General features: G+C 65.3%; 41 protein-coding genes and 5 pseudogenes. 17 read left to right on the plus strand and 29 right to left on the minus strand.

The window, feature by feature from the left end; translation table 11 throughout:
* The 5 genes from ADT71_RS30145 to ADT71_RS31220 form a co-directional block, all read right to left on the minus strand.
* Nucleotides 1-837: TolC family protein (locus ADT71_RS30145; RefSeq protein WP_231635686.1), on the minus strand; the 837-nt coding region annotated here is incomplete at its 3' end.
* 153 nt (nt 838-990) lie between these two features.
* Entirely contained in the window at nt 991-2,094 is a 1,104-nt protein-coding gene (locus tag ADT71_RS35270) for an efflux RND transporter permease subunit (RefSeq protein ID WP_304437737.1), read from the minus strand.
* Nucleotides 2,088-4,073 carry an efflux RND transporter permease subunit gene (locus ADT71_RS35275; RefSeq protein ID WP_304437736.1) on the minus strand — a complete coding sequence of 662 codons (1,986 nt, stop codon included), beginning with the start codon at nt 4,071-4,073 and terminating at the stop codon, nt 2,088-2,090. Before ADT71_RS35275 ends, ADT71_RS35270 begins: the two co-directional genes overlap by 7 nt.
* 1 nt (nt 4,074) lies before the next feature.
* Entirely contained in the window at nt 4,075-5,193 is a 1,119-nt protein-coding gene (locus ADT71_RS07330; protein WP_054435991.1) for an efflux RND transporter periplasmic adaptor subunit, read from the minus strand.
* A gap of 5 nt (nt 5,194-5,198) precedes the next feature.
* Entirely contained in the window at nt 5,199-5,354 is a 156-nt protein-coding gene (locus tag ADT71_RS31220; protein ID WP_156336513.1) for a hypothetical protein, read from the minus strand.
* A 221-nt stretch (nt 5,355-5,575) separates the two neighbouring features.
* On the opposite strand from ADT71_RS31220, the gene soxR reads away from it, so the two are divergent.
* Nucleotides 5,576-6,157: a redox-sensitive transcriptional activator SoxR gene (gene soxR, locus ADT71_RS30150; RefSeq protein WP_369818199.1), complete on the plus strand. Its 582-nt coding sequence runs from the start codon at nt 5,576-5,578 to the stop codon at nt 6,155-6,157.
* On the opposite strand, the pseudogene ADT71_RS07340 reads toward soxR, so the two are convergent.
* A pseudogene (locus tag ADT71_RS07340) lies at nt 6,120-7,207 on the minus strand (phosphatase PAP2 family protein); the annotation flags it as partial. The gene soxR and the pseudogene ADT71_RS07340 sit on opposite strands and share 38 nt — an antisense overlap.
* A gap of 49 nt (nt 7,208-7,256) precedes the next feature.
* Between ADT71_RS07340 and ADT71_RS30155 the strand changes: the two are divergent.
* Nucleotides 7,257-8,036 (plus strand): annotated as a pseudogene (locus ADT71_RS30155) (S1/P1 nuclease); the annotation flags it as partial.
* A gap of 86 nt (nt 8,037-8,122) precedes the next feature.
* On the opposite strand, the gene proP reads toward ADT71_RS30155, so the two are convergent.
* A complete protein-coding gene (gene proP / locus ADT71_RS07345) occupies nt 8,123-9,613 on the minus strand; it encodes a glycine betaine/L-proline transporter ProP (RefSeq protein WP_054435993.1) in 1,491 nt (496 codons plus the stop codon).
* 236 nt (nt 9,614-9,849) lie between these two features.
* Nucleotides 9,850-11,909 (minus strand): annotated as a pseudogene (locus ADT71_RS07350) (AsmA family protein).
* Nucleotides 11,910-12,078: 169 nt separating this feature from the next.
* Here ADT71_RS07350 and ADT71_RS07355 point away from each other — a divergent pair.
* From ADT71_RS07355 to ADT71_RS07380, 8 genes and pseudogenes are all read left to right on the plus strand, one after another.
* Entirely contained in the window at nt 12,079-12,429 is a 351-nt protein-coding gene (locus tag ADT71_RS07355; protein WP_054435994.1) for a hypothetical protein, read from the plus strand.
* A gap of 156 nt (nt 12,430-12,585) precedes the next feature.
* Entirely contained in the window at nt 12,586-13,293 is a 708-nt protein-coding gene (locus ADT71_RS07360; protein WP_054435995.1) for a TetR/AcrR family transcriptional regulator, read from the plus strand.
* A gap of 137 nt (nt 13,294-13,430) precedes the next feature.
* The gene (locus ADT71_RS31970) at nt 13,431-15,452 is read left to right on the plus strand and encodes a TonB-dependent receptor domain-containing protein (RefSeq protein WP_197282938.1); all 2,022 of its coding nucleotides are present in this window, start codon (nt 13,431-13,433) and stop codon (nt 15,450-15,452) included.
* On the plus strand, nt 15,449-16,252 hold the full coding sequence (locus tag ADT71_RS34895) for a TonB-dependent receptor domain-containing protein (RefSeq protein ID WP_197282939.1): 804 nt from the start codon (nt 15,449-15,451) through the stop codon (nt 16,250-16,252). The genes ADT71_RS31970 and ADT71_RS34895 overlap by 4 nt, the downstream gene beginning before the upstream one ends.
* Before the next feature lie 16 nt (nt 16,253-16,268).
* On the plus strand, nt 16,269-17,813 hold the full coding sequence (locus tag ADT71_RS07370; protein WP_231635687.1) for a hypothetical protein: 1,545 nt from the start codon (nt 16,269-16,271) through the stop codon (nt 17,811-17,813).
* 144 nt (nt 17,814-17,957) lie between these two features.
* Nucleotides 17,958-18,143: pseudogene (locus ADT71_RS34900) on the plus strand (AMP-binding protein); the annotation flags it as partial.
* Nucleotides 18,083-19,402, plus strand: a complete 1,320-nt coding sequence (locus tag ADT71_RS07375; protein ID WP_255351615.1) for an AMP-binding protein — start codon at nt 18,083-18,085, stop codon at nt 19,400-19,402. The pseudogene ADT71_RS34900 and the gene ADT71_RS07375, both read left to right, overlap by 61 nt.
* A gap of 17 nt (nt 19,403-19,419) precedes the next feature.
* Nucleotides 19,420-20,967 carry a hypothetical protein gene (locus ADT71_RS07380; protein ID WP_197282940.1) on the plus strand — a complete coding sequence of 516 codons (1,548 nt, stop codon included), beginning with the start codon at nt 19,420-19,422 and terminating at the stop codon, nt 20,965-20,967.
* A 61-nt stretch (nt 20,968-21,028) separates the two neighbouring features.
* Here the strand turns inward: ADT71_RS07380 and ADT71_RS07385 are convergent, their stop codons facing one another.
* The 9 genes from ADT71_RS07385 to ADT71_RS07425 all read right to left on the minus strand — a co-directional run bounded on the left by ADT71_RS07385 (nt 21,029) and on the right by ADT71_RS07425 (nt 31,326).
* Entirely contained in the window at nt 21,029-21,622 is a 594-nt protein-coding gene (locus ADT71_RS07385; protein WP_054435996.1) for a biliverdin-producing heme oxygenase, read from the minus strand.
* Nucleotides 21,623-21,698: 76 nt separating this feature from the next.
* On the minus strand, nt 21,699-23,333 hold the full coding sequence (locus tag ADT71_RS07390; RefSeq protein ID WP_197282941.1) for a TonB-dependent receptor domain-containing protein: 1,635 nt from the start codon (nt 23,331-23,333) through the stop codon (nt 21,699-21,701).
* On the minus strand, nt 23,246-23,917 hold the full coding sequence (locus tag ADT71_RS31980) for a TonB-dependent receptor plug domain-containing protein (RefSeq protein ID WP_197282942.1): 672 nt from the start codon (nt 23,915-23,917) through the stop codon (nt 23,246-23,248). The genes ADT71_RS07390 and ADT71_RS31980 overlap by 88 nt, the downstream gene beginning before the upstream one ends.
* Before the next feature lie 209 nt (nt 23,918-24,126).
* On the minus strand, nt 24,127-25,140 hold the full coding sequence (locus ADT71_RS07400) for an NAD(P)-dependent alcohol dehydrogenase (protein WP_054435999.1): 1,014 nt from the start codon (nt 25,138-25,140) through the stop codon (nt 24,127-24,129).
* Nucleotides 25,137-26,051: a polysaccharide deacetylase family protein gene (locus tag ADT71_RS07405; RefSeq protein ID WP_054436000.1), complete on the minus strand. Its 915-nt coding sequence runs from the start codon at nt 26,049-26,051 to the stop codon at nt 25,137-25,139. Before ADT71_RS07405 ends, ADT71_RS07400 begins: the two co-directional genes overlap by 4 nt.
* Complete coding sequence (locus tag ADT71_RS07410; protein ID WP_054436001.1) at nt 26,048-26,938, minus strand: polysaccharide deacetylase family protein; 891 nt, start codon at nt 26,936-26,938, stop codon at nt 26,048-26,050. Before ADT71_RS07410 ends, ADT71_RS07405 begins: the two co-directional genes overlap by 4 nt.
* Entirely contained in the window at nt 26,938-27,618 is a 681-nt protein-coding gene (locus tag ADT71_RS07415) for an isochorismatase family protein (RefSeq protein ID WP_185999835.1), read from the minus strand. Before ADT71_RS07415 ends, ADT71_RS07410 begins: the two co-directional genes overlap by 1 nt.
* A 111-nt stretch (nt 27,619-27,729) precedes the next feature.
* Complete coding sequence (locus ADT71_RS07420) at nt 27,730-29,952, minus strand: TonB-dependent receptor (protein WP_054436002.1); 2,223 nt, start codon at nt 29,950-29,952, stop codon at nt 27,730-27,732.
* A gap of 93 nt (nt 29,953-30,045) precedes the next feature.
* Nucleotides 30,046-31,326 (minus strand): MFS transporter, encoded by a 1,281-nt coding sequence (locus ADT71_RS07425; protein ID WP_054436003.1) that lies wholly within the window; start codon nt 31,324-31,326, stop codon nt 30,046-30,048.
* Nucleotides 31,327-31,478: 152 nt separating this feature from the next.
* Between ADT71_RS07425 and ADT71_RS07430 the strand changes: the two genes are divergently transcribed.
* Entirely contained in the window at nt 31,479-31,772 is a 294-nt protein-coding gene (locus ADT71_RS07430; RefSeq protein WP_054436004.1) for a DUF1330 domain-containing protein, read from the plus strand.
* A 46-nt stretch (nt 31,773-31,818) separates the two neighbouring features.
* Here ADT71_RS07430 and ADT71_RS07435 read toward each other — a convergent pair whose 3' ends face one another.
* The 5 genes from ADT71_RS07435 to ADT71_RS07450 all read right to left on the minus strand — a co-directional run bounded on the left by ADT71_RS07435 (nt 31,819) and on the right by ADT71_RS07450 (nt 35,155).
* Complete coding sequence (locus ADT71_RS07435; protein ID WP_054436005.1) at nt 31,819-32,343, minus strand: hypothetical protein; 525 nt, start codon at nt 32,341-32,343, stop codon at nt 31,819-31,821.
* Between the two features lie 73 nt (nt 32,344-32,416).
* Nucleotides 32,417-33,103, minus strand: coding sequence for a DedA family protein (locus ADT71_RS07440; protein WP_054436006.1), 687 nt, complete (start codon nt 33,101-33,103; stop codon nt 32,417-32,419).
* Nucleotides 33,104-33,173: 70 nt separating this feature from the next.
* Nucleotides 33,174-33,782: a glycosyltransferase gene (locus ADT71_RS33175; protein WP_054436007.1), complete on the minus strand. Its 609-nt coding sequence runs from the start codon at nt 33,780-33,782 to the stop codon at nt 33,174-33,176.
* Nucleotides 33,668-34,240 (minus strand): glycosyltransferase, encoded by a 573-nt coding sequence (locus ADT71_RS33180; RefSeq protein WP_231635688.1) that lies wholly within the window; start codon nt 34,238-34,240, stop codon nt 33,668-33,670. The genes ADT71_RS33175 and ADT71_RS33180 overlap by 115 nt, the downstream gene beginning before the upstream one ends.
* A gap of 264 nt (nt 34,241-34,504) precedes the next feature.
* Complete coding sequence (locus ADT71_RS07450; protein WP_231635689.1) at nt 34,505-35,155, minus strand: hypothetical protein; 651 nt, start codon at nt 35,153-35,155, stop codon at nt 34,505-34,507.
* A gap of 182 nt (nt 35,156-35,337) precedes the next feature.
* On the opposite strand from ADT71_RS07450, the gene ADT71_RS07455 reads away from it, so the two are divergent.
* From ADT71_RS07455 to ADT71_RS07465, 3 genes are all read left to right on the plus strand, one after another.
* Entirely contained in the window at nt 35,338-36,018 is a 681-nt protein-coding gene (locus ADT71_RS07455) for a response regulator transcription factor (RefSeq protein WP_054436018.1), read from the plus strand.
* Nucleotides 36,018-37,364, plus strand: coding sequence for an ATP-binding protein (locus ADT71_RS07460; RefSeq protein ID WP_054436009.1), 1,347 nt, complete (start codon nt 36,018-36,020; stop codon nt 37,362-37,364). The genes ADT71_RS07455 and ADT71_RS07460 overlap by 1 nt, the downstream gene beginning before the upstream one ends.
* A gap of 166 nt (nt 37,365-37,530) precedes the next feature.
* On the plus strand, nt 37,531-40,455 hold the full coding sequence (locus tag ADT71_RS07465) for a TonB-dependent receptor domain-containing protein (protein ID WP_054436010.1): 2,925 nt from the start codon (nt 37,531-37,533) through the stop codon (nt 40,453-40,455).
* A 96-nt stretch (nt 40,456-40,551) separates the two neighbouring features.
* Here the strand turns inward: ADT71_RS07465 and ADT71_RS33185 are convergent, their stop codons facing one another.
* Both ADT71_RS33185 and ADT71_RS33190 read right to left on the minus strand, forming a co-directional pair.
* Complete coding sequence (locus tag ADT71_RS33185) at nt 40,552-41,115, minus strand: amidohydrolase family protein (protein WP_231635695.1); 564 nt, start codon at nt 41,113-41,115, stop codon at nt 40,552-40,554.
* The gene (locus ADT71_RS33190; RefSeq protein ID WP_231635690.1) at nt 41,016-41,582 is read right to left on the minus strand and encodes a hypothetical protein; all 567 of its coding nucleotides are present in this window, start codon (nt 41,580-41,582) and stop codon (nt 41,016-41,018) included. The genes ADT71_RS33185 and ADT71_RS33190 overlap by 100 nt, the downstream gene beginning before the upstream one ends.
* On the opposite strand from ADT71_RS33190, the gene ADT71_RS33195 reads away from it, so the two are divergent.
* Nucleotides 41,559-41,714: a hypothetical protein gene (locus ADT71_RS33195; RefSeq protein ID WP_231635691.1), complete on the plus strand. Its 156-nt coding sequence runs from the start codon at nt 41,559-41,561 to the stop codon at nt 41,712-41,714. The two genes, ADT71_RS33190 and ADT71_RS33195, sit on opposite strands and share 24 nt — an antisense overlap.
* 12 nt (nt 41,715-41,726) lie before the next feature.
* On the opposite strand, the gene ADT71_RS07475 is transcribed toward ADT71_RS33195, so the two are convergent.
* Entirely contained in the window at nt 41,727-43,178 is a 1,452-nt protein-coding gene (locus ADT71_RS07475; protein WP_054436011.1) for an amidohydrolase family protein, read from the minus strand.
* 97 nt (nt 43,179-43,275) lie between these two features.
* On the opposite strand from ADT71_RS07475, the gene ADT71_RS07480 reads away from it, so the two are divergent.
* Nucleotides 43,276-43,974: a LysR family transcriptional regulator gene (locus ADT71_RS07480; RefSeq protein WP_231635692.1), complete on the plus strand. Its 699-nt coding sequence runs from the start codon at nt 43,276-43,278 to the stop codon at nt 43,972-43,974.
* 133 nt (nt 43,975-44,107) lie between these two features.
* On the opposite strand, the gene ADT71_RS07485 is transcribed toward ADT71_RS07480, so the two are convergent.
* From ADT71_RS07485 to ADT71_RS07500, 4 genes and pseudogenes are all read right to left on the minus strand, one after another.
* Nucleotides 44,108-45,907 (minus strand): sensor domain-containing diguanylate cyclase, encoded by a 1,800-nt coding sequence (locus tag ADT71_RS07485; protein ID WP_132469238.1) that lies wholly within the window; start codon nt 45,905-45,907, stop codon nt 44,108-44,110.
* A gap of 381 nt (nt 45,908-46,288) precedes the next feature.
* A complete protein-coding gene (locus tag ADT71_RS07490; protein ID WP_054436013.1) occupies nt 46,289-48,421 on the minus strand; it encodes a TonB-dependent siderophore receptor in 2,133 nt (710 codons plus the stop codon).
* Between the two features lie 203 nt (nt 48,422-48,624).
* Nucleotides 48,625-48,810, minus strand: coding sequence for a YbdD/YjiX family protein (locus ADT71_RS07495; RefSeq protein WP_054436014.1), 186 nt, complete (start codon nt 48,808-48,810; stop codon nt 48,625-48,627).
* A pseudogene (locus ADT71_RS07500) lies at nt 48,807-50,851 on the minus strand (carbon starvation CstA family protein). The gene ADT71_RS07495 and the pseudogene ADT71_RS07500 overlap by 4 nt, the downstream one beginning before the upstream one ends.
* Before the next feature lie 139 nt (nt 50,852-50,990).
* On the opposite strand from ADT71_RS07500, the gene ADT71_RS33200 reads away from it, so the two are divergent.
* A partial coding sequence (locus ADT71_RS33200; RefSeq protein WP_231635693.1) for a hypothetical protein occupies nt 50,991-51,182 on the plus strand: 192 nt, incomplete at its 3' end.

Consider the following 51,182-nt stretch of genomic DNA (forward strand, 5'->3'; position numbering starts at 1 on the left):
GGTTTCGCTGCGCAGGAAGCCGCCAAAACCGCCAAGGTGATCCGGGGATAGAGATCGGCCGTCGCCACCCCGATCCGCGCGTGTCCGCCGCCAGCCGCGTTCGGCCTCGCGCAGGTCCGGCCGGCGCCGCAGCAGTGCGGCGCCGTCTCCTATCGGCAGGGGCGGTGCGCCGGCGAGATCGGGCGGGCGGGAACAGGCCTGCGCCGCAGCGGGGACGGAACGCGGTGTCTCCCCCAGCAGCGCCGCCAGTTCGAACAGCGCGACCTGCCGCTGCGCTTCCAGCGCCGGGATCGCGGCGCGGGAACCGGCCGCGGCGGCTGCGGCGCGCTCGACATCGAAGCGGGCGGCTGAGCCTGCCTTCTCCTGCGCGGAAACCAGATCGCGGCTGCGGGCCGATGCCGCGGCGGATTCGCGGGCGACCTCCAGCGCATGGGCATTGGCGCAGGCGCCGAGATAGGCGCGGGTGGTTTCCGCCGCCACCAGCACGCGCACGCCGTCGCGCGCGGCCTCGACCGCTTGCGTATCTGCATGCGCGGCCTCGACAGTGCGGCTCACGCGGCCGAACAGGTCGGCTTCCCATGACAGCGATGCGGAAGCGTTTCCGGACCACTGAGCGCCTGCCAGTTGGGCCGATCCGCCCTGTCCGCCGCCGAACTGCACGGAATCGCCGTAGCCGCCGCCCGCCGAAAGCGCGGTCGAAGGCAGGCGCCCGGCGCGCGCTTCGGACAGGACGCGCGTGCCTTGGCAAGGTTGGCGGATGCCGCGCGAAGATCCGTGTTGGCGGCAAAGGCGCGGGCGACGAGATCGTCCAGCACGGGATCGTTGTAGAGCCGCCACCAGTCGTCGGGCAGGGGAGACGCCGGATCGATCCCCTCTGCGCGGGTCACGAAGGCTTCTCCGGCCGAGGCGGGGGCGGTAGGGCGGCGGTAGTCCGGCCCCGCCGCGCAGGCTGCGGCGAGCAGCGTGCAGAGCGCGGCTGCGATCGGGCGCTTACGCATGGGCCAGCCCTCCTTCGCCAGGCGCGCTGTCGGCCTCTGCCCGGGCTTTCGGGCGATGATCCCCGGCGAGCAGCGTATAGATCGTGGGCAGGACGAAGAGCGTGAACAGCGTGCCGATCAGCATCCCCATGACCACCACGATGCCGATGGCAAAGCGGCTGGCGGCGCCCGCACCGCCCGCGAAGAGCAGGGGAACGAGGCCCGCGACCATCGCCGCCGTCGTCATCAGGATCGGGCGCATGCGCACGGCGGCGGCATGGCGGATCGCTTCGGCGCGGTTCCAGCCGTGGGCGTGCTGCATTTCGTTGGCGAAGGAGACCATGAGAATTCCGTGCTTGGAAATCAGCCCGATCAGGGTGACGAGGCCGATCTGCGTGTAGATGTTGAGCGTGGTGAACCCGAGGTAGAGCGGCACCAGCGCGCCCGAGACCGCGAGCGGCACGGTGACGAGGATGACCAGCGGATCGCGGAAGCTTTCGAACTGGGCGGCCAGCACGAGGAAGATCACCACCAGCGCGAAGGCGAACGAGACGGTGAGCTGGTTGCCCTCGTGCACGTACTGGCGGCTGTTGGACAGCCAGTCGACGGTCATGCCCGGCGGCAGCGGCTGGGCCTTCAGGAAGTCCACCGCCTGCCCCATCGTGACGCCGGGCATCAGCACGGCAGAGATCGTCGCGGAGTTCATCTGGTTGAATTGCGGCAACTTGTTGGGCTGGGGATTGATGGTGATGCTGGCCACGGTGGACAGGGGCACGAGACTGCCGGACCCGGTCTTCACGTAGAAGCCGCCGAGACTGTCCGGCGTCAGGCGCCGGTCCTGCGGGACCTGGGTGATGACGTCGTAGGACCGGTCATGCCAGTTGAACCGGTTGACGTAGTTTTCGCCCACCATCAGCGCCAGCGTATCGGCGATCTCCGCCATCGAGACGCCCAGTTCGCCCGCCTTGGCGCGGTCTATGGCGACGTGGGCTTCCTGGCTGTCGAACGCGAGGTCGGCATCGACGAAGGCGAACAGCCCGCTGCCCCATGCCGCGCCCTTGAGCGCTTCCAGCGTGCGATGGATTTCGGGAAACTCGTCAGACGAGCGGATCACCATCTGCACCGGCAGGCCGCCGCTGCCCGCCGGGAGCGGGCTGTCCTGGAATGCGGCGGTGTAGACCCCGGTGACGGCGCGGCCGACCCGGCGATTTCGGCCTGAACCTGATCGGCGCTGCGGGTGCGGTCCGCCCATTCCTTCAGGATGATGCCGCCGAAGCCCATGTTGGCGCCGTTCGCGCCGCCCATGTCGAACCAGCTGTCCGCATATTCGGGCACCTTGTGGAACAGCGCCTCGACTTCGGCGCTGAACCGCGCGGTGTAATCGACATTGGCGTATTGCGGGGCTTTGGTCTGGACGAAGACGTAGCCCATGTCCTCCTGCGGGGCGAGTTCGCGGGCCGCGCCGGTGAAGAACACCACGCTGGCGCCCAGTATGGCAAGGCCCGCCAGAAGCACGGCCCCCCGTGCGGCAAGAGTGCGGCCCAGCAGGCGGTCGTACCGTGCGGTAAGGCCGTGCATGGCGCGCTCCAGCGCCTTTTCCAGCCTGCTCTCGCCCATCTTGGCGTGAAGCAGGCGGCTGCTCATCATCGGCGACAGAGTGAGCGCGATCACGCCCGAGACGATCACCGAACCTGCCAGCGTGAAGGCGAATTCGCGGAACAGCGCGCCGGTCATCCCGCCCATCAGGCCGATGGGGGCATAGACCGCCGCCAGCGTGATGGTCATCGCGATTACCGGGCCGACGATCTCCCGCGCGCCTAGCAGCGCGGCCTCGATCGGGCTGGCGCCGTCCTCGATATGGCGGTGGATGTTCTCCACCACGACGATGGCGTCATCCACCACCAGGCCGATCGCCAGCACCATCGCCAGCAGGGTCAAAAGGTTGAGCGAAAAGCCGAAGGCCAGCATCAGCGCCGCCGTGCCCAGCAGCGAAAGCGGGATGGTGACGACGGGAATGATGACGGCGCGGAACGTGCCGAGGAACAGGAAGATCACGACGATGACGATGGCCACCGCCTCGATCAGCGTATGTTCCACCTCGTCGATCGAGGCTTCCACGAAGTGCGCGGTATCGAACTGGCTGCGGACTTCGAGACCCGGCGGGGCGACGCGCTGCATCTGCGGCAGCAGGGCCTTCACGCCGGCCACGATTTCCAGCGGATTGCCGTCCGGTGTGGGAGCGATCGCCACGGTTACGGACTTGTGCCCCGCCGAAAGTGCCTGCGCATCGTAGTTCTGGGCGCCGAGTTCGACCGTGGCGACATCGCCAAGCCGCACCAGCCCGCCGGAAGAGCCGCCATTGACGACCATCTGGCGGAAGGATTCCACATCCCGCAGGTCCGTGCCCGCGGTGATGTTGATCGCGGTGCTCGCGCCCTTGAGCTGTCCGGGGGCGGCCTGGACGTTGTTGGCGCGCAGGGCCGCGCCGATATCGCCGGCGGTAAGGCCGCGTCCGCCGAGTTTGACGGGATCGACCCAGATGCGCATCGCGGGCGGCGCGCCGCCGCTGATCTCGGCCGAGGCGACGCCCGGCACCGAAGTGATGAGCGGGCGCGCCACGCGGTTCACGAAGTCCGCGATCTGCGAGGCGGAAAGCCGCTCGCTGGTGAAGGCGACGTACTGGATGGCCGAGGCGCCATCGGTGATCTTGGCGATGGCCGGATCGGTGACGCCTTCCGGCAGCCGGTACTTGACCTGCTGCACCTTGGCGAGAACCTCGGTCATGGCGCGGTCGGCATCGGCGTTGAGCACGAGCTTGGCGGCGATATGGCTCCGCCCCTGCGTGGAGGTGGAGGTGAGGTACTCGATGCCGCCAGCAGTCGCGATGGACTGGGCGATCGGCGTCGTCACGAAGCCTTGCATGACGTCCTGCGTCGCGCCGGGAAGGCCGGTGTCGATGGTGATCGTGGCGCTTTCCATGCGCGGATACTGGCGGATCTGGAGGGCGAAGACCGCGCTCAGGCCGACGAGCAGGATCAGCAGGCTGACCACGATCGCCAGGATCGGGCGGCGGATGAACAGATCGGTGAAGCGCATGTCAGCCGGCCTCCTGCGCGGAAAGCCTGGTGACCCTGACCTGCGCGCCGGGCTGGACGCGAAGCTGGCCTTCGGAAACGATGACGTCTCCCGCGCGGATGCCGTCTGTCACGACCACTGCGTTGCCGATCCGCGCGCCGACCTGCACCGGCACGATCTCCGCCGTGCCGCCCTTGCGGGCATCCCTGCCGCGCACCGCGATCACGCTGTCGCCCTGTGCGGATGTCTGGATCGCGGTGGCGGGCACCACCAGCGCGTCCTTGCGCGGGGGCAGGGTGATTGCGGCGGTGACGTACATGCCGGGTCGCAGCGCGCGATCGGGATTGGCGAGCCGGGCCTGCACCGTGACGTTGCGGGTGTCCTTGCCGATCTGCGGCTCCACGGCATTGACGCGTGCGGAGAAGGTGCGTCCGGGGAAGGCGTCGGTGGAGACGGCGACGCCGGCACCGGGCTTGAGCCGCGCCAGTTCCTGCTGCGGAACCGCAAATTCGACGTAGAGCGCATCGAGCGCCGTCAGCGTGACGACGGGATCACCGGGGTTGAGATACTGGCCAAGATTGACGCGGCGGATGCCGAGCTGCCCCGCGAAAGGCGCCCGCACCTGCTTCTGCACCAGCCTAGCGTCGATCTGCCTGACCGATGCCAGGCCCTGGTCGCGTTCGGCGCGGCGCTGTTCGAGCAGTTCGCGCGGTTCCGCGCCGGTGGACGCCAGTCCGTTCGAGCGGGCGAACTGAAGCTGCGAGAACTGTGCCCGCGCCGCCGCCGCCTGCCTGTCGGCGCGTTCCGGCCCGTCGTAGAGTTGCACGAGCAGGTCTCCGGCGGAGACCTGCCGCCCGGCTTCGAACTGGATCGCGGAAACGCGTCCCGCCACTTCCGGTGAAAGCGTGACTTCGCGCACCGCCGTCAAGGCGCCGATGGCCTCGATCGCCTGAGGCACTTCGCGCGGCGTGGCGATCACCGCAGCGACAGGGACGGCCTGCTGCGGCCATTGCTCCTCGGCGCCGCTGCGCAGCCCGCGCCAGAGGAAAAGGCCGCCGAGAAGAGCGGCGAGGGCGACGCCGGTGACCGCTATGGTACGAACCGGCCGGGCGCGCGTTTCGCCTGACGAAGTTTCCTCCATGGCCGTCACCCCGCCATGCCATGGCCGGAGGTGCCGCCATCCGCCTGGGGAAGCGCGGCGGTGCAGGGCGGCGCTTGCCGCCCGGTCCCCATCCGGTGCGCGGCAGACTTGCCGAGCGGCGGACGGATCGCCGGGTTCAAGGGCTCGTAAAACAGGATCATGTCGGCTCCTCTTGGGGATTTCCCATGGGGGGAAGCTTGCGCGGAGCAAGCCGACACGCCTCTTACAACCTCAACTATAGTTTAGGTCAACATAGTATTTTCCGATCAGGATGCCGGTGTTTAGCGATTATGTTCGCGCGGTTTTAACGGCTATACGCGCGTGGAAATCCTGAACCATGATTGAGGAATAGAGGGTGGCGGAAAATAGCCGGTCGCTGACCGTGGGCGAAGTGGCGCAGCGCAGCGGCGTGCCGGTGTCGACGATCCACTTCTACGAGAAGAAGGGCCTGATCGAAGGCTGGCGAACCGAGGAGAACCAGCGGCGCTACGAACGCCGGATATTGCGGCGCGTGGCGATCATCAGGATCGCCCAGCGCGCGGGCCTGCCGCTTTCGCTCATCAAGGAACATCTGGACCGCTTTCCGGCCATGCCGATCACTGCGGCGCAGTGGGACGTCCTGAACCGGGACTGGCGCGCGATGCTGGACGAGCGCATCACCAGCCTGATCCAGCTTCGCAACCAGCTGGACAGTTGCATCGGTTGCGGATGCCTCTCGCTGGAGGATTGCCCGCTGCGCAATCCGGGCGATCAGCTCGCATCCGAAGGTCCGGGCGCCGGCTGCTTGCTGCTGCCCAGTCGGAAAAGGCGCCGGAATAAGGCCGCCGCCGTTTTCAGCTTGCGGCGATGCGCTCGTAAAGGCGGATCAGGGCGAGCGAGAGCGAGGCCACCACCGCGCCGAGGATCATGTCGATCAGGTAATGGGTTCCCTCCACCGGGGTGGAGAGCAGCATGGCCGCATTGAGCGCCACGATCGGCCAGCGCAGCGATGCGTTGCGCCAGCCTGCCACGATATAGAGGACGGCGGCGGCCGTGTGGAAGCTGGGCGCGGACACGATGCCGCGCAACTGGCCGAGGTCCACCACATGCACGGCATGGGCGCGCAGGCCGGGATCAGGCCCGATTGCCACAGCTCGCTTTCGGGCATGTAGGCGATCGGCCCGTGCCAGAGGTGCGAGAACGGGCCGACTGCGGGCATGAGGCTGAACACCACCAGCGTGACGATCGCCGCCAGCCAGAACCCGGCGATGAACCGGTAGGCCTCGTCCTGACGACCGCTGCGGGCGGCGGTCCAGAGCAGGAGCACGGGCGTCACGTAGATGCTGCGATAGGCCACCGTTCCCAGGAACTGGAGCGCGGGGTGGGCCGCGACCAGCCGGTACCATGTGAGCCAGTCGAACCCCATGGCCATGTCCATTCGCTGTAGGGCCACGTCGGCATAGCCATGGGTCAGCGCGGCGACCGGGTAGCTGGCGGTAGCGCCCATGAGCGAGATGAGCGTGAAGAGCGCTGCGTATTCGCTGAACCGGGCCACTGCCTCCGCATGGCGCCAGCTTGTCCGGGGCAGCGCGAAACGCAGCGCGGCGGCCACCAGTCCCGCCGCGTAGTACGGCAGGTTGCTGGCGCGCAGCGGATCGATGTGAAGCCGGGCGAAATGCATCAGCACGGACAGGACGACAAGGCTGAGCAGCAGTCCTGCGAGGAAATGCCGCCTGATCGCGGGGCCGCGCACGATGAACGCCTGTGCCGGGCGCGGTGCGGTGGCTGACGGGGCCGTCACCATGCCGGCGGCGCAGGCGGGAACCGGGCCTGCAGGACCGGGATCGCCGAAAGCCGTGCCGGAAGGAGCTGGCACGGACCAGGAGGGCTGCGTCGAAGGCATTGCGTCTTGTCCGAAGGGATGAACGGCGGGCGGGATACGAGAGCGGCGATCAGCCCGAATCGTGCTTAAGGCTCGATGAACCGGACAATCGATGGCGCGCGCCATGGCGTGCGTCCCGTGCAATGTCCACATTTGAAAATCCGGGCGTGGCAGGGCGATAGCGTTGTTGTATGGACGCCCGATGCGTTATCTCACCTTTGCAATCGTTTCCGCTGCCGCAATGGCTTCCCCGGCCCAGGCCTGGGGGCCGATCGGCCATCGCATCACCGGCGCCATCGCGCAGGAGAACCTGAGCGGCATGGCCCGCGCCAATGTCAGGATCCTGCTTGGGACCGAGGATCTGGCCGAAGCCGCGACCTGGCCCGACGACATGAAGTCCGATCCGGCCGAATTCTGGAAGAAGACGGCCAGCCCGTGGCACTACGTCACCGTGCGCGAGGGCGACGCCTACAAGCCGTCCGACGCCCCGCCCGAAGGCGACGCGCTGACCGCGCTTGCGCGTTTCACGGCGACCTTGCGCGATCCGCAGGCCTCGCAGGAAGACCGGCGCACGGCGCTGCGTTTCATCGTCCACATCATCGGCGATTTGCACCAGCCGCTCCATGCCGGTGGCGGAGACGATCGCGGCGGCAACACCGTGAAGGTGACGTGGTTCGGCAATGCCACAAACCTGCATTCGGTGTGGGATTCGGGGCTGATCGAACAGCGATCGCTGTCCTATTCGGAATATGCGGGCTGGCTGTCCCGCGCGATCACGCCCGAGCAGGTCGTGCAATGGAACGAGCGCGACCCGTCCGTCTGGGTGCGAGAGAGCATCGCCCTGCGCAAGACGATCTACCCGGCAGACCCCGCGCTTTCGTGGGACTATGCCTACCAGCACCGCAAGGAGGTGGACGACCGGCTCGAACGGGCGGGCATCCGCATCGCGGCCTATCTCAACTGGATTTTCGACAATCCGCGCCGGCCCTGCGTCCGGCCAAGCGCAAGTAGCAGCTTGAGCGACGGCGGCGCATATCCGCCGCCGTCGCTTCATCTGTCAGCGCGGCGTCAGGCGGGAAGCGCGCCGACCGGGGCGGCAGCGGGTTCGGGCGCACGGGGCATGCTGCTGTCCACCGTGACCGGCTGGTCGCTCCGCACGAGGGCGATCGCCTCGGCCCTGGTCTCCACCGCGGGGGGTGATCCGCGCAGCGGCATCCCGGCGGTTTCCCGGACCAGCAGCATCGTGGCGATGCCGATGGTGGCGGCCGCCATCAGGTAATAGGCGGGTACGAGGGGATCGCCGGTCCGTTCGACCAGCCATGCCGTGACCAGCGGCGTCGTCCCTCCGAACAGCGAGACCGAGAGGTTGAACGCGATCGACAGCGCGCTGTAGCGCACCGGGGTGTAGAACAGCGCCGGCAGGGTGGAGGGCATCGAACTGGTGAAGCAGACCAGCGCCACGCCCAGCGTCATCAGGCCGAGGAAGATCAGCCAGTCGTTGCCGGTGCCGATCAGCAGCATCGAAGGGATCGCCAGCAGGAACAGCGCCGCGCAGGCCCCGATGATCATCGGCCGCCGCCCCAGCCGGTCGCTGAACAGGCCGCCGAGCACGTTGAGCGGCATCATCACCAGCATGACGATGATGATCAGCAACAGCCCCTTGCTCTCCGCATAGCCCATCGTCACGCTCAGGTAATTGGGCATGTAAGTGAGCAGCATGTAATCGGTGACGTTGAACACCAGCACCAGCCCGGCGCACTTCAGAAGCTGGCGCCAGTGGCCCCTGAACAGGGCGCGCAGTCCGGGGCGCTCGCTTTCGCGCTTGTCGGCCTGCTCCGAATAGATGCGGAAGGCGGGCGTTTCCTCCAGCTTCAGGCGCATGTAGAGGCCAAGCAGGCCAAGCGGGCCGGCGATCAGGAACGGGATGCGCCAGCCCCAGGCCAGCATGTCGGCATCGCTCAGCGCGAATTGCAGCGCGGTCACCGTGCCGGCCCCGGCGATGTAGCCGCCCAGCGTGCCGAACTCCAGCCAGCTTCCCATGAGCCCGCGGTTCCGGTCGGTGGAGTATTCGGCGATGAACGTCGCGGCGCCGCCATATTCCCCGCCGGTCGAGAAACCCTGGACCAGCCGTGCCAGCAGCAGCAGCAGCGGCGCGGCCATGCCGATCTTGGCATAGGAAGGGATCAGGCCGATGGCGAAGGTGCCCACGGCCATCATCACCATCGTCAACGCGAGGATCCGGTGGCGGCCGTATCGATCGCCGAGCGGGCCGAACACCAGCCCGCCGAGCGGCCGCACCAGGAAGGCGGCGGCGAACGTCGCCAGCGTGGCGATAAGCTGGACGGCGGGATTGCCGGTGGGGAAGAAGACATGACCCAGGGTGACCGCGATATAGCCGTAAACGCCGAAATCGAACCATTCCATGGCATTGCCGAGCGCGGCGGCGGCAACCGCGCGATTGAGCTGCGAGCGGTCCACCAGCGTGACATCGTCTACGACGAGGTCGCGGCTGGATTTGAACCAGCCGAAATGCGCATGATGCGCATGGGGTTTGGTCATGTACGTCTCCGATGGAACCGGCGCAGGCACGCAAGGGCGCGCCACAATCAGCCGGTGGGAGCGGCCGCAGGGCGGCCGTGAAAGGGTGCGATACCCGTCAGGGCATCAAGCGATGGACCGCCCCCATAGGCACGCCTACCGCAAATGTGGGGCGTTAATGGGCGAGCCGTGCCTCGGCCGGGACGAGGCGCAAGGGGGGCGCCGCGCAAAAATCGCTTTCGTTCGAAAGGTCTCCATCACTTTTTCCGGCTGTCCGCCTTGCCCAGATCGTCGCGCGGCTTGCCCCTGGAGGTGCGCTGCGCGGCGGCTGTCGCCCCGGCGAGGACCGGGCCGCAGGCGGCGGACTTGGCGTCGCCCACGTCCACGAAGGCGAGCAGCCCGGCAACCGGCGTGGCAACCACCGCAAGGCCGAGCCCCACCCCGGCCCGGCCCACCAGCTGCTTGCTGACGATGTCGAGCGAGGGCTTCGCGAAGTGGCCGTGAATCCCGACGGGCGACTGGCCGGAGAACAGGCTGAACTTCTTTCCGTCGGCACGGATCGCAAGGTCTACCGCCTCGGTATCGAAGCTGAAGCCACCGCGCCCGGTGATGACGTTCTTGCTGGTGTCGATCAGGATCGGGTCGGCCGCCGCCAGTCCGCCGCGAACGGTGAAGGCCACCAGTCCGCAGTTGATCTCGACCGGCTTCTTGAGCTTGCCCTCGAACATCTTCGACGCGAACGTGCCGAGGTCCAGTTCGGCCAGCTGCACGTTGCGGGTCCAGAACGTGCCTTGCGGCATCACGAAAGCCAGCCGCCCGGATGCGGTGGCGAGGGAATCGTGGATGGTATCGCCGCGCCCCTCCAGCTTGATCCGCCCGCGGATGGTGCCGGAAGTTCCCGCCTCCGCCACGCCGTAGCCCGACAGCAGGCGGCCCATCGGCGTGGGCGAGAGGCGGATATCGTAACTGACGGCGGAAGGGCGCTGGCGGGTGTTGAAAACGAGATCGGCGGACACGTCGCCCCGCGCCATCGAGAATGTCAGCGGCGAAAGCTTGAGCCGGCCCTGTTCAAGCGCAAGCCGCAGTGAGATGTCCTGCACCGGCACATTGCGCGAGCGGACCACGCCGACCTTCCAGTCCAGCCCGGCATCGAAGCGCTGCATCGCCTCCACCGGCAGGGCGGCGTCGGGCAGGACGCGCTGCGCGCCCGCGCCCGTTGCCGCCGCCGCCGCGACCGCGCCTTTCGAGGCGACGATATCGGGATTGTAGCCGATGAACGGAGCGGCATCGACGATGTCCAGCCGCCGCGTGGCGAGGGTGGCGTCAAGCCGCAGGCGCTTGGCGTTGGTCACCGTGAAGCGGCCGGACAGGTCCGACTGGCCGAACGTGCCGGTCATGCCGGTGAAGCGGTAAGTCTCGCCGTCCTTCACCATCTGCGCTTTCAGGGCGTAGCGCCGGGTCTGCGGGATCGCGACGTCGATGATTCCCAGCAGTTCGGAGAGATCGCGGCCCTGCGCGCGCGCGCGAAGGGGGACGCGTTCGACATCGGCGATCGAGGGCAGGGTGCCCGATACGTCGATAACGTTGTTCGCCGCCCGGATGTGCGCCTCCAGCGCGTTGCGGCCGCGATTGACCGTGGCATCGGGGGTGAGCAGGCGCGCCTCCACCCGGAACGGGGTGCTGCGCAATGTGCCGGTGCCGCGAACCGCCACGGCCTTGCCGATCCGCGCGTCGGTGGAAACCACGGGATGACCAGGAGGTCGGCCGTGAGCGGCATCTGCGGGTCGCTGTAGCGGATGCGGGTGCCGGAAACGGCAGCGCGGTCGATGCGCGGGAATTCAAGCGGCTTGCCGGTGCCGGAACTGCCGAAAGTCCAGGTATTGTGCCGGTGTGCGGCATCCCATTCGAGATCGGCCTCGCCCTGCGTCAGGTCAAGGCTGTGAAAGTGCCGGCGGCCGAACAGGAGCGAAAGCGGCGCGATCCGCGCCTCCATGCGGCGGGCGGCGAAGAAGCTGGGCCGTTTGGCCCATTGCGGGTTGGCAACGTCCAGCCCTTCGGCCACGAACTTGATCCGCAGCGGCGCGAAGTAGAGCTGGAAGTCTCCGCTCACGCTGACCTTGCGTTCGGTCATCGATGTGGCGATCCGCTCGAACGAGTGCTTGAGGAAACGGCCCTTGGTCACGAACAGCACCAGCCACACCGCGAAGATCGCGCCGACCAGCACGAGCACGACATTGCGCAGGATGCGCAAGGCGCGCGCCCGGTGTGGATTGCCGGGCGGGGCTTCCCGATCGTCGCTGTGGAGAGGCGCGTCCATGATGCGGCAAAGCGCGCGGGCAGGCCATTTGGTTGCGCCGCCGGGACGCGCCGTGCAACCGATGGGCCGAACTTCGCGCAAATGTGGCGGTTCGCGGGCATGAACGTGCCTTGCCACCTTGTAAGTTTGCCGTAAGCCGAATTGCGGTAGATCGGCATGAGTACCGCAAATGTCCGTTCCGGACGGGCGCGATGGGGGCATGGTCATGGAGAACCGGATGGATTACGAGCTGATCTCCACGACATGCGTGCCCGCTCCGATCGGGTTCTTCATCGTTCATGGAGATGGCGATCCGGCGAAAATGTCGGAGACCAGCCAGATTCTGGCATGGCGGATCGATACTTTCCGGATTCCGGGCCAGATGGTGCCGATGTCGGTGACCTGGCCGGTAACGCTCAACGGCGCGGTCGAGGATTCGGACCTCACGATCCTGCGGCCGGACGGACTTGTCGAATATCCCGACAATGCATCGAGCCGCGAAAGCTCCGATCTCGTGCGCCTGTCCAGCGTCGGGCGCTAGGTCGTAACCGATCGCGAGAGCCTTCGCGCCGGCGATTGCGACAGGGAAATCGTGGGACGAGCCGGTCTATGGCTTCGACTTGCCGGACAAAATTGATATCTGGGGAAGCAAGCCCGGTCGTGCTTTCGGCCGGAGCAGCATGCCCGGGATCGGTAAGTGACGAAAAAACAGAACGAGAAGAAGAAACCTGCGTCGCGCCGTCCCAATGCCGAGCGGCGCGAGGAATCCATGACGCTGATCCTCGACCATGCCGAGGCGGAATTCGCGTCCAAGGGATACAACGGCACCACGCTGGCGAGCGTGGCGGCCATGGCGGGCGTGGATACCGCGCTGATGCGCTATTATTTCGGCGACAAGGAGCAGCTTTTCGCGGCGGTCTTCCGGCGGCGCGGCCCGCTCATCAATGCCGCCCGCTACGAAGCGCTGGAAGCCTATCGCCGCGAATACGGCGACAAGGGAACGCTGGAGGGCCTGATCGACGCCTTTGTCCGCCCCGGCTTCGACATGGCCCAGCGGGACGAGGGGCATCGCAATTATGCGGCGATCGTCGCCTATGTGAACAGTTCGAAGGGCGCGATGCACTCGCTGATGTCCGAGGTGTTCGACGAGGTTTCCCAGGTGCTCATCGCCGACATGCAGCGCCTGATGCCGCAGGCCCCGATCGAGACGCTTTATTGGGGGTATCACTTCCTCACCGGCGCCTTCACGTTCTCGCTCGGGCAGACCGGGCGCATCGACCGGATTTCGAAAGGCGAAGTCCGGTCCTCGGATTTCGCCGGTATCGCCGACCGGCTTCCCGCTTTCGTTGCTGGCGGAATCCGCGCGCTTTGCGCATCGGCGCAGGCTTGCGAAACGGAGCGCTGACGTTCCCGCAAACATCTTTCTTTTTGAGAAAAGAAATATATTGACTCGCGCCGTCCAACGCGAGACTTTCGTCGTCAGGAGATGGATGGGCAGACGGTGCGAAAAGCGCCGCAGACCCACGACTGAAAGGGCGGCGAATGTTTCGAGGGATTCTGCTCGCATCGACATGTGTGCCCGCATTGATCGCGGCGCCGGTCTCGGCTCAGGAAGGAGCGGGTGCGGAAATAGCGCAAGCGGCTGATCGCGCGGCGGCTCCGGCCGAACCGCAGGAGGGCGCCGCCATCGTCGTCACCGGATCGCGCGCCATCCGCGACGGGTCCCAGGCGCCGACGCCGGTGACGGTGATCTCGTCCGATGCGCTCACCAAGGCGCAGCCGGGCCTGATCGCGGAAGGGCTGAACCAGCTTCCCGCCTTCCGCGGCTCCACGCGGCCGACCGGCGGCTTCACCGCCGCTACCGGCCCCGGAACCGGCAGCTACCTGAACTTGCGCAATCTGGGTACGCAGCGCACGCTCGTGCTGGTGGACGGCCGCCGCGCCGCGCCTTCCGCGCGGGATGGCTCCACCGATATCAATCTCCTGCCCGAACCGCTCATAAAGCGGGTCGATGTCGTCACCGGGGGCGCTTCGGCGGCCTACGGGTCCGATGCGGTGGCGGGCGTGGTGAACTTCGTGCTCGACACGCGCTTCACCGGTCTCAAGGCCACGCTGCAATCGGGCATTTCCGGGCGGGGCGACGTGCCCACCTACAAGGCCAGCCTCACCGCCGGGCACAGCTTCGCCGAAAGGCGCGGGCGGATCGTCGCCAGCGCGTCCTATTACGATGCCGGCGGCCTGCAGAGCGTCGCCGAGCGGAGCTGGGGGCGGCGGGCCACCGGCTTCCTCAGCAATCCGGCGGTCCCCGGCCAGCTCATCTTCCGCGACGACCTGCGCGCCTCGACCGCGGCGCCCGGCGGGTTGATCCTCAGCGGACCGCTGGCGATGCAGCAGTTCGCGCCGGACGGCACGCTCGTGCCGTTCTCTCGCGGCACCTTGCAATCCGGCCTCATCCAGGTGGGCGGCGACGGCGCGCAAGTGTTCAGCAACCTGTCCGCCGCGATCCGCACGCAAAGCTACTTCGCGCACGGCGAATTCGACGTGACCCCGACGCTGACGCTGTTCGGCGAAGGCAGCCTTGCCCTGGCGCGCAATCACTACAACCAGGTGCAGCAGTTCAACCTCGGCGGCTTCAACGGCTTCACGATCTACAGCGGCAATGCTTTCCTCGATCCGTCCGTGCAGCAGGTGCTGACCGCAACCAACACTCCCGCCTTCGCGATGGGCCGCCTGAACTTCGATTTCGGAGACCCGGCCAACGCCACCGCCAAGGCGCGGACGATGGATTTCAAGGCGGGCTTCCGTTTCACCGGGCCCTCGGACCTGCTGGTCGAAGGCTACTATGGCCACAGCAAGAACCGGACGAAAATCCGGACCGACAACAACGTGGTGCTCGAAAGGCTCTACGCCGCCGCCGATGCCGTGCGCGATCCCGCCAGCGGCCAGATCGTCTGCCGCGTCAGCCTGACCAACCCCGGTCTCTACCCCGGTTGTGTGCCGCTCAACCTCTTCGGTCAGGGCGCGCCTTCGCAGGAGGCGATCGACTATGTGGAAGGCACCGCCGCCTACCGGACGGATTTCACGCAGGACGTGGCCGACATCTCGGTACGGGCACGGCCGTTCTCGACCTGGGCGGGAGAAGTCTCGCTGGCGGCGGGCGGGCAGTACCGGCGGATCGAGCTCGACCAGGTTTCCGACGACATCGGGCCGAGCGTCAATGATGCTACCGGAATTCGCGGTTTTCCAGCGGCTTACCTCAACCAGCCGGGCGGTTATCTGCTCACCAACGTCTTTCCGGTTTCGGGCGGCTATCACTTGTGGGAGCTCTTTGCCGAAGCCGCCGTGCCGCTGGCGCGCGACCTGCCGTTCCTCCACGCGCTCGATCTCAATGCGGCGGTTCGCTACACCGATTACAGCACCAGCGGCGGGGTGACGACGTGGAAGGCCGGCCTTGTCTGGGAGCCGGTCTCGGGTGTCCGCCTGCGGGGCACGGTTTCGCGCGATATCCGGGCGCCCAACGTGCCCGAACTGTTCGCGGGCACGTTCAGAACACCGGCTCGGTGATCGAGAACGGCGTCACCGTGCCGATCATCCAGGTCACGCGGGGCAATGCCCAGCTCAAGCCCGAGCGCGCCAGGACCTACACCGCCGGCCTCGTGCTTACCCCCGCTTTCGCGCCGGGACTGACGTTTTCGGCGGATTACTATTCGATCGATCTCGACGGCGTGATTTCCTCGCTGACGCCGCAGATCACGCTCGATCAGTGCCTGGCGGGAGCGACGGCGCTCTGCGCCAATATCACCCGCAACGATGCCGGAGCGATCACGCGCATCGAATCCCCGACGCTCAATCTCAACCGCCTGAAAAGCGCGGGAATCGACTTCGAGATGAGCTACCGCCCCGGCGGCGGGATGCTGGGCGGGGCGACGCAGTTCCGCGTTGTCGCCAGCTATCTCCAGAAACAGCGGCAGGACATCAGCAACGGCACCTCGACCGACCGTGCCGGGGAGGTGGGCCTTACCGCCAACCCGCGCTGGACCGCCACGGGGAACCTCAACTGGACGCGCGGCGCCTTCGATCTTTTCGTGCAGGAGCGCTTCATTGCGGCAGGCCGGTACGACGTGACGCGGCACGAACCGGTGACGATCGAGGACAACACCGTGAAATCGGTCTTCTATACCGACGTTACCGCCTCCTACCGGGTGGGCGAAAACTTCCGTTTCTACGCGACGATCAACAATCTGTTCGATCGCGATCCGCCACTGGCGCCGAATGGCACGCTGGTGACGTTCATCCCGACGAACCCCCAGCTTTACGACGTGATCGGCCGTCGGTTCACCGCCGGCATCAACCTCACATTCTGATCGCGGAGTATAGACGATGCCGAGTTTCCCGCCTTTGTCACGCCGCGCGGCGCTGGTGGCCGGAGCCATGGCGGCGGCAGGCCTCAACCCCGCCGCACGGGCATTCGCCGCGAAAAATCGTGCGATGGTGCCGCTCCCCGATGCCGAGCGGATCAGGCGAGACTACCAGCAGATGGTGGATTTCGGCCCACGCCTGCCGGGTAATGCCAATCACTTGCGGTTCGTGGACTGGCTGGGCCGGGAACTCACCGCGGCCGGCCTGCAACCCGGCCCATGCGAGGCTTATGCCTATCGCCGATGGGAGCCGAAGCGCTGGGGCCTTGACCTGATCGAAGGCACGGCGCGGCGTGCAGTCGCGAATGTCGCCTACTTCGTCCGGTCGCAGCCGACCGGGCCGGAGGGGGTGACGGGGCCGCTCGTCCATGCCGGTGAACTCGGGCCCGATGGTCCCGCGGACCTGCCCGAATTTGCGAAAGGCAGCGTGCTGGTCTTCGAGGCGCATCTTCCGCGCATGGCGCTGAGCAGCATAGTCCACCCGCATTTTATCCACTTGCGCGGGGAAAGTGCGGCGGACGTGCTGGATACGAATTATCACCGGCTCTGGACGATGCCCTCGTTCCAGATGGACGATCTTGCAGCACGCGGCGCGGCGGGCGTGGCGATCATTCTCGATGCTTCATCGGCAATGATCGCGGGCAATTTCTCGCCCCATGCCTCTCCCTACAAGGCAAAAGTGCCCGCGTTGTTCGTCGGCCAGGACCAGGGGGAAGCCTTGCGTGCCGCGGCCAGGGCGGGGCGCAGCGCGCACCTCACGCTCGATGCGGAATGGGTGGAAGGGCTCGTGCCGCAGATCACCGCGATCCTCCCCGGAAAGAGCGAGGAAGTGGTGATCGTGGACACGCACACCGATGGCCAGAACTTCATCGAGGAAAACGGCTGCATGGCCGTGCTGCAACTCGCGCGTCATTTCGCCAGCCTGCCGGAGGCGCAAAGGCTGCGCCGGACGCTCGTCTTCGCGGGATGGCCCGGGCACATGAGCGGCGACATGCCCGAAGCGCCCGGCTGGGCGCATGCCCACCCGGATCTGATGAAGCGCGCGGCGGCAGCGTTCACGATCGAGCACCTTGGCGCCAGCGAATGGGCCGACGTTCCCGGCAAGGGCTACGCGGCCACCGGCCACAACGAGTACATGAACTGGCCGGCCACAGCGGGGCCGCTGACCGAGCAGATCGTTGCCGGGATCAGGCGGCACGACCTGCTGAGACATGCCGTGGAACAGGGGCCGGGCTACACTACCGGGCGCGTGTTTCACAACAGCGGCATTCCGCACGTCGCGTGCATTTCCGGGCCGAACTATCTGCTCGGCATCGCCCCCAACGGCCATATGGACAAGCTGGATGCCGACCTCGCGGCCCGGCAGACGGCGATGATAGCGGAAACGATCAAGGCCACCGATCGCTTCTCGCTTGCGGAATTGAAGGGCGGTGACGCCAGCCTCGGGGCCGATCCCGTCTCGGGGCCGGACACCGCACGCCGCGCCGCCTGCCCGAACCCTGCCTGACTTCCCTCCTCTGGAGACCCTCTCTTGAATGCTCCCCGGATATTGAACACCCCGGCGGCCGAGGCCTATTCCTGCCCGCTGCTGATCCGCCACCTGCTTGCCAATGTCGCCGGTCAGAGTTCGGCCGAGATCGTCAGCGGAGACTTGCGGCTGACATATCCCGTTTTCACCCAGCGGGTGGCGCGGCTGGCATCGCTGCTTGCCGGAAAGGGCGTCAGGCCGGGTGACACCGTGGCGGTGATGGACTGGGACAGCCACCGCTATCTCGAATGCTACTTCGCGATCCCGATGATGGGAGCGGTGCTGCAGACGGTCAACGTCCGCCTCTCGCCCGCCCAGATCGCCTTCACGCTGGAGCAGTCGGGAGCGTCGCTCCTGCTTTACAACGCCGACTTTGCGCCGGTCTGTGCCGAACTGCTGCGCGGACAGCCTACGATCAGGGAGGCGATCGTCATGGCAGGCAGACTTGCGACGATTACGAGGTGCTGCTGGCAGACTCCTCACCGGATTTCGCCTTTGCGGATTTCGATGAGAACGCGGTCGCCACCACGTTTCACACGACCGGCACCACCGGCGATCCCAAGCAGGTCTTCTTCACGCACCGGCAACTGGTTCTGCATACGCTGGCGCTGTCAGCAGCCCTGGCCAACCAGCCCGATGGCCAGGGCATGCGGCGTTCCGACGTCTATATGCCGATGACGCCGATGTTCCACGTTCACGCCTGGGGCATGCCCTATGTGGCGACGATGCTGGGTTCGAAGCAGGTCTATCCGGGCCGCTACGATCCGGCGCGGCTGCTGGCGCTGAAGCGGCGGGAAGGCGTGACCCTGTCTCACTGCGTGCCGACGATCCTGCGCATGTTGCTCGATGCGAATGGGGCGGAGAGCTCATCGCTGGCGCCGTGGACAGTGGTGATCGGCGGGGCCGCTCTTCCGGAGGCGCTGGCACGGGAGGCCCGGCGTGCCGGGATCACCACGGTGGTCGGTTATGGCATGTCCGAGACGGGGCCGGTCATATCGCTGGCGCGCGGCGAGGATGGCGAGGATACCGGAGCGCTCTGCCGGGCCGGATTCCCCATCCCGTTCGTTCAGGCAAGGATCGAGGACGGAAACGGAGGAGAGCTGGTGCTGCGGGCGCCGTGGCTGACGCAGGGCCACGCCACGCAGGCCGCGTCCGATGCCTTGTGGGCCGGAGGCTGGCTTCATACCGGAGATGTCGCGGCGCGCGATCCCGACGGTGCGCTGCGCATCGTCGACCGGCTCAAGGACGTGATCAAGAGCGGCGGGGAATGGGTTTCCACGGTCGAACTGGAAAATCTGCTCGAAGCGGAGGGGAGCATTGCCGAAGCGGCGGTGATCGGCGTGCCTGACGCGAAGTGGGGCGAGCGTCCGGTTGCCTTCGTGGTTGCGGCGGGTGGTTTCGATCCGGGCGCTGTCTGCGATGTGTTTCAGGGGCATGTCGCATCGGGCAGGTTGAGCCGCTATGCCGTGCCCGAGAGAGTGATCGCGGTCGACAGCCTGCCGCGTACGAGCGTGGGCAAGATAGACAAGAAAGCGCTTCGTGCCCTGCTGGACGAGCGGGCGCGGTAAAGGGATAGAGGTGATCGATGCGACGCCGGGCGATACTTTGGGGCAGTGCGATGGGGGCAGCGGTGCTGGGCGGTCTGGCGCTGGTGCGTCCGCGCCGTGAAACGCCGTTGGCACCATTGGAAAGCACGCCGCGGCTGCCGCCGCGGGACAAGCTGTGGAACTGGATCGAAAGCCTCAACGCCTTCGGCCCCCGGCTGACCGCGAGCCCGGCCCATGCCCTCTGCATCGATTACATCGCCGATGAACTGGCAAGCCTCGGGCTGGAGGTGCACCGGCAGACCCACCGCATTCGCCGCTGGACGCCGGGCCATGCCAGCCTCACGCTGGCGGACGGCAGCCGTATTCCCGTGGCCGCGCCCTATCCCTATTCGGGCATGACCGAAACCGGCGGCGTGACCGGGAATCTCGTGTGGTTCGACAAGGCGCCAAAGGACTTTTCGGCGGCAAGAGGCAAGATCGCGGTCGTGCCTGTCGGCCGGCTGGACCTGACCACGCTCACCACGCTCATGCTGTTCGAGCGCAAGGCGAGCCTGCCCGAGGGCAGCGCCGATCTGGCCAACGGCGAAGTCGTTCCGGTTCTCGGCCCCTTGACCAACACGTTTCTGCCAAGAGCGCGCGAAGCCGGCGTGCGCGGGTTGATCTGCCTGTTCGAGGGGCTTTCGGAGGAACTGGCAAGCGATCAGGTGCTGCCGTTCACCACGCCCTATGCGGACTGTCCGGCCCTGTGGGTCGGCGCGGGCCAGCGCGCGCGGCTGAAGGCAGCGGCGAGAGCGGGGAGTTCCGCGACCCTCGTTCTGGAAGCGGAACTGGAAGACGCTGAAACGGACACGCTGCACACGGTCCTGCCGGGGCGCAACCCGCATGAGACGATCATCGTCAACACGCACACCGATGGCCCCAACGCCTGTGAGGAGAACGGTCCTGCCGGCCTTCTCGCGCTGGCACAGGCCCATGCGGGGCGGCAGGATCGCCAGCGATCGATCGTCCTTGTCTTTGCCACCGGCCATTTCCAGATTCCGCAGATCGTTGAAGGCCACGGGCAGGCGACTTCCGCCTGGTTGAAGGCCCATCCCGAGCTGTGGGATGGCGGCCCGGGACATGCGCGTGCCGTTGCGGGGCTGACGCTGGAACATCTGGGCTGCATGGAGTGGAAGGATCGCGGCGAACCGGCCCGGCCGGAGGCGACCGGAAAGCTCGAACGGGAAATCGTCTACACCACGAACCCCGTGATGGAGCAGGTCTACCGCGCGGCCACGTCAGGCCGTACAAAGCTGCGCAGCCTCACCGTGGCGCCGAGGCTGGGTCACCTCTTCCTTGGCGAGGGTTCTACCCTTTACCAGTGCGGGATACCGTCCATTTCGCTGGTGCCTGGCCCCGACTACCTGTGCCAGATACTGCCGGGTGGCGGCCTGGAACGGCTCGACGCCGATTTCGCCTATCAGCAGGTGGAGACGTTCTCCCGCGCGCTTTCCATGCTGGACAGGCTTTCTGCGGCGAATATCGGCGGAATCTCACCGGCGTGGGACAGTCCTGGGGCGAAACTGCTGTCGCTCATCCGGCGCTGACCGGGAAACAGCGCCGTTACGAGGGTCCGAAGCCGAACCGTTCGTAACGGCGCCGTTCGCCTCAACCGTAAGCTTGCTCGACGAGGGCGTGAACACGGCGGAAGGCCGCTTTGGCGCCTTCCATCAGGCGAACCTCTTCCTCCCGGTCAAGGTCCAGGCCGTCCAGCGCGCCGGTGAACTCGCGCCAGTGCTGTGCCCGGCCGTCCGGATGTCCGGCGAGGTGGCGGGCGCCGTGGTTTTCATCCAGGCCAAGCGCTCGTGCCATCTTGAAGAGGAACGCCGCTCCGAGGTTGGAGCCTTCCGCGACATAGAGCCATCCCAGCGCAGTGGGCAGGTCGAAGGTTCCATCGGCAAACTGCGCCTCTCCATCGGCAGCGGGAAGTGCGACCTCCAGGTCCGCGATATCCTGGGCGATGCGTTGCAGGCGTCCTTCCAGATCCGGCAGCAGGGCGTCCAGCGCCGGGCTGGCGTAGAGCGCGTCGATGTCGTGGTGGAACTGGTACTGCACCGCCAGGAAGCGGGCATAATTCTCCACGCTGGCGAACGGTTCGCCGGCCATGATCCGCTTGTCGAGACGGTCGTGGACTTCGCCGGTAGCGGCTTTCAGGCGCTTGGCGCGGCTTGTTTCGGGGGGAGCTTGGAGTGTCGTGTCCATGGTCGGGGAATGTCTCTTCAGGAAAGGCGCTTGGCGGGAACCGGGCGAAAATCGCGCGCCCGTCAGAATGACAGGATCATCGAGAGCTTGTACGTCCGGCCGGCTGGCTGTAGTATAATTGCGGCACGGTGGAACTGTCCGGGATATCCAGCGCGTTGTAATAGGTCTTGTCGAGGATGTTGTACACACCGCCTTGCAGGCGCAGGCCCTCGAACAGTCCCGGCTTCACCCAGCCCGTGAAATCGACGATGCCGTAGCTCGGCGTCTTGTTGAGCGTCGAGGAGGGGTTTTCCACCTTGTTGCGCGCAGCGGCTACCGTTGCCGACAGGTCCGCACCGAAGCGCACCTGCCGGTAACCCAGCCCGAGGATGCCGCGCAGGGGTGGAATGGAGTTGAGGTAGGTATCCTCATCCGTGTCCTTGCCGTGCGAATAGGCGATCGAGCCCCAGACGTGCCACTGCGGGGACAGTGCCCACTGCGCGCTGGCTTCGGCGCCGTAGATCCGCACGTGCGCGCGGTTCACATACTTGAACACCCCGAATGGATAGCTTCCGCTGAGGCCGGCTTCCGATGCGGTGGTGGTGATCGTGTCGATGAAATTGTGGTAGTAATTGTCGTAGACGCTGATCTTCGCGCCGCGTTCGGAATCGCCGAACTTCAGGCCGACTTCGTAGCTGTTGCTGGTTTCCGGCTTGAGGTCGGGATTGCCGATGCTGACGTAGCTGCCGGTGCCGCCGTATGTCAGGTATAGCTCAGTGGCTGATGGCGCGCGGAACGCCTGCGACCACTGGGCATAGGCCGTCAGCCGGGACGCAATGTCGAATTCGGCAAGGATTTTCGGCGAGAACCGGGAATCGCTGGATCGGGCGGGCAGCCCTTCGTAAGCGGCGTTTTCCGTATAGCTCGCGGTTTCCTGAGGGCTGCGGCGATACCAGTCGAACCGGAGACCGGGCGTCAGGTGGAAGGCGCCGAAGGTCATGCGGTCCTGCACGAACAGGCCAAGGTCGATGCCGTCCACATCCGGCATGTCCGACTGGTTCACATGGAGGAACGAGCAGGCGTAGATGGCCGCCGTGCAGTTGTCGACGCCTGCGGCATACTGGGTGGTGCTGGTGGCGTAAACCTCGCCGCCGAGGCTGATGGCGTGCTGGACGGCGCCTGTCGTGGCGGCGGCGATGACCGAGCCGTTCAGGCCATAGGATTCGTCCTGAAGGTCGCTGCCGCGGTCGTATGCGCCGGCCGGGGAGGTCAGGCGGGTGGCCTGCGTATAAGTGCGCAGGTTGAGGCGCTGCCAGTACCCTATCAGGTGGGCTTCGCGGATGAACCCATCGCCTTCCGACTGATAGTCGTAGGTTCCGGCGATGCGCTTGCGCTTGTTCTGCTCGAGCGTGGAATAGGCGGAGTAGGTCGAGTTCACGCTGCTGAGCGTGTTCTCGTCATAGCTGCGCTTGAAGATTTCGCCGCTCAGGCCAAGGCGGTGGCCGTTTCCGAGATACTGGTGGATTTTGACCAGCAGGTTTTCCTGATCGTAGGCGGCGGGGTTTTTCGCGCTGCGGGTGCTGCCGCTGCCGTAGACATTGCCCCGGTTCTCGGTTTCGGCGCCGTTCTGGTAGCCGCCCTGGATCAGGACCATCGTGTCGCCGGTTCGGAAAGCGGCGGCCTGGTTGAGGTAGACACTGTCGCTGGCGCTGTCGTAAGTCGCCTTGCCCAAAGCGCCCTGCTTCTTGCCGCCCGAGAGCAGGTCTTCGGGGTCGAGCGTCGCACCGCGAGAACGCCGCCGAGGGCGCCCTGTCCAAAGAAGCTGGAATCGCCGCTCTTGACCACGTCGATGGCGCTCAGCGAGTTGAAGTCGAATGCGGCGACGCCGCCTTCGACACCGCGCGCACCGTCGTTGAGCCAGGGCAGGCGAATGCCGTCCACCGTCGTCAGCACCCGGTTCGCGTCGAGCCCGCGGATATTGATGCTGAGATTGCTGGAGTTGAAATTGACGCCAGCGTCGATGCGGCGGGCATAGTCGGCGATATTGTCGGCCATGCGCAGGCGCAGCGTTTCCGCCGATGTCGTCGTCGTCAGAACCTCGGGCTTGCCGGCGGCGCTGCGGTCATTGATCGGCGTGGGGTCGATAATGGCGGTGTCCTCGACGCGGACCGAGCCGAGCTGGACCGGCTGGTCAGCCGCCGTATCGGCCGTATCGGCGGCGAAGGCCTGGCCCGCCGTACAGATCACGGCCACGGCGCCGAGGGCCGAATTCAGTCTCAAGGCATGGACGAGCGCCCGCCGGGTAGGGGAAATCATTTATATCATCCTGCTGCTAATGATTCGCAGGAGCGTTATCTGCCAGATGTCTCTCCCTTATTTCAATCGCCGGAACGGAAAAGTTTCACAGGGATACAACAGCGCTCACAAGCCCGGAAAATTCCGTGGATTGCCTCGGGAAAATGCAAATGCCCCGGCCGCATCCATCGATGTGGCCGGGCATGATTGCCGCACGATAGAGGCCCGCGTCAGGTCACGCGGATCAGCACCTTGCCGAGGTGATTGCCGGATTTGAGGTATTCGCAGGCAGCCTGCGCTTCGTCGAAGCCGAACACCCGGTCCACCACCGGGGCAAAGGCATTGGCCTCCATGGCGCGAAGCAGGCGCACCAGCATGCCGCGGCTGCCGGCGGCAATGCCCTTGATGGTGAGGTTCTTGCCGATGATCGCGCCGTAATTCGGCAGCGGTCCGTCTGCCGCACCCACACCCACAAGGACGATCCGGGCATTGACCGCACAGGCATTGATCGACTGGGGCAGGGTATGTTGACCGCCGGTTTCAGCGACGATATCGGCCCCGCGCCCGCCGGTCTGCTTCATCAATTCGGCAGCCCAGTCCGGATGCGTGGTGTAGTTCACCGTGAAGTCGGCCCCGGCCTTGCGGGCCTGATCGAGCTTGTCGTCGCTTGACGATGTGATGGCGACGAAGGCGCCGCTGGCCTTGGCGATCTGCAATGCGGCCATGGCGACGCCGCCGGTGCCCAGTGCAAGCACGATGTCGCCGGCCTTGACCTGGCCGACTTCGACCACGGCATGCCAAGCCGTCAACGTTGCGGCGGCAAGAGCCGCGGCCTGTTCGTCGGCCAGGCTGTCAGGCACGCGGACCAGCGCCGAGGCGGGCACCTTGAGGTATTCCGCCATCCAGCCGTCCTGGGTGATGCCCACGTCCGATCCGAAGTAGCGCATGTCGAACGGACCGTCCTGCCAGGCGATGAAGTGCGAAAGCACCGCGCGGTCGCCCACGGCGATCCCGCTGGCGCCTTCGCCCAGCGCGACGACTTCGCCGATGCCTTCGGAGAAGGGCACCCGTTCTTCCGGCTTCCTTGCGCCGTATCGGCCTTCGAGAATCTGAAGGTCGCGATTGTTGAGCGAGACGTAGCGGACTTTGAGCACCGCTTCGCCGGGCCCGGCCACGGGATCGGGGCGGGTAACCGGGGTAAGCGAGGACAGACCGTCCTGCGCGCCGAGTTGATAGGCTTTCACATCTGGCTCCTGAAGCTGTCGAGAATGTCGGATCCGCGCGCGAACCATGTCTGCGGGCGCGCGGCGAGGTCCGCCAGCAGGCGCTCGAAAGCGTCCATGCGGTAAGGCAGGCCGATGATGTAGGGGGTGAGGTGGAGCGGCAGCAGCCGGGCGCCCTGCGTTTGCGCCTCCGCGCTCAACCAGTCGTGCGCGTCGAGGATTTGCGTGGCGTAGCTGTCCACCGATTGCTGCTGGACGTTGAGGATCTGCCGGTCCGAGAGTTCGTGGTTGAGCGGCAGGTTCACCAGGCCATTGGTGAAAGTCCACGGCACTTCGTCGTTGGCCCAGTCGCAGCAGTATTCGATCCCGGCTTCCATCAGCAGATCGGGCGTGGCGAAGCTTTGCGAGCGTGCGATCGAATGCCAGCCGCGCGGAGCCACGCCCGCCACGTCCGACAGCGCGGCGATGCTGTCATGGATGAGCGCGCGCTCGGCGTCCACCGGCAGGGAAGAGGCGATGGTGCCGTTCATGTCGGTGGAATGGGCAATGATCTCGTGCCCGGCATCCACCACGTCACGGATGATCGAGGGATAGCGCTGCGCAATCGCGCCGTTGGCCGCGATCGAGGCTTTCACGCCCGCCTTGGCGAAAGCGTCGAGCAGGCGGTAGAACCCCACCCGCGTGCCATATTCGCGCGCGGTGTAGTGGCGATAGTCCGGATAGGCGGTCTGCATGTGTCCGGGCGCCCGGAACGGCGTGTCGCCCGGCGTGATCGGGAACCATTCGAGGCTGACGACGATCCAGGCCGCCACGCTTTTGCCGTCCGGCCAGGCCAGCGGCTTGCGGCTGGGCAGGGTGCTGAAAGCATAGAGATCGTGGTCGTAGCCGAGGCGGCGCTTCGGATATTCGATATAGTTGGGGTCGAGGGTCATGCGATGGACTCCCGGGCATGAGCGGCTCTCCACGCGTCGGCGATGTCGCCGGAGCGGGTGATCCAGGCGCGGCCGTCCGCGGCGATGTGGCGCAGGACTTCCTCGAAGGCGCCAATGCGGTGGGGCTGGCCGATCAGGTAGGAATGGAGCGGGATGCACATGACCGTGCCGGACGGTTCGTCGGCAAGGCGCTCATATTGCCGGATCAGCGTTTGCGCATATTCGCGCGGGCTCATGTTGTAGATGAAGAAGCCGTAGTGGTCGTTGACTTCGAGGCTGTAGGGCATCGAGATAAGGTCGCCGCTAGCGGTGTTGACGGGCTGGGGCTGGTCGTCGTGATAGAGATCGCAGGTATAGTCGAGCCCGTATTCGGCGATCAGATCCAGCGTGCGCGGCGTATGGGTGAGCGCCGGGGCGAGCCAGCCGCGGATCGTCTGGCCGGTGGCCTCGCGCACGGTGCGGATCGAATCCTCGATGATCGCGCGCTCTTGCGCTTCGTCCATGCCGTAGGAGTAGCGGGTGTTGTAGATGCCGTGGCTGAAGAACTCCCAGCCGCGCGCGTTCGCGTCCGCCACCACTTCGGGATGATGCTGGCACAGCGCTACCGAAAGGCTGACGGAGCCCGGGAAGCCGTGCTTGCTCATGACCTCGGCCATGCGCCAATGCCCGACGCGGTTGGCATGGTCGCGGTGTGCGTAGCCCACGACGTCGGGATGCGGTTTCGCCCATGACTTGCGGTGCGGGTTCGCCGGAGGGTCTATCTCGTAATATTCGAGATTGGGCGAAACCCAGACGGCGACCTTCTTTTCGCCGGGCCATGAGAATGGCGCGCGATCGCGATAGGGCTTGAAGTCGTAAAGGCCGGGATCGGCCTGTCCCTCCTGCATCAGCGCGCCTCCAGCCAGTCGATCACCGTCTGCACCGGCTCCACATCCGCATATTTCAGCTGGAGGTCGGTGAGATTGGCGAAGTGATAGCTCTCGTGCTTGTCGGCACAGGTCTCCACGGGAACGATGGTGCGATAGCCCCTGCTGAGACTGTCCACCGCCGTGGCGCGGATGCAGCCCGAAGTGGAGCCGCCGGTGATCACCACCGTATCGACCTTGTGCCAGACGAGCAGGCTTTGCAGCGGTGTCTCGAAGAACGCCGAGGGCATGCGCTTGGTATAGATCATGTCGGCCGGATCGATCTCGCAGCGCTCGTCGAACGCATGGCGGCGGCTTTCGTACCTGATGTTCTGGAGCGAATCCGGCGTATCCGTGCGCGTGCCCCAGACGCCGGCGTCGCTGGCGTCCTCGGCATAGGCGACGTGGGTCCAGATCACGGGCATGCCCTTGGCGCGGGCAAGCGCGGAGATCGTGTTGGTATATTCGATCTGGCGCGGATCGGTCTCATAGGCGGTCTTGAATTCGTCGATCCGGGTGTAGGCGTTCTGGAAATCGACATTCACGATCGCCAGCTTCTCTCCGAAGCCGAACTTCGTGCGGGCGGGGTTCGCCATGACTTCTTCGAATATCTGCCGCGCGGTCTTGCCGTCGCTGACCATCCGGGTGCCGACGATGCTCATGGAATATACCTCGTTCAGGAAAAGGGCGCCCCGCGATAGGAGCGCGCCGGCCGCGCGGTGTCCGCTGGGAGAACAGGGCTGTCCGACCTGCGGACACCGCGCGGCCTGGGGTCAGATCTGGAACTTCACGCGCACCGTGTAGCGGCGCGGATCGCCCGGGAAGAGCGAGAGGAAGTTCGCGGTAACTGTTTTCTGGTCGGTCAGGTTGGAGACCTCGAAGGCGATCTTCATCTTCTCGTCCATGGTCGTGTAGCTGACGGCGGCGTCCACGTAGTCCTCGGTCTGCGTGGTCGTGGTGTTCAGCACCGCCACCCAGTAGGGCGAGTTATGGCGCCAGGTCACGGAAGCACCCAGCGAGCCGTCCAGTGCTTCCACCGGCTGGTCATAGGCCGCGCCGCCGCTGAACTGGAAGGTCGGCACGCGCACGGGCTTGTAGGCGGTGGTGAGCGTGGTCGATGTCGGCACGATGTAGGTATATTCGCCGTGCATCAGCGAAGGATTGGCGAAGAGGCTGAAATTGCCGAACTTCGCAGTGCTTTCGATCTCGATGCCGTAGGCTTCGAAAGTGCCGGCATTGAAGGGAAGCTGCGATATCACGCCGGTGATCGGGCTGGTGACGGCGGCAGTGACCTGGAGGTCCCTGGTCTTGGCGTAATAGCCGGTGGCGTTGAAGCGCAACTTGCGGCCGAACAGTTCGGACTTCACCCCGCCTTCGAACGACCACGTCTTCTCGGGATCGAACATCACCGCATTGTACGGCGCGGCCGAACCGCCGTTCCAGCCGCCGGACTTGAAGCCGTTGGTGGCGGAAGCGAAGACCATGACGTCCGGGTTGATCTTGTAGTTGAGCGCCACGCGCGGGGTGAACTTGCGGAATGTCCGCTTCAGCGGAATGCCGTAAGCGGCCACTGCGGCGCTGTCGTATCCAAAGCCCGGGAATTCGTCCGAGGCGAGATAGCCGACCTGCTTGGTCTCGATCGTGTAGCGCCCGCCTGCGGTCAGGGTCAACTGCCGGGTCAGGTCGAAGTCTGCCTGCGCATAAAGCGCCGGTTCGGTTCGTTGGTGCAGGAGGTGCTGGTCCTGAACGAGATTGAACGCCGTGGTCCCGCCGGAAAAGCTGGTCTGGCGATCGTCCGATTTCTCATTGAGGTAGAACAGGCCGGTGACGAGGTGAGCGCGGTCGCCGAAGAGATCGGCATTGTACTTCAGCTCGCTCGACCACTGCTCGTGCGTGCCGTTGTCGGTGATGATGTAGCCTGCGTACTTGTTCACCGCGTTGGCGCTATATTCGTTGATGTAGCCCTGATCGAGGTGGCGGTAACCGAAGATCCAGGTCAGCGAACTGCCTTCAAGGTCGTAATTGACGTTGGCGCTGAGCGCGACGTTCTCGGACAGGTTGCAGTTGCCCGCTCCGGTGGAGAGCAGGTTCTGCGCGTTGTTGCCGTCGCAGCGCGTGGTCGGCAGCCCCGAGGCGGTTTCGTAGAAGACCGGGCGGGTGGTGGCGGCGGGAACGTAGGGGTTCTCTCCGGCGACGCTGCGCAGGCCCGCATATGTGCCGGAGTTGCGGGTATATTCGGCGGCAAGATCGATGGTGAGCCGGTCGGTCGGCAAAAGCCGGACATCGCCGCGCAGGCCGTAGCTGCTCTCGCCGTTGAACCAGTCGCCCGTGGTGATGTTCTTCAGATAGCCCCGGTCCTGCACGACATAGCCCGACAGCTTGGTCAGGATCCCGTCGGTCAGGGGCAGGTCGGCGGTTGCCTTGACGGTGTACCGTTCATAGGAGCCCGCGCTCATTTCCATCTTCATGCCGGCGGTGTCGGAAGGCTTGCGCATGATGACGTTGATGGCGCCGCCGGTGGTGTTGCGCCCGAACAGCGTTCCCTGCGGACCGCGCATGACTTCCACGCGCTCGGTATCGAAGAAGGCGTAGTTGTTGGCGTTCTGGCGGGCGACATAGACGTCGTCGACATAAGTGGTGACCGGCGCGTCGAAGGTCGGGGTGGACTGGCTGTTGCCCAGGCCGCGCAAGTAATAGGCATTCGCCGAGGCGAGGCCCGCGTTGTGCTGCGAAACCATGCCCGGCACGAACTTCGATGTGGAGATGGCATCCTGGACATTGAGCCGTTCCAGCATGGCTTCGTTGAAGGCGGTGACCGTTACCGGCACGTCCTGCAGCTTTTCCTGGCGGCGCTGCGTGGTAACGACGATTTCTTCGAGCCCGCCGGTCTTCGCGCCGGTTTCTGCGGGTGCTTCCTGAGCCTGAGCCTCGGCCTGAACGGAGGCGAGGCTGAGCGGCATGAGTATCGTGGAAAGGAGCAGTCGGTAATCGGTCATGGCGATTCCCTCATGGAATGGCGACCATTCGCCGAATGGTATTGTTATAATGATATATCAATATGTCAAATAATTGACGCAGTATTTCCAGATTCAGCTAAACCGCGGATATCGGCCGAGAAACAGGAAGCCGGCGGCGCTGATCGGGAGGATGATGGCGCAAGCGAAGAGGGCGGGGGTGAAATCGTGCGCGGCATCGCGAATCATCCCGAAAACGAGCGGCGCGAAACCGGCGCCGATCGTGAAGCAGACGTAGAATAGGCCGTAGATCGCGGCGTAGGATCTCATCCCGAAATATCGTGCCGTCAGATAGGCCACGACATCGAACTCCACGCCCAGCGCAAAGCCGATCAGGAAAATGGCGAAGCCGGCGGTGGCAGGGGCGACATGCCCTCCCGAAAGGAAGAGGCAGGAAGCCACAGGCACGCTCAGGATCACGAAGGCGACGGCGGGCGCCCAGAAACGGTCGAGCAGGAAGCCGCCCACCAGCCGTCCGGTGATCGATGCAAGGCCGATCAGCGGGGTCAGCCTCACGATCGTCGCGGCGTCGAGGCCCTTGTCGCTCAGGATGGATTCCAGGTTGGGTGGGGTTCCGGCCAGCGCGAACGACAGCGGGACCAGCAGCAGCGCGATCAGCCAGAACCGCCACTGGCGCAGCGCCTCGCCCCGGGAATATCCTGAAATCGGCGTGATCGGGTCAGTGTTTCCGGTGTCCTGCAGGTCGGCGGGGGAAGGATCACGGAACAGCAGCAGCGTGATCGGCGTGGCGACCAGTAGCGGAAGCGCGCCTAGTACGGCGTAGCCGGTCCGCCAGCCGTAGTCGCCGATCACCCAGGCGAGTACGGGCTTGCAGGCGATGCCGAACAGGCCCGTGCCCATCATGGCGATGCCCAGTGCCAGCCCGCGATGACGGTCGAACCAGCGGTTCACGGTGCGGGTGAACGTGATCGGCAGGCTGCCCGCGCCGACGGCCGCGGCGACGCCCCAGGTGACATAGTACTGCGTGAGCGAGCCCCCCAGCGTGGCGAGCGAGATGTAGGACAGGCCGAACAGCGCAAGAGAGGCGGCCGAAACCGTCCTGGCGCCAAAGCGCTCGCACAGCAGCCCGGCGATGGGGGCGGCCACCAGCAGGGCCAGCGTCGTGATCGTCAATCCGCCCATGATCTGGCCCATCGACCATCCGAATTCCTGCGCGAGGTGAGGGGCGAAAATTCCGAAGGTGTAGAAAGGCAGCGATACGAGACCGCTGCCGATCCCGATCAGCGATGCCAGCAGGATCGTCCAGCCCCGCGCGAATTCGCCGTCGGCGGATGCTCCGGCCGGATCGGGGAAAGCGGCCTGTTCGATCCTGTCTGCCTGCAAGTCTGCCTCCATGAAGTTCTTCGGTCTGGAGGGAACCGCGTCTGGCTCTGCATTCCCAGCACGGGTGCCATTGCATCCGCACAGCGGATAGCGCGCGGTGCGGGCTGGCCGGAGGGCGCGGGATCGAAGGACTGTTCGCGAACAATCCAGCAGGAGTAGATATAATGGCCGCCTGGCTCGTCGTTACCGCCCACCTCAAGGACCGCGAGGCTTTCATGTCCTGCGGCTATGCCCAGGCCGCTGCCGAGGCGCTGGTCAATTATGGAGGAACTTACGTCGTGCGCGCGCCCGGCGGCACCGTGCTTGAGGGCGAGGGCCGGGACGGCGGCTCGGTGGTGGTTTCGGAATGGCCCGATCGCGACGCCGCGCTCGCATTCTGGAACTCGCCCGAATACACCGCCGCCAAGAAACTGCGCGAGGGACTGGCGGAAATCTCCGTCACGCTCGTCGGCGCATGACGTGAACGCCCCTGCCGGTCGGGAGCCGGCAGGGCGCGGTCGCCCGTCAGATGTCGGGCGCGCCGTCGTTGGACCAGTTCTGCCAGTCGCGGGTCACGAAGACCTCGTCGATCAGGGTGCGCTGGTAGCATCTGCCTTCGCGGAACCACTGCCAGGTGCGGGCGCGATGGGTGCGCTCGTCGTTGTTCTGGATCATCTCGTAGAGATAGATGCCGGGCTCGTTGTGGCGGGTCCAGTTGAGGCAGGTCGAACGGTTGAAGTCGTCCGGCTGCATGGCCGCTGCCCAGCCCTTGATGAGATCGTTGTCCCACCAGATCCGGCCATCCTTGTAGACTGCCGGGAAATCGCGGACTTCCACGCGGCCGTCATCCCAGAAATAATGGTTCGTCTGGTGGTAGTGATCCACGCCGTCCTTCTCGAACAGGCGGCAGATCAGGCGCGAGCGGTGCTGGTCGGTCAATTCGCCGGTCTTGGCGTCGTAATAGCGATACCAGCCTTCCCAGACGCCTTCGTTGGATGCCAGCAGCGGCATCGCCTCGCGCACGCCGGGCGTGTTGATGAGTGTCGTCATGAAACCTCCTTTTCAGCTTACCGGCCGGGAGGTTGCGCCATGATCGTGCGGATTGCCCGAAGGGGAGGCGTTGCTATCCGTCCTGCGGACAGCGGCAGGGGGCGTTTCCGCCTTCGAGCCGGGCGCGGGCGCGGCCTCTCTTCCTGGCGCGGCCCAGCAGCCGCGAACCCAGGAACGTCGCGGTCAGCGCGCATCCCGCCAGCAGGAGGGCGCCGAGCATGAGATGCCCTTCATCGATAGACCACTGCGATCCGAAAGTGCCCGCCGCAAGGTAGCCGGGCGCGAACATCAGCGGCACCCACAAGGTGGCCGAAGCGATGTTGGCGATCTGGAACGGGCGGCCGGGCATGGCCAGAACGCCGGCCACAAGGGGAACCGTCGCGCGGATCGGGCCGAGAAAACGGCCCATGAAGACGGCGGCGAAACCGAACTTGCGGAAGAACAGCCGGGTGCGGGCCACGGCGGGGCGATGCCGGTTGAGCGGCCAGCGCCGATAGATGCGGGGGCCTATCCTGTTGCCCAGGCCGTAGGAAACCCAGTCCCCCAGGATCGATCCGGCCACGGCCCAGATGAAGATCGGCCATGCGTCCAGCGCGTCGGCGCCGATCAGGCCGCCGATCGCTAGCATGACGGCGGTCGCCGGGACGAACAGACCCACGATCGCAAGGGATTCGCCGAAGCACAGAATGCCCACGACAGGGCCTGCCCACATGCCATGGGCGGAGACGAACTGGCTGGCCTGATCGATCAGGCCTTCCATGTGCCGTGCCGGATCACGCGTGAGACTGGGAACGGCCGGCCAATGCCGAAAACGGGCATTGCGGGGGAGGTCATGCCGCGAAGGGGATCGCGGCATCGCCGCGTCCGTCCCACGGCTCCAAACTGCGGCCCAGCACGTCCATGTAGCATTCGAGCACCTGATACGATGCGCCGTCCCAGTCGTAAGTGGCGCTGGCATTGCGGGCATGGCCGCCCATGGCAGCCCGGGCCCTGGCGTTGCGGGTCAATTCGCGCAGCCCGCGCAGTGCTGCCTCCATGTCGCCCTGGGGGAAGAGGATGCCCGAGCCGCCCTGAAGCAGGTTGCGCCCGCTGGGCACGTCGATGCAGACGGTGGGCACGCCAGATGCCATGGCTTCCAGCGTCACGTTGCCGAAGGCTTCGGTCGTGCTGGGATTGAGGAAGATATCGGCGCCGGCCACTGCCCGTCCGAGTTCCGGTCCCATGAGGTGGCCGGCGAACCGGGCTTGCGGCAGCTTCTGCTCCATCCATGATCGCTCCGGGCCGCCGCCGACCACGAGCGGCCGGATCGGCAGGCCTTCGCGTATCAGCCGCTCGCACAGTGCGACATATTCGGCGAGCCCCTTCTCGCGAACGAGACGGCCGAAGTGGAGAATGGCGACCTCGCCGTCCGCGATCCCGAGCTTGCGCCGCCAGGCCATGTCGCGGGCGTGAGGGGTGAACTGGCTGCGATCGACGCCCCGCCCCCAGATGCGCGTCCGTTCGCCGAGACCGGCCTCGCCGAACTCGGCGGCGATGGCGGCGTGGGTACGAGGATGCGGTTGCTGCGGCGATAGAAGCGGGAAAGGTGGCGTTCCATCGCGGGCCGCAGCAGATTCGCGCCGTAGAAAGCGGCATACTTTTCGAAGCGCGTGTGCAGGCTGGATACCACCGGAATGCCCGCGTCACGGGCGAAGCTCTGGGCGGCGGTCCCGGTCCAGTCCGGCGCCGACACATGTATGATGTCCGGTGCGAAGGCGGAAAGGTGCGCGCGGATGCGCCGTGGCAGGCCCAGGCCAAGGCGATAGTCTTCGCGCCCCGGTATCCGGATCGACGGCACCGGGACAAGCGTTCCTTCGGGCGCGAAGGCGGGCGTCGGCGAAGTGGGCGAATAGACCATGACGAGCAACCACGCCGTTCGAGATAGCCGACGAGACGATTGAGCGCCTGGTTCGCGCCATCGCGAACGTAGTTGTAGTTGCCCGAGAAAAGAGCGACGCGGGGCCGCTGGCGGGACTGGCCGGATCGATGTGATCGCGGCGCTGGATCGATATGCGGCATCACTTCCTGATATTTTTCGATGTTTCGGCTGCCGTTGCCGAGGTTTGTTCGAGCCCTGCGCGACTTTTGCTTACGGCAACCTTACAAGGGCGCACTATTTGCCTCAGAGTTCCCGGATCACGCGCAAGCCCGCCTGGGGCCTCCACCCCAGTTCGCGCTGGTGCGCTGCGCCTATCCCCGCCTGCATCGAAAGGCGAGGCGCGATGTCCTGATGAAGCTGCGGCATGATGAGCAATTGGCGCCCGGCGCCGCTCTGGAGGTTGAATTCGATACCCAGGGTCGTGGCGGGCGATGCGTCGTAGAACGTGGAATGGTTGAGCAGCGCCCTGCTTCGGCCACCTTTGGCAAAAGTGACGTCGCCCGCGCCGGCCATGGCCATCATGCTCCAGCGTGCGTGGAAGCGGTAGCCGACGAGATAGAGCAGGCTGCTCTCCCAGCGGCCGCTTTCCCGATTGTAGAGACCCAGGTACTGGACGCCGTGCACGCCCTTTCCGCCATCGAGCGCGCCGAATGTGCCCTGCAGGCCGAGCTTGTAATCTGTGACACGGCCATCGTCGAATGGCAGTTCCAGTTCGACCGCCAGCCCGTCGGCCACCGCAAGTTCGATTTCCGGTGCCCATTCGACCGCGCGGTCGGGGCCGGACAGGCGGGTCTGGGCCAGGGTGTTGACTTCAAGCTCGCCCGCGCGTGCACCGAGCGGGCGGACCATGTCGAACACCATCGGCTCCGCTATCTCGGGATAGTTCTGAGCCATTGCCGATGCCGTCTGCAGAAAGGAAATCGCCGCGAGAACAATAAGGGCCGGGCGCATCGATCGGACACTCCTGTTGCGCCATGGCCTCGTCGCCGCGATATGGACGACATGACAGATAACCATGGCAATGTCCGGCTGCCCGCAGCATGGTCCAACTTACCGCGACCTTACTGGAGCCGTTCATGCGACTGCTGATCGTCGAGGATAATCCTGATCTGGCCGAACTGATCGGCACCCGCCTGCGCGAGGCGGGCTTCGTCAACGACATCGTTTCCACCGCGGAAGACGCGCGGCTGCTCGTCGAGGCGGGCCATCACGCGGCCCTGCTGCTCGATCTCGGGTTGCCGGACCAGGACGGGATCGCCTTGCTGAGGAGCCTGCGCGCGGCGGGGCATTTCCTGCCGGTGCTGGTCCTGACAGCGCGCTCTTCGATAGCGGATCGGGTTGCCGGACTGAATGCGGGCGCTGACGACTATCTTCCGAAGCCCTTCGCGGCGGAGGAACTGGTCGCTCGCGTGGCGGCGCTGCTGCGGCGCGCCACGGGGGAGAACGGCGTGGAAATCGCGTGCGGCCGCTTGCGCTACGATGTCTCGTCCCAGACCGTCAGCGTCGATGAACACGCCATCGTCCTGGCCCCGCGCGAGATCCAGTTGCTGGATCTCCTGATGCGGCACCGCGACAAGGTGGTGCGCAAGACCCAGATCGAATCCGCGTTCTTCGGGCTCGGCGATGAATTTTCCTCGAACGCCGCGGAAGTCAGCGTGCACCGTTTGCGCAAGCGGCTTCAATCGCTGGACGCCGGCGCCGAAATCGTGACGGTGCGGGGCCTCGGCTATCTGTTGCGGGCTTCGCCGGAGCACTGATGCATACTCACTCGATCCTGCGGCGCATCCTGCTCCTCCATGCCGCGGCCACGCTGGTGACCGCAGGATTGGTCGCCTTCGGCGCGATGATGCTGTTCAACAGCACCAGCGATCGGCTGCAACGCCAGATCCTCGACGAATATGCCGACAAGATGCAGACCGGGCTCCATCGCAGCGAAAGGGGCTGGAGCATTTCCGACGAAGCGGCATCGGCGCTTCGGGGCGGCGGCAGCAGTTTCAGCTTCTGGATCATCGATCACGACCGTCAGGTCGCCATCGAGAACTTGCGGTCCAATCCTTCGCTGATCGTGCCGACGCGCGCCGGAGTGGCCTATTTCAAGCGGGTGCGCGGTTCCAAGATCTATTCGGGGATGAGCGTTCCGCTTGCGGGCGAATCTGGAACCTGGCTCGTCATCGTCCAGAATCTCGATCATCCTGATGTCATCTTCGATGATCTGCGAACCCAGGTCCTCCTGGCCGGGGCCGGTCTTCTCGCGCTGTTCCTGGTCGGGCTGCTGGCGCTGGAGGCCTATATCGTGCGGCAGTCGCTGCTGCCCGTCAAACGGGCCTCCCGCGAGGTCGAGCGGGTCTCTCCCTATCAATTGCAGCAGCGCGTGGATATCGATGGCATGCCTGCCGAGGTGCTGCCGCTGCTGCGCGCCTTCAATGCGGCGCTTGACCGGGTGGAAGACGCCTATCGCATAGAGCGGAACTTCGCGGCGGATGCCGCGCACGAATTGCGCACGCCGCTCGCCATACTCCGGCTTCTGGTGGAACAGGAGATCACCTCGGGAGGATTGCCGAGGATGCTCCGCCAGATCGACGTGGTGGAGGAAATCGTCGAGCGTCTGCTGCTCGTTGCCGAAGTGGATGCCATGGCGTGCGATCCGGCCGATGCGGTCGATCTGCGTGCAGTGGCCGAAGACCGGGTAGCGGCGATAGCGCCCCTCCTGATCGCGAAGAATCAGGAGATCGAGATTCTCGGCGAAGGTTCGGTGTGGGCTTTCGCCTCGCAGCACTTGGCGGGGCGGGCGCTCGATTCCCTGCTGGAAAACGCGATGAAGCATACGCCGCCCGGTACGCATGTCGCCGTAACCGTGGGCCCGGCACCGGAAATTCTCGTGGCGGATACCGGTTCGGGCCTGCCTGCGGACGATCGCCGCCTGTTCGATCGCTTCGCTTCGGCCCGGCGAGACCTGACCCGCAGTTCCGGGCTCGGTCTGGCGATTGCCGATGAACTGATGGCCAAGGTCGGCGGCGAACTGGATGTCTGGGCGAATAGCCCTAACGGCGCGGTTTTTCGGCTTCGCTTCTGTCCGGCCGGGCAGAACGCCGAGGAAATCTAGCCCCTCATGCGGCGTGTTGACCACCCGTATCGGCGATCCGAGCCTGTTGGGGCGACCGTGGCCGATAGGACACGATCTCAGGCGAGATATAATATTTAGTATACGGTATTTGACATCCCCGGAAATGTGACGCAAAAATGGCGTCATTCAAAAGGGAGTCAAACCCATGAGGGGTCGTCAAACGAAATTTTATTGCGCTGCCGCGCTGGCCGCGATCGTCGCCGGCACCGCGCACGCACAGGAAGCACCGGCCGGCGAAGGCGCCGCCGCTGACATCGTCGTGACCGGCACGCGCATCAAGCGTCCGGACCTCGAAAGCAACAGCCCGCAGACCGTCGTCGGTTCGGACGAGTTCCGTTACCAGGGCGCCACGACCGTCGAGCAGGTGCTGAACCGCCTGCCGCAGTTCACCGCCGACGCTAACGAGAACGTCTCGAACGGCTCTGACGGTACGTCGAAGATCAACTTGCGCAACCTCGGTTCGCAGCGCGTGCTCGTCCTGATCGACGGCCAGCGCATGCTGCCGCAGCAGGCCGTCAATCTCAACTTCGTGCCGAGCAGCCTGGTCGACCGCGTCGACGTGCTGTCGGGCGGCGCCTCGGCGGTCTACGGTTCGGACGCACTTTCCGGCGTCGTCAACTTCGTGCTCAAGAAGGACCTCGACGGCGTGCGCATCGACGCGCAGGCCGGCTTCGCGCAGCACACCAACAACAACGGCGCGGTTCGCGACATCGTTAGCGGTCGTGGCTACGATCTCGCGCCGAAGTCGGTGATCGACGGCGGCAAGCAGGACATCACGATCTCGGCCGGCAAGAACTTTGCCGACGGTCGGGGCAACATCACCGTCTACGGCGGCTATCGCAGCTTCAGCCCGGTCCGCCAGTCCAGCCGCGACATTTCGTCCTGCGCGCTCGAACAGATCGATCAGGCCGGCACCGGGCTCTATTGCGGCGGCTCCAGCAACACGCCTTATGGCACGATCACGCCGCAGGCCCAGGGCAATCCCTATCTCAACAAGGCGCAGGTCAACAATCCGGACGGTTCGCAGACCTTCCTGCCTTACGGAGACGGCAGCGCCTACGCCTACAACTACGCGCCGGACAACTACTTCCAGCGCTCTGACGAACGCATCACGGCGGGCGGCTTCGCGCACTTCGAAGTGAGCAAGGCGGTAGAGGTCTACGGCAGCTTCATGTACATGCGGGACCATACGTTCTCGCAGGTCGCGCCCTCGGGCATCTGGGCCGGTCGCACGTTCGACATTTCCTGCAACAACCCGCTGGCGAGCGACAGCCAGCTCCAGGTGATCTGCGGCAGCGCCGCCGGAACCAACACGACGGCCCCGGCATTCGTGGCCTATCGCATGACCACCTCACCCCGCCGGGACGACCTGACGTACAACGATTATCGTTACAGCGCGGGTGTTCGCGGCGATATCGGCGGCGGTTTCAGCTACGATGTCAGCTACCTCTATTCGCTGGTGAAGTATCGTGAGAGCTATCTCAACGACGTTGACCAGAACAAGGCGGCAGACGCGCTGAACGTCGTGAACGTCAACGGCGTTCCCACCTGCCGGTCGGTCATCACCGGCACCAACCCGAACTGCGTCCCGATCAACGTGTTCCAGGCCTATGGCGTCACTGCCGATCAGGCCGAGACGCTGTTCTCGACCAGCAACACGTCTTCGCGCAATTCGCAGCGTGTATTCTCCGCCACGCTGAGCGGCGATCTTGGCGAGCAGGGTATCACCGTGCCCTGGGCCAATCGCGGCGTCGGTATAGCTCTGGGCGCCGAACAGCGCCGCGAGACGCTGAACTTCTACGCCGACGAAATGGCGCAGCAGGGCGGTGCGACCAATTCCGACGGCATCATCAACGTGAAGGAAGCCTACGGCGAAATCGAAGTCCCGCTGATCGAGGACAAGCCGTTCTTCCGCTCGCTGACGATCAATGGCGGCATCCGCTACTCGGCCTATGACAACAAGCAGAATTCGACGGGCTTCAAGTCCAGCTTCAACGTCGTCACCTACAAGGGCGAACTGAGCTGGCAGCCGGTCGACGACGTTCGCCTGCGCGGCAGCTACAACCGCGCGATCCGCGCACCGAACATCACCGAACTGTTCGCTTCGCAGTCCGTCGGGAATGTCAGCGGTACAGATCCTTGCGCCGGTGATACGCCTTCGGCTACGTTGGAAGCCTGCCAACTCAGCGGCGTAACGCCTTCGCAATACGGCTTCATCGCCGAATGCCCGGCCGACCAGTGCTCGTCTCTGGGCGGCGGCAACCGCGACCTCAAGCCGGAAACGGCGGACACCTGGACGGCCGGCTTCGTGCTGACGCCCAAGGCGCTGCGCAATTTCTCGCTCTCGGTCGACTATTACACGATCAAGGTGAAGGACTACATCGGCCAGATCGCACCTTCGCTGATCATCAGCCAGTGCATCCAGACCGGCGATCCCTACTACTGCAGCCTCTTCCGCCGTAACCCGACCTCGGGCGTGATCTTCGGACAGAACAGCGGCTACATCGTCTCGACCACGCTCAATACCGGCTCGCTCAAGACCTCCGGCATCGACGTGAACTCCGATTACACGTTCAACGTCGGCAATGCCGGACGCATGAACCTGAGCATGGTCGGCACCTACCTGATCAACCAGATCGCCGAGCCGCTTCCGGGCGCGGGCACTTACGACTGCAAGGGCATGTTCGGCTACACCTGCGGCCAGCCCAATCCGGAATGGCGCCACGTTGCGCGCATGACCTGGATGGCTCCGGGCGATTTCACGGCCTCGCTGTCCTGGCGCTATATCGGCGGCACGAAGCTGTCGAGCCTGTCGGACAATCCGTTCCTGACCGGCACGCCCAGCGTGGTGAACCGCAAGATCGATGCCTATAACTACTTCGATCTGTCGCTGACCCAGGTGATCGACAAGCAGTTCACCCTGCGTGCGGGCGTGAACAACCTGTTCGACAAGGATCCGCCGGTTCTCGCCGCAGGCCTGCTCCAGAGCTTCGGCAACGGCAATACCTATCCGGGTGTCTACGACGCGCTGGGCCGCACGATCTTCGTCGGCTTCACCGCCAACTTCTGATCCAGGAGGGACGGCGACTCCTCCTGTCCCTGGGGTCGCAGTCATCAGGAAGGCCCGTCCGGTCGAAAGACCGGGCGGGCCTTCTGGCGTGCGGGGTCAGATCGCGGCGGCAGGGTCTAAGGAGATGCCGTTGCGGACCACGAGGCGTTCCGTTGGCGGAGCGGCCACGGCGGCCGCGGCATTGGGCGCCCGGATCGCGACGAAATCGGCCCGCGCGCCGGGAAGCAGCCCATGGCCCTCGCGGCCGATAGCGGCGGCGGCTTCCGTCGTGGCCATGGCCAGCGCGATTTCCAGATGTGCGTCCGTGTGGAAGCCCGAACGGTAGCCGATCAGCATCGCCCGCTGCAGCATGTCGCCATTTCCGTAAGGCCACCAGGCATCGCGAATATTGTCGTTTCCGGCAAAAACGCGCACCCCTGCCGCGCGCAGGCGCAGGATCGGCGGAAACGCCCGGTCTCCCGGCGCATTGGTCATGATCGCAACGCCGGCATCGGCAAGGGCGCGGGCGGTACTGTCGACCACGTCGTCCGGAACATCGCCCAGCGCATAGGCGTGGCTGATCACGACCCGGCCGGCCATGCCCAATGCCCGCGTTCGTTCGGCGATGCGCAGGATCTGCCGGATGCCGCCTTCACCCGCTTCGTGGAGATGGATGTCGATCCTGGCTCCGCGTCTTTCGGCGATTCCGAAGACCACGCCGAGATGCCCTTCGGAATCGCGTCCATGCCGAGCGGGTCGATCCCGCCGATCACTTCGGCCCCCTCCCGGATCGCGGCGTCGAGCACTTCGGCGGTGCCGGGGCAGGTGAGGATGCCCGCCTGCGGAAAGGCCACCAGTTCGATATCCATGCGGCCGCGCCATTTCTCCCGCGCGGCCATCACCGCGTGGAGATGAGATAGGCCGGTGGTGGCATCCACGTCCACATGGCTGCGCATCGCCACGGTGCCGAGGCTGGCGGCCTGGCCGATCAGCACGTCGGCCCGCACCGTCACCGGCCGGACATCGGCAAGCATGGCCTTCTCCACCGCGAGCCGCTCCCGCAGGCTGGCGGCTGGGCGGTGGGGCTGCCATGTCTCACCGAAGAAGCTCTTGTCGAGGTGGATATGGCCATCGACGAAGCCCGGCACCACAAGGCGCCCTTCAAGGTCGATGGTTTCGGCGGCACGTTCGCCCGGCAGGCGAGGGCTGATCTCGATGAACCGTCCGCCCGAAACCGCAAGGTCAGCGGCGCTGCCGTCAGGCAGCAGGGCATTTGGTGAAAAGGCGCTCCATCATTGCGCGGCCTGCGCGTTCCATGCTGCGACCTTGGTTTTCGTCTGCACCAGCATGCCGTCAAGAGCGGCCCGGTCATAGACTTTGCCGTCCATCACCACGGCATGGATCGCGCGCGTCGCGGCAATGTCCTTGAGCGGATCGCGATCGAGCAGGACGAGGTCGGCGGCCATTCTCGGCTTTATGGCGCCGTAGCGATCCAGCTGGCCAAACCAGGCGGGGCCGGCCCGCGTCGCCGCCGAAAGCGCCTGAGCCGGGGTCAGGCCTTCGGCCACGAACAGCCCGAGTTCATCATGCAGGCCCTGTCCGGGATAATTGAAGGAGTTGAGAAATCCGGCATCCGTTCCGGCGATGATCGTCACACCTGCCTTTTCCAGCAGCGGGAGAATGGCGGCCATGCGGTTGAAATGCTCGTGCCGCGCGGCGATACCCGCAGCATCGGCCTGCGCCGCGCGCTGGACGCGCCATTCGTAGGTCTTGCGCAGCTTCGGGCCGATGTAGGCGAGGTAGGGATCGTCTGCGTGATCGTCGCTGTCGAGCCAGGCGATCACGCGGCTTCCGTTGAGGGTGGGCGTGACGAACACGCCCTTTGCGGCGAAGTCGCGATAGGCGGCCATGGCGGTGGCGGTATCGAACCCGCTGTCCAGCATGCGGTTCGCTTCGGTACGGTCAATCCGGCCCGCGGCGAAATCCGCGGCGATGCGGGCTTCGTCCTTGACGCCGGCCTTGTATGCATAGTCGAGATGCTCGATCGAACTGATGCCCGCATCCACCGCCTGGCCGACCGTCAGCGCCATGGGTATGTGCCCCGAGGAACGCAGCCCTCGCGCCTTTGCCTGCGAGACGGCGTAAAGGAACAACTGCGGATCGAGCGTGCTGTCTGTGATCTTGACGAAATCGACCTTGTCGCGCTGTTGCAGCCGGGTAAGCGCGGCGTCGACATCGGCCTTGCTGCCGACTTCGATGGTGCCTTTCCAGATCGGAGCGATGCCTTCGATCTTGGCGCCGGAAGTCAGCAGGCGCGGACCGAACAGGTCGCCGCTCGCGATTTCACCGCGCCAGGCCAGGACCTGATCGGGCAGGTCGCCCGAACAGTCGCGTATCGTGGTGATCCCGTTGGCGACATAGAGGGGCAGGAGAGCCTTGTTCTCCTCGACCAGTTCGGGCCCTCCGCCGAAGTGGACGTGCATGTCCCAGAGCCCGGGAATGAGGAAGCGGTCTTTCCCCTCCACCACGTTCTGCGCCTGCCACTGGCGTGCGATTTCCCTGTCCTTGCCCACGGCAACGATTTCTTGCCCGCGCAGGACGACTGCCTGCTCCTTCTCCGCAGCGGCGTGCTCGACATCGATCACGGTGACGTGCCGGATGATGACGTCCCCCTGGCTGACCGCTGCTATCGCCGGGGAGGTGGTGGCCATCAGCGCAGCGACCAGCGGGGCAAGACACTTCATCGAACAACTCCTTTGTGACGCATTGCAATCTACAAATCGGGCGTGATATTCACAAATTAGATGTTGGAATGAATATTATCCATTTCAGGAATGACGCTTGCTCGACCCACGCCTTCTTCGCAGTTTCGTTGCCATTGCCGATGCCGGGCACTTCACGCAGGCGGCCGAACGGCTGGGGATGACGCAGTCCACGATCAGCCAGCAACTTGGACGCCTGGAGGATGCGGCCGGCCATCCCCTGATCGACAGGCATTCCCGGCCAGTGCGCCTGACCGTGATGGGAGAAAGGCTGATCGGCCATGCCCGCCGCATTCTCCAGCTCGACGAGGAAGCGCAGACCCTGCTGCGCGATCCGGCAGGAACGGCCGCGATCTCGATCGGGCTGCCGGAAGATCTGGCTTCGCCTGCGATGACCGAAGCCTTCTCCAGTTTCGCGGGACACAGCAGTCGCACGCGGATCGATGTCACCACCGGTCTTAGCCGCGATCTTGCCGCGCGCTACCGTCAGGGTGAGTTCGATGTCGTCATCGTCAAGGAGGCCCGGGCATCGGCAGATTGCCGTGGCAGCTTCCCGGAGCCGCTGGGCTGGTTCCGCGCCATCGATGATGCGGGCGAAGATGCCGGCCCTTTACCCCTCGTGGCTTTCCCGGCGGGCGGCCTCTACCGGGAGGCGATGTTCGAGCAGCTCGAGGCGGAGGGCCGCCGCTGGTATGTCGCCTTTTCCGGCAGCAGCCTGCAAAGCGTGCTTGCCGCCGTTTCCGCCGGGCTGGGCGTGTCGCTGCTGCGCTTGCGGTAACGCGCGGAAGCCGGCTGCGGCAGGATGAAAGGTTCGGCGGCGTCGCGCCGATGGTCGTCTCGCTTTATGCGCGCGAGGATCAGGGGCCCGTGGCCGGACTGACCGAGCGCATGATCGCGGTGCTGGCGGCGCGTTAGCCCACTTGCCTGAGGCGGTTGCGGCCTTCGTTCTTGGCCTGATAAAGCGCCCTGTCGGCTTCCGCGAGCAGGCCCTCGCGGTCCATGCCCGCGACATGGTTCGTAAGGCCGATGCTCACCGTTACCCGCTGGAGATCGAGCGGCGCCCAGTCCAGCTGCTCCACACTCCGGCGGACGCGTTCGGCCACGGCGAATGCCATTTCCGTGCTTGTCGCGGGAAGGATGACGACGAATTCCTCTCCCCCGACCCGGCCGACGAAATCCGACCCGCGCAAGGTAACGGCGCACGTCTGCGCCACACGGCGAAGCACCTGATCGCCAACGGCATGGCCGAGACGGTCGTTGATCTGCTTGAAGCGATCTATGTCCAGCGAGGCGACGGCGAGCGGCGTGCCGTGCGCTGCGGCCTGATCCACTGCGGCGTCCAGTACGATCATCGCCTTTCGCCGGTTGGCGATGCCCGTGAGCGGATCGGTTTCGGCAAGCTGCATGGCCTGATCGGCCATGGCTTCGGCACGGGTACGGGCATGGGTGAGTTCCATCGCCGCAAGCACGCGATTGGTCACGTCCTGGAAGATACCGAAGATGGCGACGGGCTTGCCGTCATCCCGCAGTTCCACTTCGCTGCAACTGTAGACGTAGCGGATGGCGCCATCGGCACGGACGATGCGCGCCTCGAAATCGACCGGCTGCAGAGTGTCCAGTGAGCGCGTGAGCGCGTTATCGACGAGCACGCGGTCTTCGGGATGATAGAACTCTATCGCATTGTCGAGCGAAGGCGGACGCTCCGGAGGGAGGCCGTGAATGCGATAGACCTCGCTTGACCAGAACAGCCGGCGTTCCAGCAGTTCCAGTCGCCAATGCCCCACTTTGGCGATGCTTTCGGACATTTCCAGCCAGCGCTTGCCGCGTTCCACCTCGCTGAAGCTGCGGTCCCGCGTATTGACGAGCGCGGCCAGCGGCAGGGCGGAAGCGAGCAGCGTGAACAGGTAGAACTGAAAGAACAGCACTTCAGCCGGATGGCTGGCGTGCATCAGGCTGATCGGGCCATGTTCCTGCCAGATAGCCACCGAACCGATCGCTGCGATCATCAGCGTGCTGCAGGTCGCTCCGGTCGGACCGATGAAGTATGTCGCCATGAGGACACTCAGCAGCGGCAGGAACAGCAGCGGATAAGTGGACTGCGCAAAGACCACCGCAGAAGTGACGCCGACGAGCAGGAGCACCGTGGCCGTGCGCGTGGCATCGCGAATGCTCATGCCGGATCGCGGCTGGCCGTCCCCCCGCATGAAATTCATGATGAGCGGCACCACGATCATGATGCCGAGGCTGACGGTCATCAGCCAGGAAATGAACATGTGGCCGAAACCGTCGCCGATGAGCAGACTGGCTATCGTCGCGCTGACGGTGGCCGCAATGAGGGCGGCGCAGCAGAAACGCATAACGGCGGCGATGCGGAACAGCGAGCCGTCCTGTTTCTCGATCCCGTTCATGATCTTGAACGCGATGATCGCTTCGATCACGTTGGCGAAAGTGAAGCCGGCGGCGAGCACGGAATTTCCCTGAGGCGTGAAATTGGCCGCAAAGCTGGCCATGGCGATCGCAAGCACGATCCAGCGTCTCTCGCCCGGTGCGGCCAGCAAAAGCCCTGCAACGCCGACCCCGCTGGACGGCCACACTGTGGCGATCCCGTCCACGCCTTTGGTAAGATGCAAGGCCGCCGCGGCCATGGCAAAGTAAAGAATGCCGATCCCCGCCGCCAGCGGGATCGTCCGACCAAGTTTCCTGCTACCCACGGAAGCGAGGATAGACGCGGGTCCGGATATTTTCGACTCGATATTGACGAGGCTCGAAAAAATATCGCGTTTCCGATCGGCCCAGTCTGTGCGGCGCGGCGGTTCTGCCTGTCTGCGGCATCATATGATCAGCAGAATGATGCCGATAAGGATCGACCACAAGGCCGCCGTAGCGCCAAGGATAAACATGACATCGAGTCTGCGGGCATTGCCCGAAGTGCGGTCCACATTGGTCATGGCTGGCTGCTCCATAACTGCTGCCTGCAACAACCCCACGGATAATTAACTGCAATCTCTCGTTATTGTTCCCCGAACGCATCGATGCGGGCTCATTTGGCCCGTCAGCCCCGACCCGGTACCCGGATCGGGGCTTCGCGAAGCTTACCAGGTATAGGCGATCGTGCCCTGGACCGTGCGACGGTTGCCGTACCAGCACCAGCTATAGTCGGAGAAGCAGCTCGTCAGGTACTTCTTGTCGAAGATGTTGGTGGCGTTGAGGCCCAGCGTCAGACCGGCGAGCCTGGGGCTGACCTTGGCCAGATTGTAGCGGATCAGGCCGTCGAACACCGTATAGGCGGGGGTGTAGATCGAGACGTTGTCATCGTCGCTGCCGGCATAGACGTGATCGCCATGCCGCACCGCGCCGCCGATCGAGAAGCCTTCGAGCGAGCCGGACTTGGGAGCCCAGGCGAGGTTGGCCGAAATGCCGCCCTTGCCGACCGTGGCGAGACCCTTGCCGATCTTGTCGGCGTCCACGTCCTTGAGCGTCTTGACGCTCTGCGTGCTGAAGGCGACGCGGAAGTCGAAGTCATAGGGCAGCGAACCGCTGGCCTCCACCTCGACGCCGCGCGAACGCACTTCGCCGGACTGGAAGGCGGCGTACGTCAGCGGGTTGTAGACCACCACGTTGGTCTGGTTGATCTGGAACCAGGCGCCGGTCAGCAGGATGGCGGTGCCGGGAACCTGGTACTTGGCGCCAGCCTCGATCTGCTTGCCGAGCGAGGGCTTGGCAAGTCCGCCCGTTTCCAGCACCGCGGATTGCGGCTCGAACGAGGTCGAGTAGGTTACGTAAGGCGCAACGCCGAATTCCGTTTTGTAGAGAGCGGCAGCGCGCCAGGTGAACTTTTTGTTGTGCTGGACGGAGCCGCCTTGTTCGAGGCGCGCCCAGTCCTGGCGGCCGCTCAGCGTGACATCGAGATCGCCGAGCGAGATGCGATCCTGCGCATAGATGCCCTGCTGGCGCTGTCGCGTCGCGGTATAGCCGACATCGCCGCCCGGCACGTCATAGGCGGTGTGCGGCGTGTCCATCGTGCCGTAGACGGGGTTGTACACGTCGATCGGAGTTGCCGAACCGAAGGCAAAGAGTTCGTTCGAATGTGCGACCTGACGGTCGACCCCCAAGAGCACGCTGTGCTTGAGCGGACCTGTTTCGAAATGGCCGGTCAGCTGGTTGTCCATCGTCCAGCTGTTGAGGTGTTCCTTGGTCGCATAGGACGCGCGGTTGTAAACCGTGCTGCCAGCCGCCACCGGGGTGCCGGATGTGTAGACGATGCCCAGGCTGCTCTTGACGTACTGGTAGCGGCCAGAGGAGCGGAATGCCCAGTCTCCACCGAAGTCATGGCGCAGGATATAGGTTCCTGCGGCCTGCTCGCGCTTGAAGAAGTCGCCCGGCTCGCCGCCGTAGAACTTGGTCGAGATCTGGCCTTCGGGGCCATTGAACAAGGTGCCCACAGCGGGGAACACGCTGTAGTTGCCATTGAACGGATCGTGCGAATAGGCTGCCAGCAGCGTGAGGCTGGTCGCGCTGTTCGCGCCGAGCGTCACCGCGCCGGAAACCGTCTGGCGGCGGCGCTTGCCGTAGCGCTGCTGGGCGTCGGCGCCGTTGACGCTACCGTAGACGCGCCAGAGCACGTCTTCGCCGGCCTTGCCGCCGACATCGCCGTCGAGGCGATAGCTGTTGTAATTGCCGTAAGTGCCGGAAACGGCGCCGTAGAAGTCACGATCGATCGGCAGCTTGCTCTGCTCGGCCACGAAACCGCCCGGGCTTGAGGAGCCGTAGAGCGCGGATGCCGGGCCCTTGACCACTTCAATGCGGTCGAGACGGGACATGTCCACCTGCGGGACCGCATAGCCGCTGGCGCTGCCGAACAGCTTGAGGCCATCGAGGTAGGTCGGCGCATCGAATCCGCGCAGCTTGAACTGGTCATAGACCTCGGCCGAAGACCCGCGTGTTTCCGGGGTTACGCCCGCCACGTAACGTAGGCTCTGGTTGAGGTTCTGGATGCCGAGTTCGGCGATCGTCGCGGCATCGATCACCGAGATCGACTGGGGCGTCTCGGCGATGGGCGTATCGCTCTTGGTCCCGGAAGAGGCGACCGTCGAAGAGCGGTCGCCCTTTACCACGATCGTATCGTCGGCATCCGCGGCATGGGCCAGCGAGGGGAGACTGGAGATCGCCATCATGCCAGTGGCCACTCCCACGAGAAGCCGGCTGCGGGCCGTCGTTCGGAACATTGGTTATGCCTTTCGAGAATACGTCGCGATCGCGCCACTAGTGATACTGCGAATTGATCGCAATATTCCTCGAAGGTTTCCTGTCGGCATCGCAATCGTTTCCCATCCCCTGTCACTTGTTGGCAACAGCAGGCGTGCGGGCACGACTCGGGGGCCGCTCCGGCGGCAGGCGAGTTTTCGTTTTGAAACAGTCGCCGCTGCCTTCAGCAGCAGCGTCCGCCGTTCTTTCCGCCGTAACGGGCTTCCTGCCGGTTTCGGAAGAACGTCGTGTGGTCCATGACCGGAAGCTCGGGGTGATGCGCCTGCATATGGCGGCAATAATCCTCGTAATCCGGCACGCCTACCATGAGTCGCGCGGTGCGGCGCAGGGTGTCTGCCAGCGCTTTCATGCTGCTACGGGCTCCGACGGGATCTCGCTCACTGTCGGCACTGCGCTCCGGCGCGCGGCGATGCAGGTGCGCAAGGTGAAGACCATCAGCGACATCACGACCGCGAGGAACACCGCGACCAGAGCGGCGTCCACCCGGTCGTTGAAGACGATGCGCTGCATCTGCTCCACGGTCTTCGCAGGAGCCAGCACGGTGCCGTTTTCCAGCGCTTCGGAGAATTTGGAGGCATGTGCCAGGAAACCCACGGCGGGATCGGACGAGAACAGCTTGAGCCATCCGGCCGAAAGCGTGCAGACCAGCAACCATGCCATCGGCAGCAGCGTGACCCAGGCAAACCGGTCACGTTTCATGCGGAACAGCACAGCCGTCGCCAGCATGAGCGCGATCGCCGCGAGCATCTGGTTCGAGATGCCGAAGACCGGCCAGAGCGTGTTCACGCCGCCCAGCGGGTCCGTCACCCCCTGGTAAAGGAAGAAACCCCAGGCCGCCACGCACAGGCCGGTAGCGACGAGGCCGGGAACGTGGCTTTTGCGGTCGTTGAGGCCGGGTACGGCAAGCGCCATCAGGTCCTGCAGCATGAAGCGCCCGGCGCGCGTTCCGGCGTCCACGGCGGTGAGGATGAACAGCGCCTCGAACAGGATCGCAAAGTGATACCAGAAGGCTTTCATCGCGGGGCCCCCCACGACGTGCGAGAAGATTTCGGCCATTGCCACGGCAAGCGTCGGCGCACCGCCGGCGCGGGATATGATGGTGTGTTCGCCGACCTCGCTGGCAGTCCGTGAGATGGTGTCGGGCGAGATGGGGAAGCCCATCGCGGTCACGGCATGGGCGGCGCTTGCCGCGTCCGTTCCGATCAGCGCGGCGGGGCTGTTCATGGTGAAGTAGATGCCCGGATCGAGGATCGAGGCCCCGACGAGCGCCATGATCGCCACGAAGGCTTCCATCAGCATTGCGCCATAGCCGATGAGCGGGGCATCCGCCTCGCTGGCGATCAGCTTGGGCGTGGTGCCGCTGGCGATCAGCGCGTGGAACCCGGACACGGCCCCGCAGGCGATGGTGATGAACAGGAACGGAAACAGCCCGCCCGAGAAGACCGGGCCGCCACCGGCCGCGAAAGCGGTGAGGGCGGGCATCCTGAGCGGCGGCGCCATGATGACGATGCCGATTGCAAGCGCAGCGATGGCGCGATCTTGAGGAAGGTCGAAAGATAGTCTCGCGGCGCGAGGAGCAACCATACCGGCAGCACCGATGCCACCGCGCCGTAGCTTATCAGTATCCAGCAAAGCTGTACCGGCGTGAACGTGAACAGCGGTCCCCACACCGGAGACTGGGCCACCGCCTGCCCGTAGACGATCGCAGCCAGCAGGCCCAGCAGGCCGAGGATCGAGACTTCACCGATCCGCCCGGGGCGAATCCACCGGGTATAGGCGCCCATCAGCATGGCGAGGGGTACCGTTGCCGCAACCGTGAACATGCCCCAGGGGCTTTCCGCCAGCGCCTTGACGACGATGAGCGCGAGCACGGCCAGGATGATGACCATGATCATGAAAGCGCCGAACAGGGCGATGGTCCCCGCCCACTGCCCCATTTCCATGCGGATCAGTTCGCCGAGCGAGCGTCCGTCGCGTCGCATCGATATGAACAGGACCATGAAGTCCTGAACCGCCCCTGCCAGTACGACGCCGCCGATGATCCAGAGCGTTCCGGGAAGATAGCCCATCTGCGCCGCCAGTACCGGGCCCACCAGCGGCCCGGCGCCGGCGATGGCCGCGAAGTGATGGCCGAACAGCACGGTTCGGTCGGTTGCCACATAGTCAAGCCCGTCGGCCCGGCGGATCGCGGGCGTTGGCCGGGCAGGGTCAAGTTTCATGACGTGGCGGGCAATGAACAGGGAATAGTAGCGATAGGCGACGAGGAAGCAGCATACGGCGGCCATCACGATCCACAGCGCATTCACGGTTTCGCCGCGGGACAGCGCGACGACGGCCAGGGCAATGACGCCGGCAAGCCCGGTCAGAAGCCATGTGAGGTGCCGCGTCATGCCATTCTCTCCTGCCGTGCGTTCTGCCTGTAACGACACGTTCTTTCCCGCCGGGAACCGGCACGGCCTTCGCTGCACGATTATGTTCGCGATGTGAAGCCCGGCTTTCCTGTTCGCCTGCCCGTGGCAACACTTCGCAATGGCACTTGACAAGGAACCCGTTTTCCATTTGTTAGCGCTATCAAAGAAAGTAATCGGGAGTAGGGAGGGATATGTCGAATCCCGTGATATCATGCCGCTGATGCCGTCTGACTGGGCGCAGGGAACGTTCGTGGGCCGCGCGGACTTTGGGGAGGGGCCTAGCCCGATCCTGGTGCTGCGCGGCGAACTG

Source organism: Novosphingobium sp. ST904 (assembly GCF_001298105.1).
Lineage (GTDB): Bacteria > Pseudomonadota > Alphaproteobacteria > Sphingomonadales > Sphingomonadaceae > Novosphingobium.

Bases quoted from the DNA above. Each gene is read 5' to 3' on its own strand.
- ADT71_RS35270 (WP_304437737.1), bottom strand. From the start codon at position 2,094: ATGGTGATCCGCTCGTCTGACGAGTTTCCCGAAATCCATCGCACGCTG.
- ADT71_RS35275 (WP_304437736.1), bottom strand. From the start codon at position 4,073: ATGCGCTTCACCGATCTGTTCATCCGCCGCCCGATCCTGGCGATCGTG.
- ADT71_RS07330 (WP_054435991.1), bottom strand. From the start codon at position 5,193: ATGGAGGAAACTTCGTCAGGCGAAACGCGCGCCCGGCCGGTTCGTACC.
- ADT71_RS31220 (WP_156336513.1), bottom strand. From the start codon at position 5,354: ATGATCCTGTTTTACGAGCCCTTGAACCCGGCGATCCGTCCGCCGCTC.
- proP (WP_054435993.1), bottom strand. From the start codon at position 9,613: ATGACCAAACCCCATGCGCATCATGCGCATTTCGGCTGGTTCAAATCC.
- ADT71_RS07355 (WP_054435994.1), top strand. From the start codon at position 12,079: ATGTCCGTTCCGGACGGGCGCGATGGGGGCATGGTCATGGAGAACCGG.
- ADT71_RS31970 (WP_197282938.1), top strand. From the start codon at position 13,431: ATGTTTCGAGGGATTCTGCTCGCATCGACATGTGTGCCCGCATTGATC.
- ADT71_RS07370 (WP_231635687.1), top strand. From the start codon at position 16,269: ATGCCGAGTTTCCCGCCTTTGTCACGCCGCGCGGCGCTGGTGGCCGGA.
- ADT71_RS07375 (WP_255351615.1), top strand. From the start codon at position 18,083: ATGCTACTTCGCGATCCCGATGATGGGAGCGGTGCTGCAGACGGTCAA.
- ADT71_RS07380 (WP_197282940.1), top strand. From the start codon at position 19,420: ATGCGACGCCGGGCGATACTTTGGGGCAGTGCGATGGGGGCAGCGGTG.
- ADT71_RS07385 (WP_054435996.1), bottom strand. From the start codon at position 21,622: ATGGACACGACACTCCAAGCTCCCCCCGAAACAAGCCGCGCCAAGCGC.
- ADT71_RS31980 (WP_197282942.1), bottom strand. From the start codon at position 23,917: ATGATTTCCCCTACCCGGCGGGCGCTCGTCCATGCCTTGAGACTGAAT.
- ADT71_RS07405 (WP_054436000.1), bottom strand. From the start codon at position 26,051: ATGACCCTCGACCCCAACTATATCGAATATCCGAAGCGCCGCCTCGGC.
- ADT71_RS07410 (WP_054436001.1), bottom strand. From the start codon at position 26,938: ATGCAGGAGGGACAGGCCGATCCCGGCCTTTACGACTTCAAGCCCTAT.
- ADT71_RS07415 (WP_185999835.1), bottom strand. From the start codon at position 27,618: ATGAGCATCGTCGGCACCCGGATGGTCAGCGACGGCAAGACCGCGCGG.
- ADT71_RS07420 (WP_054436002.1), bottom strand. From the start codon at position 29,952: ATGACCGATTACCGACTGCTCCTTTCCACGATACTCATGCCGCTCAGC.
- ADT71_RS07425 (WP_054436003.1), bottom strand. From the start codon at position 31,326: ATGGAGGCAGACTTGCAGGCAGACAGGATCGAACAGGCCGCTTTCCCC.
- ADT71_RS07430 (WP_054436004.1), top strand. From the start codon at position 31,479: ATGGCCGCCTGGCTCGTCGTTACCGCCCACCTCAAGGACCGCGAGGCT.
- ADT71_RS07435 (WP_054436005.1), bottom strand. From the start codon at position 32,343: ATGACGACACTCATCAACACGCCCGGCGTGCGCGAGGCGATGCCGCTG.
- ADT71_RS07440 (WP_054436006.1), bottom strand. From the start codon at position 33,103: ATGGAAGGCCTGATCGATCAGGCCAGCCAGTTCGTCTCCGCCCATGGC.
- ADT71_RS33175 (WP_054436007.1), bottom strand. From the start codon at position 33,782: ATGGCCTGGCGGCGCAAGCTCGGGATCGCGGACGGCGAGGTCGCCATT.
- ADT71_RS33180 (WP_231635688.1), bottom strand. From the start codon at position 34,240: ATGGTCTATTCGCCCACTTCGCCGACGCCCGCCTTCGCGCCCGAAGGA.
- ADT71_RS07450 (WP_231635689.1), bottom strand. From the start codon at position 35,155: ATGGCTCAGAACTATCCCGAGATAGCGGAGCCGATGGTGTTCGACATG.
- ADT71_RS07455 (WP_054436018.1), top strand. From the start codon at position 35,338: ATGCGACTGCTGATCGTCGAGGATAATCCTGATCTGGCCGAACTGATC.
- ADT71_RS07460 (WP_054436009.1), top strand. From the start codon at position 36,018: ATGCATACTCACTCGATCCTGCGGCGCATCCTGCTCCTCCATGCCGCG.
- ADT71_RS07465 (WP_054436010.1), top strand. From the start codon at position 37,531: ATGAGGGGTCGTCAAACGAAATTTTATTGCGCTGCCGCGCTGGCCGCG.
- ADT71_RS33195 (WP_231635691.1), top strand. From the start codon at position 41,559: ATGGCCATCGACGAAGCCCGGCACCACAAGGCGCCCTTCAAGGTCGAT.
- ADT71_RS07475 (WP_054436011.1), bottom strand. From the start codon at position 43,178: ATGAAGTGTCTTGCCCCGCTGGTCGCTGCGCTGATGGCCACCACCTCC.
- ADT71_RS07490 (WP_054436013.1), bottom strand. From the start codon at position 48,421: ATGTTCCGAACGACGGCCCGCAGCCGGCTTCTCGTGGGAGTGGCCACT.
- ADT71_RS07495 (WP_054436014.1), bottom strand. From the start codon at position 48,810: ATGAAAGCGCTGGCAGACACCCTGCGCCGCACCGCGCGACTCATGGTA.